Source organism: Mycolicibacterium llatzerense, assembly GCF_000878195.1.
Taxonomy (GTDB): Bacteria; Actinomycetota; Actinomycetes; order Mycobacteriales; family Mycobacteriaceae; genus Mycobacterium; species Mycobacterium llatzerense.
In genome coordinates this window covers 53,579-109,633 of record NZ_JXST01000018.1, presented here as the reverse complement: position 1 = coordinate 109,633, position 56,055 = coordinate 53,579, and the positions used below count along the sequence as shown (strand labels likewise).

General features: G+C 66.2%; 58 protein-coding genes (2 of these 58 only partly in view). 30 read left to right on the top strand and 28 right to left on the bottom strand.

Annotated elements, in window-relative coordinates; all coding sequences use genetic code 11:
* The 5 genes in view from tsaE to TL10_RS14450 are tightly spaced (at most 34 nt apart) and all read left to right on the top strand, a layout consistent with a single transcriptional unit that may run on beyond the window.
* Positions 1-352: the 3' portion of a tRNA (adenosine(37)-N6)-threonylcarbamoyltransferase complex ATPase subunit type 1 TsaE gene (gene tsaE, locus TL10_RS14470; protein ID WP_043396892.1), read on the top strand. 110 nt of this gene lie to the left of the window's left edge; only the last 352 of its 462 coding nucleotides appear in the window; the start codon falls outside the window, past its left edge; its stop codon occupies positions 350-352.
* The gene (gene tsaB, locus TL10_RS14465) at positions 349-972 is read left to right on the top strand and encodes a tRNA (adenosine(37)-N6)-threonylcarbamoyltransferase complex dimerization subunit type 1 TsaB (protein WP_043986125.1); all 624 of its coding nucleotides are present in this window, start codon (positions 349-351) and stop codon (positions 970-972) included. Before tsaE ends, tsaB begins: the two co-directional genes overlap by 4 nt.
* Positions 969-1,469, top strand: coding sequence for a ribosomal protein S18-alanine N-acetyltransferase (gene rimI, locus TL10_RS14460; RefSeq protein WP_043396887.1), 501 nt, complete (start codon positions 969-971; stop codon positions 1,467-1,469). Before tsaB ends, rimI begins: the two co-directional genes overlap by 4 nt.
* On the top strand, positions 1,466-2,491 hold the full coding sequence (gene tsaD / locus TL10_RS14455) for a tRNA (adenosine(37)-N6)-threonylcarbamoyltransferase complex transferase subunit TsaD (protein WP_043986124.1): 1,026 nt from the start codon (positions 1,466-1,468) through the stop codon (positions 2,489-2,491). The genes rimI and tsaD overlap by 4 nt, the downstream gene beginning before the upstream one ends.
* Before the next feature lie 34 nt (positions 2,492-2,525).
* Positions 2,526-2,972, top strand: a complete 447-nt coding sequence (locus TL10_RS14450; RefSeq protein ID WP_043396882.1) for a nuclear transport factor 2 family protein — start codon at positions 2,526-2,528, stop codon at positions 2,970-2,972.
* Positions 2,973-2,976: 4 nt separating this feature from the next.
* Here TL10_RS14450 and TL10_RS14445 read toward each other — a convergent pair whose 3' ends face one another.
* From TL10_RS14445 to TL10_RS14430, 4 genes are read right to left on the bottom strand one after another with little or no spacing between them, the layout of a single operon-like run.
* The gene (locus tag TL10_RS14445) at positions 2,977-4,692 is read right to left on the bottom strand and encodes a GMC oxidoreductase (RefSeq protein WP_043986120.1); all 1,716 of its coding nucleotides are present in this window, start codon (positions 4,690-4,692) and stop codon (positions 2,977-2,979) included.
* Positions 4,693-4,702: 10 nt separating this feature from the next.
* The gene (locus TL10_RS14440) at positions 4,703-5,734 is read right to left on the bottom strand and encodes a Rieske 2Fe-2S domain-containing protein (protein ID WP_043986119.1); all 1,032 of its coding nucleotides are present in this window, start codon (positions 5,732-5,734) and stop codon (positions 4,703-4,705) included.
* Positions 5,731-6,705: a PDR/VanB family oxidoreductase gene (locus tag TL10_RS14435; RefSeq protein ID WP_043986118.1), complete on the bottom strand. Its 975-nt coding sequence runs from the start codon at positions 6,703-6,705 to the stop codon at positions 5,731-5,733. The genes TL10_RS14440 and TL10_RS14435 overlap by 4 nt, the downstream gene beginning before the upstream one ends.
* A complete protein-coding gene (locus tag TL10_RS14430; RefSeq protein ID WP_052506417.1) occupies positions 6,702-7,946 on the bottom strand; it encodes a cytochrome P450 in 1,245 nt (414 codons plus the stop codon). Before TL10_RS14430 ends, TL10_RS14435 begins: the two co-directional genes overlap by 4 nt.
* 167 nt (positions 7,947-8,113) lie before the next feature.
* On the opposite strand from TL10_RS14430, the gene TL10_RS14425 reads away from it, so the two are divergent.
* From TL10_RS14425 to groL, 6 genes are all read left to right on the top strand, one after another.
* Positions 8,114-9,382, top strand: a complete 1,269-nt coding sequence (locus TL10_RS14425) for a PucR family transcriptional regulator (RefSeq protein ID WP_043986146.1) — start codon at positions 8,114-8,116, stop codon at positions 9,380-9,382.
* A gap of 184 nt (positions 9,383-9,566) precedes the next feature.
* Positions 9,567-10,673 (top strand): Abi-alpha family protein, encoded by a 1,107-nt coding sequence (locus TL10_RS29640; RefSeq protein WP_052506416.1) that lies wholly within the window; start codon positions 9,567-9,569, stop codon positions 10,671-10,673.
* Between the two features lie 30 nt (positions 10,674-10,703).
* Positions 10,704-12,125, top strand: a complete 1,422-nt coding sequence (locus tag TL10_RS14415) for a DUF445 domain-containing protein (RefSeq protein WP_043986116.1) — start codon at positions 10,704-10,706, stop codon at positions 12,123-12,125.
* Positions 12,126-12,149: 24 nt separating this feature from the next.
* Positions 12,150-12,932: a universal stress protein gene (locus TL10_RS14410; protein WP_043986115.1), complete on the top strand. Its 783-nt coding sequence runs from the start codon at positions 12,150-12,152 to the stop codon at positions 12,930-12,932.
* A 229-nt stretch (positions 12,933-13,161) separates the two neighbouring features.
* A complete protein-coding gene (groES, locus tag TL10_RS14405) occupies positions 13,162-13,464 on the top strand; it encodes a co-chaperone GroES (RefSeq protein ID WP_029367666.1) in 303 nt (100 codons plus the stop codon).
* 80 nt (positions 13,465-13,544) lie between these two features.
* Positions 13,545-15,164 (top strand): chaperonin GroEL, encoded by a 1,620-nt coding sequence (gene groL / locus TL10_RS14400; protein WP_043396865.1) that lies wholly within the window; start codon positions 13,545-13,547, stop codon positions 15,162-15,164.
* 59 nt (positions 15,165-15,223) lie between these two features.
* Here groL and TL10_RS31450 read toward each other — a convergent pair whose 3' ends face one another.
* Positions 15,224-15,394 (bottom strand): hypothetical protein, encoded by a 171-nt coding sequence (locus TL10_RS31450; protein ID WP_168176106.1) that lies wholly within the window; start codon positions 15,392-15,394, stop codon positions 15,224-15,226.
* 228 nt (positions 15,395-15,622) lie between these two features.
* On the opposite strand from TL10_RS31450, the gene TL10_RS29635 reads away from it, so the two are divergent.
* The 3 genes from TL10_RS29635 to TL10_RS14385 all read left to right on the top strand — a co-directional run bounded on the left by TL10_RS29635 (position 15,623) and on the right by TL10_RS14385 (position 18,909).
* Positions 15,623-16,906 carry an adenylate/guanylate cyclase domain-containing protein gene (locus tag TL10_RS29635; protein WP_082067946.1) on the top strand — a complete coding sequence of 428 codons (1,284 nt, stop codon included), beginning with the start codon at positions 15,623-15,625 and terminating at the stop codon, positions 16,904-16,906.
* 48 nt (positions 16,907-16,954) lie between these two features.
* Entirely contained in the window at positions 16,955-17,725 is a 771-nt protein-coding gene (locus TL10_RS14390; protein WP_043986114.1) for an enoyl-CoA hydratase, read from the top strand.
* 83 nt (positions 17,726-17,808) lie between these two features.
* Positions 17,809-18,909 carry a ferritin-like domain-containing protein gene (locus TL10_RS14385; RefSeq protein ID WP_043986113.1) on the top strand — a complete coding sequence of 367 codons (1,101 nt, stop codon included), beginning with the start codon at positions 17,809-17,811 and terminating at the stop codon, positions 18,907-18,909.
* On the opposite strand, the gene TL10_RS14380 is transcribed toward TL10_RS14385, so the two are convergent.
* Both TL10_RS14380 and TL10_RS14375 read right to left on the bottom strand, forming a co-directional pair.
* Positions 18,906-19,352 (bottom strand): OsmC family protein, encoded by a 447-nt coding sequence (locus tag TL10_RS14380; protein ID WP_043986112.1) that lies wholly within the window; start codon positions 19,350-19,352, stop codon positions 18,906-18,908. The two genes, TL10_RS14385 and TL10_RS14380, sit on opposite strands and share 4 nt — an antisense overlap.
* A gap of 10 nt (positions 19,353-19,362) precedes the next feature.
* Complete coding sequence (locus TL10_RS14375) at positions 19,363-19,980, bottom strand: TetR/AcrR family transcriptional regulator (protein ID WP_043986111.1); 618 nt, start codon at positions 19,978-19,980, stop codon at positions 19,363-19,365.
* Between the two features lie 92 nt (positions 19,981-20,072).
* Between TL10_RS14375 and TL10_RS14370 the strand changes: the two genes are divergently transcribed.
* Complete coding sequence (locus tag TL10_RS14370) at positions 20,073-20,546, top strand: nuclear transport factor 2 family protein (RefSeq protein WP_043396847.1); 474 nt, start codon at positions 20,073-20,075, stop codon at positions 20,544-20,546.
* A 4-nt stretch (positions 20,547-20,550) separates the two neighbouring features.
* Entirely contained in the window at positions 20,551-21,222 is a 672-nt protein-coding gene (locus TL10_RS14365) for a hypothetical protein (RefSeq protein WP_052506414.1), read from the top strand.
* Here the strand turns inward: TL10_RS14365 and TL10_RS14360 are convergent.
* Positions 21,219-21,878 carry a potassium channel family protein gene (locus TL10_RS14360; protein ID WP_043396843.1) on the bottom strand — a complete coding sequence of 220 codons (660 nt, stop codon included), beginning with the start codon at positions 21,876-21,878 and terminating at the stop codon, positions 21,219-21,221. The two genes, TL10_RS14365 and TL10_RS14360, sit on opposite strands and share 4 nt — an antisense overlap.
* Before the next feature lie 95 nt (positions 21,879-21,973).
* Here TL10_RS14360 and TL10_RS14355 point away from each other — a divergent pair, with 95 nt between their 5' ends.
* A complete protein-coding gene (locus tag TL10_RS14355) occupies positions 21,974-23,470 on the top strand; it encodes a potassium/proton antiporter (RefSeq protein WP_043986109.1) in 1,497 nt (498 codons plus the stop codon).
* Positions 23,471-23,488: 18 nt separating this feature from the next.
* Here TL10_RS14355 and hypE read toward each other — a convergent pair whose 3' ends face one another.
* The 15 genes from hypE to TL10_RS14285 form a co-directional block, all read right to left on the bottom strand.
* Entirely contained in the window at positions 23,489-24,544 is a 1,056-nt protein-coding gene (hypE, locus tag TL10_RS14350) for a hydrogenase expression/formation protein HypE (RefSeq protein WP_043986108.1), read from the bottom strand.
* Positions 24,537-25,637: a hydrogenase formation protein HypD gene (hypD, locus tag TL10_RS14345; RefSeq protein ID WP_043986107.1), complete on the bottom strand. Its 1,101-nt coding sequence runs from the start codon at positions 25,635-25,637 to the stop codon at positions 24,537-24,539. Before hypD ends, hypE begins: the two co-directional genes overlap by 8 nt.
* Positions 25,634-25,951, bottom strand: a complete 318-nt coding sequence (locus tag TL10_RS14340; protein ID WP_043986106.1) for a HypC/HybG/HupF family hydrogenase formation chaperone — start codon at positions 25,949-25,951, stop codon at positions 25,634-25,636. Before TL10_RS14340 ends, hypD begins: the two co-directional genes overlap by 4 nt.
* Before the next feature lie 16 nt (positions 25,952-25,967).
* Entirely contained in the window at positions 25,968-28,256 is a 2,289-nt protein-coding gene (gene hypF, locus TL10_RS14335; RefSeq protein WP_043986105.1) for a carbamoyltransferase HypF, read from the bottom strand.
* Positions 28,253-28,501: a HypC/HybG/HupF family hydrogenase formation chaperone gene (locus TL10_RS14330; protein ID WP_043986104.1), complete on the bottom strand. Its 249-nt coding sequence runs from the start codon at positions 28,499-28,501 to the stop codon at positions 28,253-28,255. Before TL10_RS14330 ends, hypF begins: the two co-directional genes overlap by 4 nt.
* A gap of 3 nt (positions 28,502-28,504) precedes the next feature.
* The gene (locus TL10_RS14325; RefSeq protein WP_043986103.1) at positions 28,505-29,032 is read right to left on the bottom strand and encodes a hydrogenase maturation protease; all 528 of its coding nucleotides are present in this window, start codon (positions 29,030-29,032) and stop codon (positions 28,505-28,507) included.
* Complete coding sequence (locus tag TL10_RS32095) at positions 28,998-29,117, bottom strand: DUF6893 family small protein (protein ID WP_110789080.1); 120 nt, start codon at positions 29,115-29,117, stop codon at positions 28,998-29,000. Before TL10_RS32095 ends, TL10_RS14325 begins: the two co-directional genes overlap by 35 nt.
* A complete protein-coding gene (locus TL10_RS14320; RefSeq protein ID WP_043986101.1) occupies positions 29,108-30,448 on the bottom strand; it encodes a hypothetical protein in 1,341 nt (446 codons plus the stop codon). Before TL10_RS14320 ends, TL10_RS32095 begins: the two co-directional genes overlap by 10 nt.
* Entirely contained in the window at positions 30,445-31,089 is a 645-nt protein-coding gene (locus TL10_RS14315; protein WP_043986100.1) for a DUF6084 family protein, read from the bottom strand. Before TL10_RS14315 ends, TL10_RS14320 begins: the two co-directional genes overlap by 4 nt.
* Positions 31,086-31,715, bottom strand: a complete 630-nt coding sequence (locus TL10_RS14310) for a DUF5947 family protein (protein WP_043986099.1) — start codon at positions 31,713-31,715, stop codon at positions 31,086-31,088. Before TL10_RS14310 ends, TL10_RS14315 begins: the two co-directional genes overlap by 4 nt.
* On the bottom strand, positions 31,712-32,632 hold the full coding sequence (locus TL10_RS14305) for a NifU family protein (RefSeq protein ID WP_043986098.1): 921 nt from the start codon (positions 32,630-32,632) through the stop codon (positions 31,712-31,714). Before TL10_RS14305 ends, TL10_RS14310 begins: the two co-directional genes overlap by 4 nt.
* 3 nt (positions 32,633-32,635) lie before the next feature.
* Positions 32,636-34,432: a nickel-dependent hydrogenase large subunit gene (locus TL10_RS14300; protein WP_043986097.1), complete on the bottom strand. Its 1,797-nt coding sequence runs from the start codon at positions 34,430-34,432 to the stop codon at positions 32,636-32,638.
* Between the two features lie 61 nt (positions 34,433-34,493).
* Entirely contained in the window at positions 34,494-35,549 is a 1,056-nt protein-coding gene (locus tag TL10_RS14295; RefSeq protein ID WP_043986096.1) for an NADH-quinone oxidoreductase subunit B family protein, read from the bottom strand.
* A gap of 268 nt (positions 35,550-35,817) precedes the next feature.
* A complete protein-coding gene (gene hypB, locus TL10_RS14290) occupies positions 35,818-36,612 on the bottom strand; it encodes a hydrogenase nickel incorporation protein HypB (RefSeq protein ID WP_043986142.1) in 795 nt (264 codons plus the stop codon).
* A 29-nt stretch (positions 36,613-36,641) separates the two neighbouring features.
* Positions 36,642-36,977 (bottom strand): hydrogenase maturation nickel metallochaperone HypA, encoded by a 336-nt coding sequence (locus tag TL10_RS14285; protein WP_043986095.1) that lies wholly within the window; start codon positions 36,975-36,977, stop codon positions 36,642-36,644.
* A 203-nt stretch (positions 36,978-37,180) separates the two neighbouring features.
* Here TL10_RS14285 and TL10_RS14280 point away from each other — a divergent pair, with 203 nt between their 5' ends.
* Together TL10_RS14280 and nicT are read left to right on the top strand one after the other, a co-directional pair.
* On the top strand, positions 37,181-37,930 hold the full coding sequence (locus tag TL10_RS14280) for a DUF6390 family protein (protein WP_043986094.1): 750 nt from the start codon (positions 37,181-37,183) through the stop codon (positions 37,928-37,930).
* Entirely contained in the window at positions 37,930-39,042 is a 1,113-nt protein-coding gene (gene nicT / locus TL10_RS14275) for a Nickel transporter NicT (protein WP_043986093.1), read from the top strand. Before TL10_RS14280 ends, nicT begins: the two co-directional genes overlap by 1 nt.
* Positions 39,043-39,107: 65 nt before the next feature.
* Here the strand turns inward: nicT and TL10_RS14270 are convergent, their stop codons facing one another.
* The gene (locus TL10_RS14270) at positions 39,108-39,398 is read right to left on the bottom strand and encodes a WhiB family transcriptional regulator (protein WP_043396841.1); all 291 of its coding nucleotides are present in this window, start codon (positions 39,396-39,398) and stop codon (positions 39,108-39,110) included.
* A gap of 423 nt (positions 39,399-39,821) precedes the next feature.
* On the opposite strand from TL10_RS14270, the gene TL10_RS14265 reads away from it, so the two are divergent.
* From TL10_RS14265 to TL10_RS14255, 3 genes are all read left to right on the top strand, one after another.
* A complete protein-coding gene (locus tag TL10_RS14265) occupies positions 39,822-40,643 on the top strand; it encodes a tetratricopeptide repeat protein (protein ID WP_043396840.1) in 822 nt (273 codons plus the stop codon).
* Between the two features lie 91 nt (positions 40,644-40,734).
* A complete protein-coding gene (locus tag TL10_RS14260) occupies positions 40,735-41,313 on the top strand; it encodes a sigma-70 family RNA polymerase sigma factor (protein ID WP_043396838.1) in 579 nt (192 codons plus the stop codon).
* The gene (locus TL10_RS14255; RefSeq protein WP_131630743.1) at positions 41,306-42,556 is read left to right on the top strand and encodes an anti-sigma-D factor RsdA; all 1,251 of its coding nucleotides are present in this window, start codon (positions 41,306-41,308) and stop codon (positions 42,554-42,556) included. The genes TL10_RS14260 and TL10_RS14255 overlap by 8 nt, the downstream gene beginning before the upstream one ends.
* A 121-nt stretch (positions 42,557-42,677) precedes the next feature.
* Here TL10_RS14255 and TL10_RS14250 read toward each other — a convergent pair whose 3' ends face one another.
* Entirely contained in the window at positions 42,678-43,082 is a 405-nt protein-coding gene (locus TL10_RS14250; protein WP_020102483.1) for a DUF5319 domain-containing protein, read from the bottom strand.
* Between the two features lie 143 nt (positions 43,083-43,225).
* On the opposite strand from TL10_RS14250, the gene guaB reads away from it, so the two are divergent.
* The 3 genes from guaB (at position 43,226) to TL10_RS14235 (ending at position 47,719) form a co-directional block, all read left to right on the top strand.
* A complete protein-coding gene (gene guaB, locus TL10_RS14245) occupies positions 43,226-44,767 on the top strand; it encodes an IMP dehydrogenase (protein ID WP_043396833.1) in 1,542 nt (513 codons plus the stop codon).
* A 32-nt stretch (positions 44,768-44,799) separates the two neighbouring features.
* On the top strand, positions 44,800-45,927 hold the full coding sequence (locus TL10_RS14240; RefSeq protein ID WP_192830240.1) for a GuaB3 family IMP dehydrogenase-related protein: 1,128 nt from the start codon (positions 44,800-44,802) through the stop codon (positions 45,925-45,927).
* A 67-nt stretch (positions 45,928-45,994) separates the two neighbouring features.
* Complete coding sequence (locus tag TL10_RS14235; RefSeq protein ID WP_043986091.1) at positions 45,995-47,719, top strand: GMC family oxidoreductase; 1,725 nt, start codon at positions 45,995-45,997, stop codon at positions 47,717-47,719.
* A gap of 61 nt (positions 47,720-47,780) precedes the next feature.
* Here the strand turns inward: TL10_RS14235 and TL10_RS14230 are convergent, their stop codons facing one another.
* Positions 47,781-48,650, bottom strand: coding sequence for a TauD/TfdA dioxygenase family protein (locus TL10_RS14230; protein ID WP_043986090.1), 870 nt, complete (start codon positions 48,648-48,650; stop codon positions 47,781-47,783).
* Positions 48,651-48,716: 66 nt separating this feature from the next.
* On the opposite strand from TL10_RS14230, the gene TL10_RS14225 reads away from it, so the two are divergent.
* The 5 genes from TL10_RS14225 to ctaD all read left to right on the top strand — a co-directional run bounded on the left by TL10_RS14225 (position 48,717) and on the right by ctaD (position 53,596).
* Positions 48,717-49,274, top strand: coding sequence for a TetR/AcrR family transcriptional regulator (locus TL10_RS14225; RefSeq protein ID WP_043986089.1), 558 nt, complete (start codon positions 48,717-48,719; stop codon positions 49,272-49,274).
* Between the two features lie 9 nt (positions 49,275-49,283).
* The gene (guaA, locus tag TL10_RS14220; protein WP_043396820.1) at positions 49,284-50,843 is read left to right on the top strand and encodes a glutamine-hydrolyzing GMP synthase; all 1,560 of its coding nucleotides are present in this window, start codon (positions 49,284-49,286) and stop codon (positions 50,841-50,843) included.
* Between the two features lie 113 nt (positions 50,844-50,956).
* The gene (locus TL10_RS14215) at positions 50,957-51,268 is read left to right on the top strand and encodes a DUF732 domain-containing protein (protein ID WP_231575609.1); all 312 of its coding nucleotides are present in this window, start codon (positions 50,957-50,959) and stop codon (positions 51,266-51,268) included.
* Between the two features lie 145 nt (positions 51,269-51,413).
* The gene (locus TL10_RS30170) at positions 51,414-51,704 is read left to right on the top strand and encodes a hypothetical protein (RefSeq protein ID WP_231575608.1); all 291 of its coding nucleotides are present in this window, start codon (positions 51,414-51,416) and stop codon (positions 51,702-51,704) included.
* 149 nt (positions 51,705-51,853) lie between these two features.
* Entirely contained in the window at positions 51,854-53,596 is a 1,743-nt protein-coding gene (ctaD, locus tag TL10_RS14210; RefSeq protein WP_043396817.1) for an aa3-type cytochrome oxidase subunit I, read from the top strand.
* Here the strand turns inward: ctaD and TL10_RS14205 are convergent.
* Together TL10_RS14205 and TL10_RS14200 are read right to left on the bottom strand one after the other, a co-directional pair.
* Positions 53,568-55,451, bottom strand: coding sequence for a hypothetical protein (locus TL10_RS14205; protein WP_043986140.1), 1,884 nt, complete (start codon positions 55,449-55,451; stop codon positions 53,568-53,570). The genes ctaD and TL10_RS14205 overlap by 29 nt on opposite strands.
* A 23-nt stretch (positions 55,452-55,474) precedes the next feature.
* Positions 55,475-56,055, bottom strand: the 3' end of a protein-coding gene (locus tag TL10_RS14200) for a S53 family peptidase (protein WP_051954930.1). It continues 1,054 nt past the right edge of the window; the window shows 581 of its 1,635 coding nt (coding positions 1,055-1,635); its start codon lies off the right edge, out of view; the stop codon is at positions 55,475-55,477.

Below are 56,055 nucleotides of genomic sequence, written 5' to 3'. Positions count from 1 at the left end.
TCCGCTGGGGGCCGGAAAAACCATGCTGGCCAAAGGAATTGCCCAGGGCATGGACGTCGAGGGCGCGGTGACGTCGCCGTCATACGTGCTGGCCCGCGTGCATCCCGCCCGGCGCGCCGGATATCCCGCGATGGTGCACGTCGACATGTACCGGCTGCTCGACTCGGGCAGCACCGATCTGCTCGGAGAACTCGACTCGCTCGATCTCGACACCGACCTCGACGACGCCGTGGTGGTCGTCGAGTGGGGCGAGGGCCTGGCCGAGCGACTGTCGGCCAGCCATCTGGACATCCGGTTGGAGCGTGCCGACGACGACACCCGTACTGCTGTCTGGCATTGGAGCCGCGCATGATCCTCGCAATCGACACTGCGACCCCGGCGGTGACCGCGGGGGTCGCCCGGCGCACCGCTGCCGGCGTCGAGGTGCTGGCCGAACGGATCACCATCGATGCCCGCGCACACGCCGAGCAGTTGACGCCCAATGTGGTTGCCGCCGTTGCCGATGCCGGGATCACGTTCGCCGAACTGGAGGCTGTCGTCGTCGGCTGCGGGCCGGGACCGTTCACCGGATTGCGCGTCGGCATGGCCACCGCGGCCGCGTACGGACAGGCACTCGGTATCCCGGTGTACGGGGTGTGCAGCCTGGATGCGATCGCCCCCGAAACGTCCGGAGAGTTGTTGGTGGTCACCGATGCCCGTCGCCGTGAGGTGTACTGGGCGCGGTACCGCGACGGCGTGCGGGTCGACGGACCGGCGGTCAGCGCCGCGGCCGACGTCGCGCCGGGATCGGGTTCGATCGCCGGCCCGGCCGCGCAGGCCGCGCTGTTCCCGTTGCCCTCGCTGGCGGTCGAGTACCCGACGGTCACCGGTCTCGTGACCGCCGCCGACTGGGACCAGCCGCCCGCCGCGCTGGTGCCGCTGTACCTGCGCCGCCCGGACGCGAAAACCCTTGCCGAGCGTGGCCTCTCGTGAGCACCGAATACGGGTTGCTGACGGTCGGCGACGCCGACCGGTGCGGTGAACTCGAAGCGATCCTGTTCCCGGGCGACGACCCGTGGCCGGCGGTGGCGTTCATCCGTGAGCTCGACTCGGACCACAACCACTATGTCGCGGCACGGGACGGCAAGCTGCTGGTGGGTTATGCCGGCATCAGCCGGCTGGGCCGTAAACCGCCGTTCGAGTACGAGGTGCACACCATCGGGGTCGATCCGGCCTATCAGGGTCGGGGCATCGGCCGGGAGCTGCTGGACCGGCTGTTGACCATCGCTGACGGCGGCACGGTGTTCCTGGAGGTACGCACCGACAACGAACCGGCGATCGGGCTGTACGAAAGCGTCGGGTTCGTGAAGATGGGTGTGCGCAAGCGGTATTACCGGATCAGTGGTGCGGACGCGTACACCATGCGGCGGGACGCGGATGTGAGCAGCGTGTCAGCCGACGCGGACGTGAGGAGCAATTCAGAGTCATGACAATCATCTTGGCAATCGAAAGCTCCTGTGATGAAACAGGAGTCGGCATCTGCGAACTCAAGGACGACGGCACCGTCACGCTGCTGGCCGACGAGGTCGCGTCCAGCGTCGACGAACACACCCGGTACGGCGGTGTGGTCCCCGAGATCGCTTCGCGCGCGCACCTGGAGTCGTTGGGGCCCACCATGCACCGGGCGCTGGCGACCGCCGGCATCGAGCGGCCCGACGTGGTCGCGGCGACCATCGGGCCCGGCCTGGCCGGCGCGTTGTTGGTGGGTGTGGCTGCGGCCAAGGCCTATTCGGCGGCGTGGGGAGTGCCGTTCTACGGCGTCAACCACCTGGGCGGGCATCTGGCTGCCGACGTCTACGACCACGGCCCCCTGCCCGAGAGCGTCGGCCTGCTGGTGTCGGGCGGTCACACGCATCTGCTGCATGTCCGGTCGCTCGGTGAGCCGATCGAGGAACTCGGCAGCACCGTCGACGACGCGGCGGGCGAGGCGTACGACAAGGTGGCCCGGCTGCTCGGGCTGGGCTATCCCGGTGGCCGGGTGCTCGACGAGCTGGCCCGCACGGGCGACCGGAAGGCCATCGTGTTCCCACGCGGTATGACGGGTCCGCGAGATGACCCGTACGCCTTCAGCTTTTCGGGATTGAAGACTGCGGTCGCCCGGCACATGGAAAAACACCCCGATGCGTCGCACGCCGATGTGGCGGCCGGTTTTCAGGAAGCCGTCGCAGACGTGTTGACCCGCAAGGCGGTTCGCGCGGCCACCGACCTCGGGGTGTCGACGCTGCTGATCGCCGGGGGAGTGGCGGCCAATTCCCGGCTGCGGGAGCTGGCCGAAGAGCGCTGTGCCGAGGCGGGTTTGACGCTTCGGGTGCCGCGGCCCCGGTTGTGCACCGACAACGGCGCGATGATCGCCTCGTTCGCCGCGCATCTCATCGCGGCGGGAGCCAAGCCGTCGCGTCTCGATGTACCGAGCGATCCGGGCCTGCCGGTGGTGAAGGGACAGATCGCATGAGCGTGGGCAGCGAGGAGCCGGAGGCGGATCGCGGATGACTTCCGACCTGGCAGACAAGCTGGCCATCACCGAGCTGCTGTACCGGTACGCCGAGCTGATCGACGCGGGCGACTTCGACGGCGTGGGAGAGCTGTTGGGGCGCAGCCGGTTCGGCGGGCCGAATTCCGGCAGTGTCGAGGGCCGGCACCTGATCGCCAACACCTTCGCGCGCACCACTCGCCGCTTTCCCGATCACGGAAATACGCCGAGGACACGGCATCTGGTGCTCAACCCGATCGTCGAACTCGACGGAGATACCGCGCACGCCCGGTCGACGTTCTGTGTGGTGCAGCAGACGGATACCGTGCCGCTGCAACCCATCGTGGTGGGCCGCTATGCGGATACCTTCGCGCGCGACGACGCCGGCTGGTACTTCACCGAGCGCGTCGTGGATGTTCAGATGGTCGGCGACGTGTCCGACCACCTGAACATCTCCCTGTAGGACGCTAGGCGTCGTTCGCGGCCGGCGAGAGCGGGATGAGCGGCAGGCGCAGCGCTCCCGGAGCGCCTTCCGGCACAACCGGTTTGACCGGTGCGACCGCGTCCACCCGCCGGTAGGGCAGGCCTTGGTCGGGGCGCAGGTCGTCTTCGCCCTTGTTCGGCCACATCGCTGCCGCCCGCTCCGCCTGCGCGGTGATGGTCAGCGATGGGTTCACACCCAGGTTCGCCGAAACCGCCGACCCGTCAACGACACTCAACGTGGGATAGCCGTAGACCCGGTGGTACGGGTCGATCACCGCGTGGTCGGCATCCGAGCCGATGGCGCAACCACCCAGGAAGTGCGCGGTCAGCGGGATGTTGAACAGCTCGCCCCAGGTGCCGGCCGTGACTCCGTCGATCTTCTCGGCGACCCGGCGGGTCGCATCGTTGCCGGCCGGGATCCACGTCGGGTTGGGCTGGCCGTGGCCCTGCTTGCTCGACAGGTGCCGGCCGCGCAGTCCCCGCTTGGTGAACGTGGTGATCGAGTTGTCCAGGTTCTGCATCACCAGCGAAATCACCGTGCGCTCACTCCAATTGCCGACCGTCAGCACCCGCAGCAGCGCGCGCGGATGCTGCACCGCCAGGCCGAGGAACTTCAGCCAGCGCGGCCACCGGCCGCCGCCGTCGGTCATCAGGGTCTGCAGCAGCCCCATCGCGTTGGAGCCCTTGCCGTAGCGCACCGATTCGATGTGAGTGTCGCTGGTCGGATGGAACGACGACGTGATCGCCACCCCGCGCGTCAGGTCCAGCGCCGGGTCGACCTTGTATTTGATTGCGCCGACGATCGATTCGGAGTTGGTGCGGGTGAGCACACCGAGCTGGTCCGACAGCTGCGGCAGGGTGCCGCTGTCCTTCATCTTGTGCAGCAGGTTCTGGGTGCCCCAGGTGCCGGCCGCCAGGACGACGTGCCGCGCCGTGAAGGTGCGACGGTTCTTGCGCAAGGTCCTGCCGGTGCGCACGGTGTCGATCTCCCAGATTCCACTCGGGCTCTGTCGCACGGAGGCGACCGTGGTCAGCGGATGCACTGTGGCGCCGGCATTCTCGGCCAGACCGAGGTAGTTCTTCAGCAGCGTGTTCTTGGCCCCGTAGCGACAGCCCGTCATGCAGCTGCCGCATTCGATGCACCCGGTGCGGTCCGGCCCGACACCGCCGAAGTACGGGTCGCGGACGGTCTTTCCGGGTTCGCCGAAGAACACCCCGACCGGCGTCTGGACGAACGTGTCGCCCACACCCATGTCCTCGGCGACCGACTTCATGATCTCGTCGGCCGGGGTCATGCTCGGGTTGATCACCACCCCGAGCATGCGTCTGGCCTGGTCGTAGAACGGTGACAGCTCGTCCGACCAGTCGGTGATGTGGGCCCACTGTGGATCGTTGAAGAACGTCGCGGGCGGTTTGTAGAGGGTGTTGGCGTAGTTCAGCGAACCACCTCCGACGCCCGCGCCGGCCAGGATGACGACGTCACGCAGCATGTGGATGCGCTGCACGCCGAAGCACCCCAGCTTGGGCGCCCACACGAATTTCCGGACATCCCAACTGGTTTTCGGGAACTGATCGTCGGTGAACCGGCGGCCCGCTTCCAGAACGCCTACGCGGTAGCCCTTCTCGGTCAACCGCAACGCGGTGACGCTGCCCCCGAATCCGGACCCGACGACGATCACGTCATAGTCGGTGTTGGACATGTACTTCTCCTCAGTTGGCGGTGAAACGGCTGGTTTCGTCGTCGACCATGTCCATGGCGATACGCCGCGCCCGGATTGCGGCCCGGTCGGCCTTGACGTTGATGTCGCGCCGGCGTGCACCGGGTTCGTCGAGCCGGCGCTGAATCGTTTCCAGGATCGTGGCGTTGCGTAGCGCCCACTCGTGGAACATGATGCGCAGGTACTCGGTGATGGTGTCCTCGGCGCTGTCGTAGTTGCGCGCCAGCTGCAGGAAGACATGCGTCGCGCCTGGTGATTCCGGCGTGAATCCATGAATTCGCAAGAGCTCGTAGGACTTTCCGTCCACGACGTCGATGGCGTAGTGCTGCGTGTGCAGGGCGGGTGACACGAACGTCCCCTCCTCGCGCCGGATGGCCACCGTCTCTTGGGGCAGGCCGGTGATGGCCGACTCCCACGGGGCGAGGCGACTCGGCTGCGTCGTCCGCGTATAGGCCACCGAGCGCTCGGATATCTCGACCTCGTTGAGCGGTGGCAACTGCTGGATATCCGGCGGCACCATCTCGGGCCGGGTGATGAACACATCGGTCAGATCGAGGTAATGCTCGTGCAGCAGAAGGTAATTCGCCTCGACCCGCCCGACCTCGGTGGAGCCGGTCCAGCCGGAGCCGTCCAGGTACCACGGCACGCGCGGCGGCGGGCGCAGGGCCGCGGCCCGCGGCTCGCCGAGCCAGATCCAGATGAACGGCGCGGTCTCGACGATCGGATACGCCTCGACGCGGGCGCCGGGCGGCACGTTCTCCTGCGACGGCACGTCGGCCAGACAGCCGTCGGGTTCGTAGCTGAAGCCGTGATAACCGCACACCAGCCGGTCGCCGTCGAGTCGGCCCTCCGACAGGGGATAGGCGCGGTGCACGCAGCGGTCCTCCAGGGCGACCACTTCACCGGAGGCACGGCGGTACAGCACCACATGCTTGCCGAGCAGGCGCCGAGCCAGCAGTCCTTCGCCGACCTCATCGCTGAGCGCGGCCACGTACCAGCAGTTCAACGGGTAGTTGGTTCTCATAGGTCGAGCACCAGCCTTTCGGACCGGGAGCGCGAGACGCAGATCATGATGGTTTGGTTGGCGGCCTTCTCCGAATCGGTGAGGACCGAGTCGCGGTGATCACCGTCGCCGGAGATGATTTCGCATTCACAAGTGCCGCAGACGCCTTCCATGCACGACCCCAGCACATCCAGGCCGGCTCCTTCGGCGACGTCGTAGATCGTCTTGTCCAGCGGCACGGTCAGGGTGATGCCCGACCGCTGGCATTCCACTTCGAACGTGTCGAGCGCATCCGACGGCGCTTCGACGGTCTTGGCGGAGAAGCGCTCGAGGTGCAGGCTGCCGTCGGGCCATGCCTGGCAACCCTTCTCGACCGCGTCCAGCAGACCCTCGGGCCCGCAGCAGTAGACCAGCGTGTTCTCCTGCGGAGCTGCCAGCACCGCCGCCAGCTTCGTCCGGAAACCGTCGCCCTCCTCGTCGCGCGCGCAGATGGTCACGCGGTCGCCGAAGCGTTCCAGCGCCTCCAGGTACGCCATCGATGAGCGGGCGCTGCCGCCGTAGATCAGCCGCCAGTCGGCACCGGTGGCTTCGGCGGCTTCGATCATCGGGAGCATCGGCGTGATGCCGATACCGCCGGCGACGAACTGGTAGCGCGGCGAGTTCGCGAGCGGGAAGTGATTGCGCGGCCCGCGCACCCGGATCGTGGTGCCTTCCTGCAGTTTGTCGTGGACGAACTGCGAGCCGCCGCGGCTGTTCGGGTCGAGCAGGATGCCGACCCGCCACTCACTGCGGCTGGCGGTGCTGCCGCACAGGGAATACTGCCGCGTCAGCGACGGCGTCATGACCAGGTCGATGTGAGCGCCGGGGGTCCACTCAGGCAGGTCCGCGCCCGCGGGGTCGGCGAGGGTCAGCGTGACGACACCGTCCGCGGACTGCTCACGTCGACGGACCTCGAGGTCGACCTCGACTTCCCGGTAGGCGGCGCTACTCATCGCGACCGCCGAACAGGGATCGACTTGTACTGGTTGAGGAACAGCGCCCGCACGCGTGTCGGGTCGCCGTCCAGCGTGAGGTCGGGGAACCGGCGGATGGTCTCCTGAATCCACAGCTTCAGTTCCAGTCGCGCCAGGTTGGCGCCCAGGCAGAAGTGCTTGCCGCGGCCACCGAAGGCTTGGTGCTTGTCCGCCAGCCCCTCACGGGTGATGTCGAATTCGTGCGGATTCTCGAACGCGGTCTCGTCCCGGTTGGAGGCCAGGTACCACAGCAGCAGGCGGTCGCCTTCCTTGATCTGCTTGCCGTGCAGCTCGAAGTCCGTCGTCGCGGCGCGGCCCATGAAGGCGAACGCGGGCGCGTAACGCAGGCCCTCTTCGACGGTGGCGTCGAGCAGTTCGGGATTCTCCTGCAGCAGGATCAGCTGATCCGGGTTCTGCATCAGGGCCAGCATCGTCGCGCTGTAGGTAGCCCGGGTCGAGTCGTTGCCTGCGGTCATCAGCAGGGCGAAGAACGTGGCCATCTCGAGCTCGTTGAGCTTCTCGCCATCGACTTCGGCATTCATCACCGCGGTGATCAGGTCGTCGCGCGGGTTCTCCCGGCGTCGATTCATCTGATCATTGAGGTACATGATGATCTCGGTGACGACGGCGCCGGCGTCATCCCACTGCTTGCGGATTTCCGGGTCCTCGAACGCGCTGAACACGTTGGTCCAGTAGACGAGGCGCTCGTCATCCTCGGCGGGCGTGCCGAGCATCGAGCCGATCACCCGGGCCGGCACCGGCCGGGCGATATCGCGGACCAGGTCGAAGCTGTCGCGGTCGGCGACGCTGTCGAGCACGTCGTTGATGATCTGCTTGATGGCCTGTTCGTGGGCCGCGACGCGTTCGGGGGTGAAGGCCTTGATGACGAGGGCCTTGAGCCGGTCGTGCCGGGGCGGGTCCATCGAAATCAGCTGCAGGCGCTGAATATCCAGCGGGACACCGATGTCGTCGACGTTGAAGATGCCGCGCTTCTCGGACGAGAACGTGCGGTGGTCGCGGCTGACGGTGCGCACGTCGTCGAAGCGGGTGATCGACCAGAAGCCGCCCTCGCCGGGGACATTGCGCTGCGGGCTGTAGTGCACGGGGTCTTCGCGCTGCATTCGGGCGAACAACTCGTACGGCGGACCGGCGTCCCACACCGCGGGGTCGGCAAGGTCGACGGCGGCGAGGTCCACTTCGGTTGCGGCCAGAGTAGTCACTGTTGCCCTCCTTATCGGTCTGATGTTTACGAAAGCTATTCACTGGGGCGGTTCTGATCGACGTCTCGGGACGACCAACTCTCGAGGTGTTTGCGGAGCGTCGTTGTCGTGCGGCGACAAAGCCCGATTTGCAGCAACTTCGGCGCCCTGTGATCTACGGTCGTCTCATGCCAGAAAGACGCGTCGACGAGAGTGCTGTCGTCGCACGCGCGGCGGAGATCATCGGAGCCCTCGACGGCAAGCTCAACGACATCACGCAGTCGATCCAGAAGATCCTGCTGACCGAGATCTCCGAGCTCAGCGAGGATGCGCAGCTGCTCGAATTGCAGGAGCACACCGTCGCGGCCAACGTCGACACCGTCTTCGCCTCGATTCGTCATCGCATTCCGATCGAGGACGTCGTGCCGCCGACGGAATCGCTCGAGCACGCGCGGCGGATGGCGCAGCGAGGTGTTCCCGCAAATGCGATGGTGCGCGCCTACCGGCTGGGGCACCAGGAAGTGCTGAACTTCGTGCTCGACGAGATCGCGGCGTCGGACCTGGACCCTCGTTGGAGTCTCGACGTCTTCAAGTATTTCCAGACGGTCTCGTTCGGCTACATCGACTGGATTTCGCAGCAGGTTCTCAACACTTACCAACAGGAGTACGACCGGTGGGTGGAAAACCGAAACAGTATGCGAGGCCAAAGCGTTCGAGCCATCCTCGCCGCGGCCGGCGGTGACGTCGACGAGCTGACCGAAGACATCCGCTACCCGTTGCGGCGCGTGCATCTGGCGTTGGCGCTGTGGTACCCGGAGGACAACGGCGGCGACGAACTGGTGCGTATGGAGCGCTTCGCGAACCACCTTGCCACCTCGCTCGGCACCCATGAGCCGCCGCTGTTCCTGTCGGTCGACCACCTCACGGCCTGGGTCTGGCTTCCGCTGTCGGCACGCGGCGCCGAGGACGCGGCGGAGCGGATCCGTGAATTCGCGGCGGCGCAACAGGATTCACCGTGGATCGCAATGGGCAACCCGTTACCGGGCATCGAGGGCTTCCGGCGTTCGCACGGACAAGCGGTCGACGCCCGCGCGGTGGCAGTGGTGTCGGGATCGGTGGACCGCCGCATCACCGCGGCGAGTGATCCGGGGCTGCCCGTCGCGACGCTGCTGGGCGAGAACGTCGGATCGGTCGGCGCTTGGGTGGCCGAAATTCTGGGCCCGCTGGCGAGTGACACAGAGAACGACGAACGGCTTCGCGAGACGTTGCGCGTGTTCCTGCGGACCGGGTCGAGTTTCAAAGCGGCCGCCGACGAAATGCATCTGCATTCGAATTCGATCAAGTACCGGGTGAACCGCGCGATCAGTCGCCGGGGCACGCCCATTGTCGACGATCGGATCGAGGTCGAGGTCGCATTGCTGCTGTGCCACTGGTTCGGGCAAGCAGTTCTGAACTGACAATTCGTCGCAGCGGGCCATTTGTGGACCGTCGACAACGTGCGTCCAGGGTGCCGCACGAACTTTGGCTGTTTGCGACGTAGTTTGCTTGGGCTGCCGTCAGTAGCTTTTGGATCAACGCGAAACGCATGTCAGCGAGCCGGTCCTTTGGATAATTACTCGCACAGTCTGACGGAGGCGAATTATGGGCGACGATCCAAAATCCGACAAAGCGCACGACGCGCTGCCCTCCGACGATGCCAGTCAGCGACCAAGCGGTAATCCCTTGGGCGCCATAGTCGATCCGCTCACCAAACTGGGCATCGATACCGTGCGGGACGTCGCGGCAGCCGTGCAATCGACCCGGGCTGCCGCGGGCGACCTGTGGAAGGTCGTGAACATTCTCAGCCGGCTACCCGGACGCGAGACGCACCCAGAGCCGGCGGCGATCTCCCGGCCGCTGGAAGGGGCCGACGCCCGCGAGGATATTGACGCCGAGGACGAAAATGTCGGTGCCGCAACCACTGTGCTACCCGTCGTGGCGCCGGACCCGTCGCCGGTCGAAGGCCAGGGAATCTTTGGCGGCCTCAAGCGTGCTGCCGAGTCGGCGCTGAATCCGGCGGCCGTCCTCGGCGCCGCCGTCACGCCGGTGCGTCGCGTGGTCGGCGGTGCCGACAACCCTGGCAAGAAGAAGGCCGACCACCACGACGGTGACGAGAAATCCGCCAAGCACGACGGCGACGCCGATCTGCGCCACTGGGGTGATGAGCTGATTGCCAAGTCGCAGAAGCCGACTCGCAAGCAGGCGCACCGGCATCCGGCATTCGGACACATTCTTGGCGAACTTGCGCCCGACGAAGTTCGGATGCTGCGGTTCTTGGCCGTTGCCGGCGTCCAGCCGGCCATCGACATCCGAACGAAGACGATGTTCCAGATCGGCTCGGAGCGGCTCGTCAGGGGCGTGAACATGATCGCGGACATGGCCGGTTGCAGTTGGCCGGAGGCCGATCAACGCTATCTCGCGAATCTGAATCGTCTTGGTCTGGTGCGGTTTTCGTCTGAACCAGTGGCCGACTACCGGCGTTACGCGCTGCTCGAAGTGCAACCGCGAGCACTCGAGGTGACGGAGTCGATACCCAAGACGATCAGCGTGTACCGCAGCATCTACCTGTCGGAATTCGGTGAGCAGTTCTGCGAGGTCTGCATCGACACCGACGGCTACAACGCCGGCGGCTGGGCCACCGATGAGCGCGGCGACAAGATCATCGGGAAAGGCCCGCCTGACCCTGCCGCGCACAAGCACCAGCACTGACCCCGACCCCGACAAGCCCAGGGACATTTCATGACAACGCTCGCTGCCGGGCCCTTTCTTGATTGGGAGGAGCTCACCGGACAATCGAAATTCATCGTCGACATCATCAGCGTGCCGATCTTCAGCATGATCGCTGGTTTGATAACCAACTGGACCGGCGTGATCATGTTGTTCGCGCCGGTGCGGTTCACCGGGTTCTACGTGCCGGGCCTGAAACGGATATTTCCCTTTCTGCCGCGCAAGGTCCAGATTCTGCCGACCTTCGCGCCCAACGGAATTCTGGGTTTCCAGGGATTCATTCCGTGTCGCGCCGAGAAGATGGCCAGTCTCATCGTCGACACCTCCATAGCCCGGATCGGCAAGATCTCGGACGTCTATGAACAACTCAATCCCGACAAACTCGCCAAAGCGATCGCGGTGGCCGCGAGACCGGATATCGGCCGGTTGACCACCGAGATCATCGAGGCCCGGCATCCGCAGATGTGGCGGTCGCTCCCGCAGCCGTTGAAGGACGAGGTGCTGCAGACGGTCGACGCCGAATTGCCGACCATTTCCAAGCGCGCGTTCGCCAAGATCGGCGAGAACATCGACCAGCTGCTCAACGTCAAGCTGATGACCGTCAACTTCCTGCGCCGTAATCCAGAAGTGTTGCGGGACATCATCAAAGGCATGGCGGTGCCCGAACTGCGGTTCATGGTGCGCATCGGCGCGCTGGGCTTCCCGTTCGGCATCCTGCTGGCGCTGTGGCTGTCGCTGATCTACTACTCCAGCGACGAGGCGCGCGAACACGCTGCGGCTCATGGCGGTTTCGCTATCCACCTGCCGGGATTCGTCGACTCGATCCTGCACTTCCTGCCGACCTGGCTGTGGGTACTCGGCGGTGCCGCGGTCATCGGCATCATCGTCAACATCATCGCGATCAAGGTGGTGTTCGAGCCGGGGGAGCCGCAGCCGCGCTACAAATACCTTTGGAAGCAAGGACTTTTCGCGAAGCGCCAGCATCAGGCGGCGCACGAACTCGCCACGATGCTCTCGCTGCAAGTTCTGACGGTCAAGAACTTCGCGCACGAACTGCTCAACGGTGCCAGCGCCGACAAGACCCGGGCGCTCATCCAATCCGCGGTCGGGGAAGAGGCCGAGCGCATCCTGGGGCCGTACCTGGTCGTCGCCCGGAAATCCTTCGGCGTCGTCGACGTCGAGGGGCTGCAGCGCGGCGCCGGTGACAAGCTGGTCGACTTCGCCCCGAGCGTCCTCTACGACCCCGGGTTCAACAAGACCCAGGCCAAGAAGATCGAAACGTTCGCGACCGAGAAGTTCCGGGCGCTGCCGCCCGACCGGTTCGGCGAGATGCTGTACTCGGCGATCGAGCAGGACGCGTGGCTGCTGTATGCCCACGGCGGGCTCCTGGGCGTCGTCGTCGGCGCCGTCCACATCCTCGTCTTCGGGGCCTGATCCCACGTGACCGAAAGGACCGCAATGGCGCCCTATTCCAGGATCGTCGTCGGCACCGACGGATCCGACGAGGCAACCGACGCCGTCACCGTCGCTGGTGTGGTGGCGGCTGTGCTCGGTGTGCCGGTCACCGTCGTCACCGCGTGGAAGCCCAGCGTCTCGGTGCCCGGAGGGCGCGAACAGCCGTGGGCGGAGCTGACGGCTGAGGGCGCCGACGTCGATCTCACCGCGCTGGGAGTCACGGCGATCGAGAGGATTCCGGTGAAGGGCAGTGCGTTCGACGCACTGGTCGACGCCGCGGCGCAGTCCGACCGCGCGCTGATCGTGGTTGGTGCGGCAGGGCTCGGCCAGACTGCCAGCCGGTTGTGGGGGAGCACCTCGAACGAGTTGTCCCACCACAGTCCTGTGGATGTGTTGTTCGTGCGCAAGGCCGTCGCGGCAGTGCAGACGATCGCCCTGGCCACCGACGGCTCCGACACCTCGGTGCGCGCGGCGCGTGCCGGGTACGACCTGGCGGCCGCCCTCGGCGTCCGGCCGGTCCTGGTCACCGTCGCCGGTGACACCGCCGCGGCCGAGGAGACGCTCGAGAATGTCGCAAGCCAACTGGAGGTCACCGGCTCGCTGGCCCGGCAGGCGCTGCTCGGTGATCCGGCCGACGTGCTCGCGACCGCCGAATATGACCTCGTCGTGATCGGAAACCGTGGCATGGCGGGCTTCGCCCGCGTCCTGGGCTCGACGGCCAACACCATCACCCATCGGGCGACGTCGAACCTGCTCCTGGTCAACACGGCACCGGCTGCTGAGTAGCCCGGCAACTCAGCCGGGTGGGCCTCGGTTTCAGCCCACAGCGAGTTTGGTCGATCCGGCACTGCCCCACCCTTGAGCGCTAGCACTCGCGTGTATAGAGTGCTAGGTGGCACGCGGCCAACCGCGCTCCGGCACCCGCGACGACGGTGTGTGGTCAGGACGCTTGCCGAACAACCTGGCATCCGGGGATTGGCCCTGGATCAACACCCCAACCAAGTGGAGGGCTTCCATCGTGGCAGTCAACATCAAGCCACTCGAGGACAAGATCCTCGTTCAGGCCAACGAGGCCGAGACCACGACCGCTTCCGGTCTGGTCATCCCTGACACCGCCAAGGAAAAGCCGCAGGAAGGCACCGTCGTCGCAGTTGGCCCCGGCCGCTGGGATGAGGATGGCGAGAAGCGGATCCCCCTGGACGTTGCCGAGGGCGACACCGTCATCTACAGCAAGTACGGCGGCACCGAGATCAAGTACAACGGCGAGGAGTACCTGATCCTCTCTGCCCGCGACGTGCTGGCTGTCGTTTCCAAGTAAGCATTCGTGTCCCGCCCCGGAAATCCCCGTGTCCGCACGGGTGATGTCCGGGGCGGTATGCGTATCAGCGAAAGGCTCTAATGAGCAAGCTCATTGAATTCAACGAAGCTGCGCGCCGGGCCATGGAAGCCGGTGTCGACAAGCTCGCCGACGCAGTCCGCGTGACCATCGGCCCGCGCGGCCGGAACGTGGTGCTGGCCAAGGCCTTCGGTGGCCCGCAGGTCACCAACGACGGCGTCACCATCGCCCGCGACATCGATCTGGAAGACCCGTTCGAGAACCTCGGCGCCCAGCTGGTCAAGTCCGTCGCGACCAAGACCAACGACGTCGCCGGCGACGGCACCACCACCGCCACCGTGCTGGCTCAGGCCATCGTCAAGGCCGGCCTGCGCAACGTCGCTGCCGGTGCCAACCCGATTGCGCTCGGCGTGGGCATCTCGAGGGCCGCCGACGCGGTGTCCGAGGCCCTGCTGGCCGCGGCCAAGCCGGTGTCCGACAAGACCGCCATCGCCCAGGTCGCGACCGTTTCGTCGCGCGACGAACTGATCGGCGAGCTGGTCGGTGAGGCCATGACCCGCGTCGGTGCCGACGGCGTCGTCACCGTCGAGGAGTCCTCGACCCTGAACACCGAGCTCGAGGTCACCGAGGGCGTCGGCTTCGACAAGGGCTTCCTGTCGGCGTACTTCGTCACCGACTTCGACTCCCAGGAAGCGGTCCTCGAGGACGCGCTGGTGCTGCTGCACCGCGACAAGATCAGCTCACTGCCCGACCTGCTGCCGCTGCTGGAGAAGGTCGCCCAGGCCGGTAAGCCGCTGCTGATCATCGCCGAGGACATCGAGGGCGAAGCACTGTCGACCCTGGTCGTCAACGCCATCCGCAAGACCCTCAAGGCCGTCGCGGTCAAGGCGCCGTTCTTCGGTGACCGCCGCAAGGCGTTCCTGGATGACCTCGCCGTCGTCACCGGTGGCCAGGTCGTCAACCCGGACGTGGGCCTGGTCCTGCGCGACGCCGGCCTGGACGTGCTGGGCACCGCCCGTCGCGTCGTGGTCACCAAGGACAGCACCGTGATCGTCGACGGTGGCGGCACTTCCGAGGCCATCGACGGCCGCAAGGCGCAGCTGCGCAGCGAGATCGAGGCTTCGGACTCGGATTGGGACCGCGAGAAGCTCGAAGAGCGCCTCGCCAAGCTGGCCGGCGGCGTGGCCGTCATCAAGGTCGGCGCTGCCACCGAGACCGACCTGAAGAAGCGCAAGGAAGCCGTCGAGGACGCCGTCGCCGCCGCCAAGGCCGCGGTGGAAGAGGGCATCGTCACCGGTGGTGGCGCCGCTCTGGTCCAGGCCCGTGCCGCACTGGACGGCCTGCGTGGCTCGCTGACCGGCGACGAGCTGATCGGCCTCGAGGTCTTCTCCTCGGCGCTGTCGGCCCCGCTCTATTGGATCGCCACCAACGCCGGCCTGGACGGTTCGGTCGTGGTGAACAAGGTGTCCGAGCTGCCCCTCGGGCAGGGCTTCAACGCCGCCACCTTGACCTACGGTGACCTGCTGGCCGACGGCATCGTCGACCCGGCCAAGGTGACCCGGTCCGCGGTGCTCAACGCCGCTTCGGTGGCCCGGATGATCCTGACGACCGAGACGGCCATCGTGGAGAAGCCGGCCGAGGAAGCCGATCACGGGCACGGCCACCACGGCCACGCCCACTAGGTAGTTCCAACGAAACGCCCCCGGTCCTGTTGGGCCGGGGGCGTTTTCGTGTTTCTGGTTCAGAATGCTTGGTCGTAGAACCCGTTGGTCGTGTAGGTGTTGTCGTGGTTGTCGACGCCGTAGTGCGGACCGATGGGGGTTCCGGTGGTCGCTTGAGCGGGGACGGCCAGGCCCAGGACGGCGGCGGTCATGCTCGATGCGATCAGGGTGGCAAAGCCGAACTTCTTCATTTCGAAACCCCTTCTTCGGTTGTTGTTGGTGCTCTGATGGTTTAAACCTGCTGTGTCGCAGGCACATTCCGGTCGGCAGGATTTGATCCACGGTTGGCAGAATTAAGTCTTCGCGGCTGCCGTGAGGCCTGTGCACGGATGTCGCCGAATTCTCTGCACAGTCCTCACAGCCGCGCGAGGTGATGGAACTGAGGTACGACAAGTCCCGGTCTCGGCTAGTTTCGCCCTGTGGATGCGCAATCGATGCGGTGCTGGGTGCAGCAGCGGCATGCCCAGCTCCATATGCGCAAGTGGATGCTGGAGTTCGACGACGAAGACTCCGAGCGGGAGTTCCGGGCGCACGACGACGCGAACGGGCTGCGGGCGGCTACCTTCGCCCAGCTGGTCGGCATCGTGTTCACCGTTGTGTACGCGGCCGTGGACTTCCTGGTCCTGCGCGGTTTCGTCCCGGGTGCCCTGATCGTCCGAGCGGTCACCATCGGCATCTTCCTCCTCGGGATCGTGGCGACCCGACAGGTCCGATCGCTCCAGGATCATCTGCAGGTCGCCGCTGTCGTACAGCTGACGATCGTCCAGGTGCTGCTGGTACCGGTGCTGGCTGCCGTCGGCGATTTCCCGACCCAGTACCTGATGACCTCGGCCACCGTCACGCTCCTCGGCGCCGTCGGCCTGCTGCGGTTGCGCATGCACGCGGCGCTGGCGAACACCATTGTGTTCGTCGCGGTGTGCCTGGAACTGCCGAGCGCCCGGGGGAGCCTGGACGACCTCGGCCTGATGGCGCCGCAGATCGCGGGGCTCTCCGCGATCAGCGTGCTGATCGCCTATGCGCTGGAGCGGCTGCGGCGTATCGACTTTCTCCGGCAGCGGGAAGTCGAGCAGGAGCGGGCCCGGACCGAGGAGATTCTGTACAACGTGTTGCCGGCCCCGATTGCCGACCGGTTGCGGGACGGCGCGCTGACCATCGCCGACTCAGCGCCGAGCGTCAGCGTGTTGTTCTCCGACATCGTCGGCTTCACGCCCCTGTCCGAGACGCTGACACCCGAGGCGCTGGTGCAGCTGCTGGACACGATGTTCCGCGCGTTCGATGAGCTCTGCGACCGGCGGGGCATCGAGAAGATCAAGACGGTCGGCGACGCGTACATGGCCGTCGCGGGTCTGCCCATCCCCGATGAGGACCACGCCGCATCGATGGCCGAGCTGGCCCTCGACATGCAACGCACCGTCACCCGGCTGTCATCGAGCTGGCCGAGTCCGATCTCGATGCGGATCGGCATCTCGTCGGGCCCGGTGGTCGCGGGTGTGATCGGGCAGCGCAAGTTCATCTACGACCTGTGGGGCGACACTGTGAACACGGCGAGCCGCATGGAATCGAGTGGCCGCCCGCACCAGATCCAGGTGTCCGAATCCACTCACGGGCTCCTTGCGCACCGCTACGAATTCAGCGACCCGCAGGTGGTCGACGTCAAGGGGAAAGGGCCCATGACGACGTACTTTCTCGAGGGCGCCCGCTGATAGACGGACGAGCCGGCTGGGGTCGAAAATCAGTGTTAGCGTCCGACGATGACCGAACCGCTGCTGCGGCGCGACCGCGACGACCGTGGCGTCGTCACGCTGACGTTGAACCGTCCGCAGGCCTTCAACGCGCTGTCCGAGGCGATGCTCACGGAGTTGGGGGAGGCCTTCGCCGCTCTCGCCAACGACGGGACGGTGCGGGCCGTCGTGCTGGCAGCATCCGGCAGGGCGTTCTGCGCCGGGCACGACCTCAAGGAGATGCGCGCGGAGCCGTCGCTGGAGTACTACCAGGATCTGTTCGCACAGTGCACCGAGGTGATGCTCGCGATCCAGCGGTTGCCGGTGCCGGTGATCGCACGGGTGCATGGTCTGGCGACCGCTGCCGGTTGTCAGCTCGTCGCCATGTGCGATCTCGCGGTGGCGAGCCACGACGCGTGCTTCGCGGTCAGCGGCATCAACGTCGGATTGTTCTGTGCGACACCGGGAGTCGCGCTGTCGCGCAACATTCCGCAGAAGGCCGCGTTCGAGATGCTCGTGACCGGCGAGTTCATCTCCGCGCAGGAGGCCAAGGTGTTGGGGTTGGTCAACCGGGTGGCGGACCCGGACGCGCTCGACGATGAGGTCGAGGCCATCGTCGCGAGCATTGTCGCCAAACCGGCCGTCGCGGTCGCGATGGGAAAGGCGTTGTTCTACCGCCAGATCGAGGTCGGGATCGAAGCCGCCTATGCGGACGCCGGAACGACGATGGCCTGCAACATGATGGACCCGAGCGCACTCGAGGGCGTGCTGGCTTTCATCGAGAAACGCCCAACCAAGTAGTTGACGGGTTGGCCGTCCTCGGCGCACTGTGATGTGAGCCATATTTCTATCTGGACACATCGGGGGCAGAGAGGCGGCCGTTCGTGACCACGAAGGACAAGTACACGCAGGTGCCCACGCCCTACTCCTGGGACGTGCCGAGCGGCGGCGATGCACGCTTCACCTGGGAATATGACGACGGCCGCGCGCGCCTACTGTCCCTGTACCAAAAGGGCAAGGACAAGCAGTGGGACGCCCAGTCGCGTATCGACTGGTCGCAGGACGTCGACCCAATGAACCCGATCGGCCTGCCCGACGAGTTCCATCCACTGTTCGGCAGCCCGATGTGGGAGTCGGCCGACGAGAAGCGGCGCGCCGAGATGCGCCAGCACTCGCAGGCCTGGCAGTTCTCCCAGTTCCTGCACGGCGAGCAGGGCGCGATGGTGTGCGCGGCGAAGATCGTCGAGGTGGTGCCGGACCTGGATGCGAAGTTCTACGCGGCCACCCAGACCATGGACGAGGCCCGCCACGTCGAGACGTTCTCGCGCTTCCTGCAGGAGAAAGTCGGCGTCGTCTACCCGGTCAACAAGAACCTGTCCGTGCTGCTCGAGGACACCCTGCGCGACTCACGCTGGGACATGCCCTATCTCGGCATGCAGGTGCTCATCGAAGGCCTCGCGCTCGCCGCGTTCGGGGTGCAGCGCGACCTGGCGGCGCCCAATTCGCTGGCCAAGCAGGTCCTGGCCTACGTCATGCAGGACGAGGCCCGGCACGTCGCCTTCGGCCGAATCTCGTTGAAGGACTACTACTCCCAGATCAGTGACGCCGAGCGGAACGAGCGCGAAGAGTTCGTCGTGGAGGCCTGTTACCTCATGCGTGACCGGCTTCGCGGCGACGAAGTGTACGACGCGCTCGGCCTCGACGTCCAAGCCTGTGTCGACTGGGTCGAGACGGCGCCCATGCTGAGCCAGTTCCGTTCGCACCTGTTCAGCCGAATCGTGCCGATCGTCAAGGACATTGGGCTGTGGGGCCCCAAGGTGCAGAAGGCGTTCGCGGACATGGGCGTGCTGGACATGGCCGGCTTCGACATCGAGGGGATGATGAAGGCCGACGAGGATCAGGCCGACGCGCTCGACAAGGCCCACGCCGAGATGGCTGTCCGCGCAACGGAAGTCGACGACATCATCGCGCAGGCCGCGAGTTAGGCCGGCCGCAACGTCGTGGAGACGTGCACCGTGGACGTGAGTGTCCGGTGCACGGGGCAGCGTTCGGCGATGGACAGCAACTTCTCCCGCTGGTCAGCGTCGAGGTCGCCGATCAGTTCGATCTCGCGGTCCATGTGGTCGATCATGCCCTGCTCGGTTTCGCAGTCGGCACAGTCCTTCGCATGAATCTTCGCGTGCCGCAATGACACTCGCACCTGCTCCAGCGGCCAGTCCTTCTTGTTGGCATACATCCGCACCGTCATCGAGGTACACGCACCCAGGGCCGACAGCAGCAGGTCATAGGGTGACGGTCCCGCGTCGTCGCCGAACGGGCGGGGCTCGTCGGCGATCAACCGGTGCCCGCCGGCGATGATCTCCTGGGTGTAGGTCCCCGCGCCGCTCTCGGCCACGGTGACGGTGCCTTCGGGCGATGGTGTTGTCATGCCGACCAGGCTAACCGGGGACATCGGACAACGGTGCCAGGATCAGTCGGCAGGCCAGCTGAATTTCGTCCTCCGTCTCGTCGGCTGAGATTCGTCCGTTGAGGCTGGACTGCAGGATGCCGTGCCAGGTGTGCTGAACCAGCCGCATCAACGAAACATCTTGTGGCCCCGGATCATCCACCCCGCAGATGGTCAGCAACATGCTGCGGACCTGGCGGTCGATATGCCCCACCTCGACCACGGCCGTCGCATCGGCGGTGTTCAGCGAGTTGAGCATTGCGGCGGTCAGGTGCGGCTGACGCAGCATCGGGCGGGTGGCGCGCGACAGGACGTCGAAGGCGCGATCGGCGGCGGTTCCGGCCGGCACCTTCCGGCGACGGATGCCGTCCTGCATCCGGTCCACCCGGTCGGCCATGAGGCCGACGAACAGGTGGGTCTTGGAGGGGAAGTAGCGGTACAGGGTGCCCAGCGCGACCCCGGCCGCGCGTGCGACCTCGTTCATCTGGACCTGGTCGGCCGGCTTCTGTGCCGCCAGGGCTGCGGTGGCCTGCAGGATCGCGGCACGACGCTGCTGCTGCACGGCCGAGCTGGGCTCGGCGGCCGGGCGCGGTTCGGCGATTCTTGCCACGGTGCAGCTCCTTTTTGGGTCTGGAACGAATTCTAGATGTTGGGTAGAGTCCCAAAACTGAAATTGATTCTAGTCTTCTTGGAGGTTTACACATGCCACGCTTCACCAGGGACGAGCTGATGGCCGCGCTCGATCACTACACCAAGGTCGTCGAGGTCTGTTCGAACACAGGGGACTGGGGCCCGTTCGCCGATCTGTTCACCGAGGACGTGCACTACATCGAGCACGCCTACGGCGAGATGCACGGCCGCGAGGCGGTCCGCGAATGGATCATCGGCGTGATGAAGCCGTTCCCGCACATGCGATTCCCGCACACCTGGGTCGCGATCGACGAGGAGAACGGCGCGATCGTCACCGAGATCATCAATGCCCTGGACCATCCCACCGAGCCGGGCAAGGTGTTCGGCTTCCCCAACATCACCCGCCTCGTCTACGCCGGGGACAACCTGTTCTCCTCGGAGGAGGACGTCTACAACCCCGTGCGCGACGCGCCGCGCGTCGTAGGTGAGTGGCTGAAGGCCGGTGGCGTCATGCAGTCCGCGCCCATGGCTGCGAAGCACGGCTGACGTCGTGAAGCTGATCTACGCCTTGTGGGGCGCCGGTTTGGACACCGCCCTGCAGTCGACCCAACTACATGTACTGCTGCGGGCCGCGGGGGTGGGCCGGTTGCAGATCAACGTCGACGACGCCGACGTCGAGGCGGCGATGTTGCGCATCACCACCTTCGACAACCCGGTGCCGGCGGTGGTCAGTGTGTGGACCGACGCCGGCGTCGATCCGGACCCCATTTCCGACCTGCTGGCCGCGATCTCTGCGCGCAGTGCCGGCTGGGAAGTCGAGGAGACGGTGCGGCTGGTGCCGCCCGACGTGGAAAACGGTATTCGGACAACGGCATTGGCGCAGATCGGCTTCCTGCGGATCCCGGCGGATCTCGATCCGGCCGACTGGCTCCAGATCTGGCAGGGGCAACACACCAGCGTCGCCATCGACACCCAGGACACCTTCGGCTACGTACAGAACCGGGTCCTGCGCACAGTGCACGGCACCGAGCGGGTCGACGCCGTCGTCGAGGAGCTGTTCCACATGGCGGCCATGACCGACGTGCACGCGTTCTACGGCAGCGGGGGCGACGATGCGGAACTGCAGCGCCGTATGACTCTCATGGTCGAGAGCGTGATGCGCTTCGGCGCCCACACCAATCTCGACTCGGTGCCGACCAGCAGGTACTGCTACGCGCTCTAACTGCCGTGGATGAGGTCGCGGATGTCGCCGTCGACGGATTCGTCTGCGACGAAAAGCAATTCGTCGCCGTCCTCGAAGCTGTCCCCGGACTTGGGCACGATGATCCGGCTGCCGCGCTGCACCGTCACCAACAGCGTGTTCGGCGGCAGGGTCAGGTCCCTGATGGTGCGTCCGATCAACGGGCTGTCCGGTGGCAGCGTGAACTTCGTCAGGTTCGCGTGCCCCTGACGTAGCCCCATCAGCCGCACCAGGTGACCGACATCGATGGCGCCCTCGACCCCGGCGGCCATCGCGTGCGGTGTCGACACCGCGACGTCGACACCCCAGTCGTCGGTGAACAACCACTCGTTGGCCACGTTGTTCACGCGCGCGACCACCCGCGGCACCCCGAACTCGGTTTTCGCCAACAGCGCCATCGCGAGGTTCGCTTTGTCGTCGCCCGTCGCGGCGATCACCACGTCGCACGTCTGGATGCCGCATTCCTCGAGTGAGGCCACTTCGCAGGCGTCGGCCCACAGCCAGTCGGCCTCGGGGACCGTCGGCGGCTCGTACTTGTTGATGTCGCGCTCGATCAGCAGGACCTTGTGACCGTTGGCGACGAGTTCCTGCGCCACCGACCGGCCCACCGCGCCGGCGCCGGCGATCGCGACTCGCATGCCCCGGGTGCTCACGCAGTCATTGTCGCCTACCGCAGCCCGCAGCAGGTTCCCAGATACATTTGCTTCGGCCGCCGATCGGAATGAGGACGTGGATGACGCTGGAGCAGCTGAACAAGGTGCTGCTCATCGGTGCGCTGGTGCTACTGGCCAGCATCGTGGCCACGCGGCTCGCCACCCGCGTCGGCCTGCCCAGTCTGCTGCTGTTCCTCGGCCTCGGCGTGCTGGTCGGCGAAGACGGCATCGGCCTGCGGTTCGACGATGTCGCCCTGGTCCGGGACCTGGGCACCGCGGCGCTGGCCATCATCCTCATCGAGGGTGGTCTCACCACCAAGTTCAGCGACGTCCGCAAGAGCCTGGCGCCGGCCGCGGTGATGGCCACCCTCGGCGTGGCCGTCAGTACTGCCGTCACCGCGGCGGGCGCTCATCTGCTGTTGGGCATGGACTGGCAACTGGCGCTGCTCCTCGGCGCCATCGTCTCGTCCACCGACGCCGCGGCGGTGTTCTCCGTCCTACGGGTGCTGCCGTTGCCCCGGCGGCTGGCAGGTCTCCTGGAGGCCGAGTCCGGCCTGAACGACGCCCCAGCCGTCATCCTGGTCCTGATGTTCAGCGTGGTTCCGCTGGCCTTCGATCCGGGGCACGGCCTGGTCGACCTGGTCTACGAGCTGGCGGTCGGCGCGGCGATCGGCGTGCTGTGCGGCTACCTCGGCGCCGTCACTCTGCGCCGCATCGCGCTACCGGCGTCGGGTCTGTACCCCCTCGCGACGTTCGGCCTGGGCACGGTGGCCTTCGCGGCCTGTGGGGTGACGCACGCCAGCGGGTTCCTCGCCGCCTACCTGACCGGTCTGGTGCTGGCGAACTCCGGGCTGCCGCACCGCGCGGCCACCCGGTCGTTCGCCGAGGGACTCGGTTGGTTGGCGCAGATCGGGCTGTTCGTGCTGCTCGGGCTGCTGGTCACGCCCAGTCAACTCGGCGACGACCTGCTGCCGGCTGTCGTCATCGGCCTGGTGCTGTTGCTGTTGGCCCGGCCGTTGTCGGTGGTGCTGTCGCTGATCGGCTTCCGGGTGCCCTGGCGCGAGCAGGTGTTTCTGTCCTGGGCTGGATTGCGCGGCGCGGTGCCGATCGTGCTGGCCACCTATCCGATCGTCACCGGGGTGCCCGACAGTCAGCGGCTGCTGAACGTCGTGTTCGTGCTGGTGGTGGTGTTCACCCTGGTGCAGGGCCCGAGCCTGAAGCCGGTCGCGCACCGGCTCGGACTGATTCGCCGCGACGTCACCCGCGAGATTCAGGTGGAAGCGGCGCCACTGGACGTGCTGGACGCGGAGCTGCTGACCCTCACGGTGCTGCCGCAGTCGCGGCTGCACAACGTGACGGTGCTGGAGCTGCGGCTGCCCGATCCGAGCGTGATCACGTTGATCATCCGCAAGGGCAATACGTTTGTGCCGCAGCCCGACACCCGCCTGGAAGCCGGTGATGAACTGCTGATCGTCAGCACCAGCACCACCCGCGAGGCCACCGAGCGCAGACTGCGCGCAGTGAGCCGCCGCGGGAAACTGGCCTATTGGTTCGACGAATACGGTGAGCCGGACTGACCACCGGCTTGCCGGCGGTCAGCAGATTCGGGGGAGTTGCTCGCCGATGGGCAGGTCGACCACACGGGTGCCACCGAGCGCCGTTCGCGCGACCACCATGCCCGGATGTTCGGCGACACACCGACCGATCACCGCGGCGCGGGCGCCGAGCGGGTGATTGCGCATCGCGGCCAGCACGCGCTCGGCGCCGTCCGCGGGCACGAGGGCCAACAGCTTGCCCTCATTGGCCACCTGCAACGGGTCCAGGCCGAGGAGCCCGCACGCGTCCCGGACCTCGGCCGGGATCGGGAAGCTGCGCTCGTCCAGGGCCATCCCGACCTGCGCCGCCTTCGCGATCTCGTTGAGTGTGGCGGCCACGCCGCCGCGCGTGGGATCCCGCAGCACGTGCAGGTCGACGCCGGTCTCGATCATGGCGGCCACGAGGCCGTGCAGGGGCGCGGTATCGCTGGCCACCGTGGTCGCGAAGGTCAGCCCTTCGCGACAGCTCATCACCGCGATGCCGTGTACACCGATGTCGCCGCTGACGATCACCACGTCACCGGGGGTGGCCCGCTGCGGGCGGATATCGACACGCGGATCGACGATGCCGATCCCCGCGGTGTTGATGAACACGCCGTCGCCGTGGCCGGAATCGACCACCTTGGTGTCGCCGGTCACCAACTTGACTCCAGCCGCGAGTGCGGCCGTGCCGACGGCCTGCGCCACATGCGCGATGTCCTGCAACGCGGTGCCCTCCTCGAGGATGAACGCCGTCGACATGGCCAGTGGTTGCGCACCCGCCATCGCGAGGTCGTTGATGGTCCCGTTGACCGCGAGGTCGCCGATGCTGCCACCGGGGAACGTCAACGGTTTGACCACGAACGAGTCGGTGGAGAACGCCAGCCGTGCACCACCGACCTCGATGACGGCCGAGTCGGCCATAGCGGCTTCGGCTGCCGGACCGAAGGCCGGCAGGAACAGATGCTCGATCAGTTCGGCAGACATCGCCCCGCCGCCACCGTGTCCCATCACGATGTTCGGCGCGTCGCGCAGGGGAGTCGGGCAGACCCACGACTCGATGTCGATCTCAGGCATGTGTCACCTCGAGTCGCCGGTAGAGGTAGTAGGCGGCGCACGCGCCCTCCGATGAGACCATGGTCGCGCCCAACGGGTTACGCGGTGTGCATTCCTTGCCGAACGCGGCGCACTCGTGCGGCTTGATGAAGCCCTGCAGGACTTCGCCCGAACGGCATACGACGGACTCGGCGGTGTGAATTCCGGTGACCGAGAACCGATATTCCGCATCGAAATCGCGGTAGGCGGGCGAGAGGCGCCATCCGCTGTTCGGGATCATGCCGATACCGCGCCACGCGCGGTCGCCTACCTCGAAGACGTCCTCCAGCATCGCCTTGGCCGCGGTGTTGCCCTGCGCCTGAACGGCTCTCGGGTACGCGTTCTCCAACTCATGTCGACCGGCCTCCAGCTGAATCACCGTGCGCCGGATACCTTCGAGGATGTCCAGCGGTTCGAAGCCGGTGACCACGATGGGGATTCGGTACTTTTCGGTCAGCGCCGGATATTCATCGGTTCCCATCACGGTGCACACGTGCCCGGCAGCGAGGAACGCCTGTACCCGACACGTGGGCGACTCCATGATCGCCGCGATCGCCGGCGGTACCAGCACGTGTGACACCAGTAGTGAAAAATTCTTGATACCAAGACGTTTGGCTTGGTATACCGTCATGGCGTTGGCGGGCGCGGTGGTTTCGAACCCGATACCGAAGAACACCACCTGCCGATCCGGGTTCTCCCGTGCGATAGTCAACGCATCCAGCGGTGAGTACACCACCCGGACGTCGCCGCCTTCGCTCTTCACCCGGAACAGGTCCTTCGAACTGCCCGGCACCCGCAGCATGTCGCCGAACGAGCAGAAGATCACTTCAGGGCGGCACGCGATCTCGAGGGCTTTGTCGATCATCTCCAACGGCGTCACGCACACCGGGCAACCAGGTCCGTGGATCATCTCGATCTCGTCGGGCAGCAGCTGGTCGATACCGTGCCGGATGATCGAATGTGTCTGGCCGCCACACACTTCCATGATCGCCCAGCGTCTGCTGGTGGCCGCCCGAATCTGGTCGACGAGCTTGCCGGCCAGCTCGGGATTGCTGAACTCATCCAGATACTTCATGGTGTCACCTCGGTTGTCGCACTGTCTGTCGGTGCGGTCAGGCCGGCTTGTCGTGCCGCGATCGCGAACCCGTCCCCGAATTCCTCATTGAGCACGCCGAGGTGCTCGAACTCGGTCAAAGTCTTGATGGCCGATTCTTCGTCGAGCCGCTGGATGGCGAATCCCACGTGAACGACGACGTATTCGCCGACTGCCGCGTCCGGGATGTACTGCAGGCAAACGTCTTTCTGGATACCTCCGAAGTCGACGAGTGACATCAGCGTGCCGTCGCGCTCGGCCAGGCTCAGGATTTTCCCTGGAACTGCCAGACACATAGGAGTGCTCCTCTTCTCAGTTCGGATTGCCCACCAGTAGTTGGCCGAGCGCGATACCGCCGTCGTTGGGTGGGACATGGCGGTGGGTGATCACTTCAAACCCTCTGGTGTGCAGGCCGCTCAGCGTCAGCTGCAGCAGCAGGGCGTTCTGGAACACGCCGCCGGACAACGCGATGACCCGTACGCCTGCCGCCTTGGACTCGAGTTCGGCGAGCCGTACGACGACGTCCGCCACCGCCCGGTGAAACCGTGCCCCGATCACGCCGGGCCGAACGGCGGCGCGCTGGTCGGCGATGACAGCGCGGAGCACTGGCGCGGGGTCGACGAGTACCGGCTCGCCGGCCTTGATATCGAATTTGTATGTGGCTGTGCCGCAATTCATCCCGCGTGATAGACCCTCCAACTCGATGGCGGCTTGTGCTTCGTAGTCGGCGATCTGCCGTACCCCGGCCAGGGCGGCCACCGCATCGAACAGCCGGCCCATGCTGGAGGTCGGGACGCACCCGAGCCCGGTTTGTAACTGGTGCGCCAGGACCCCACGTTCATCGTCGGGGCAGGCCCGCACGGGCGTCAGGTCGGCGCTCCAGGGCAGACCGGCGGCCCACAGGTGTGCGAGCGCCATGCGGTACGGGCGTTCCACGCTGACGTCCCCACCGGCCAGCGGGACGTATCGCAGCTGAGCCACCCGCCGGTAGCCCTTGTAGTCGGCGACCAACACCTCGCCACCCCAGATGGCGCCATCTGGACCGTAACCGGTTCCGTCAAAGGCGAATCCGAGAACGTGACTGTTGCCGTCCAGGCCGTGTTCGGCCATGACGGCGGCGATGTGGGCGTGGTGGTGTTGCACCGTCCGGACCGGTCGCCCGTCGGCATTGCGGCGCGCCCAGGCGGTGGAGCGGTAACCGGGGTGTGCGTCGGCGACAAGATTCGCGGGGTCCACTCCCGTCAGTTCCCGCAGGTGCCGCTCGGCCGCGTCGAATGCGGACAGGGTGGCCAGGTCGTCCATGTCGCCGATGTGCTGACTCAGCCACGCGTACTTGCCCTCGGCAACGGCCAGCGTGTTCTTCAGGTCGGCGCCGACCGCCAAGGTGGGTGCGACGGGTACCGGTAGCGCGACCGGAAGCGGTGCGTAGCCGCGAGATCTCCGGATGGGCATCTCGCACTGGTCCACCATCCGGACGACAGAGTCGTCGCACGGCACCAGGATCGCCCGATTGTGCAGCAGCCAGGCGTCGGTGAGCCGGTCAAGGCGGTTCGTGGCATCGGCGTCGGTGAAGCAGATCGGTTCACCGCCAAGGTTTCCCGATGTCATCACCAGGACCGGCGGACCCGGTGCATCGCCCGGCAGCCCGAACAGCAGGGCGTGCAGTGGGGTGTATGCCAGCATGATGCCGATGTCGGGGTTGTGCGGTGCGACGAGATCGGTTACCGCTGTAGATGTTCGTCCGGTCAGCAACACTATCGGGCGTTGGATGCCCGAAAGCAGCTGCGCTGCAGAATCGTCCACTTCGGCAATGTCGCGCGCTGTCGCCAGGTCGGGAACCATCACCGCGAACGGTTTGTCACCGCGGCGCTTGCGCCGGCGCAGCGTTTGCACAGCTGCTGCGTTGCCGGCATCGCAGGCCAGGTGGTAGCCGCCGATGCCTTTGACGGCGAGGATTCCGCCGTCGCGCAACAGTTTCCGTGCCTTGAGTAGGCCTTCTTCGCCGTCGACCGTCGCGCCGTTGTGATCTCGGAAGGTTAGTGTCGGCCCACATTGCGGGCAACAGACGGGCTGTGCATGGAAGCGACGGTTGGCCGGGTCAGCGTATTCGCGCGCGCAGTCGGGGCACATCGGGAAATCCGCCATGGTGGTGGCGGCCCGGTCATAGGGCAGCGACGCGATGATGGTGAAACGGGGCCCGCAGTTCGTGCAATTGACGAAGGGGTGTCGGTACCGCCGGTTCGCCGGATCGCGCTGCTCGGCTGCACAGTCGTTGCACATCGCGACATCGGGGGAGGCCAGGGTACGACCGCCGGCCGAGTGAGACGTGTCGGTGATCGCGAATCCGGTGCCTCCACGAACCGGAACATCCTGTGTCTGAACAGATTCGACGACGGCAAGTGGAGGTGGGTGGTGCTCCAGCCGATCGAGGAACTCTGCGATCGCGCTGGTGTCACCTTCGACCTCGATGACGGCCCCGGAACTGTCATTGCGCACCGAACCGCTCAGCCCGAGGGCCGCGGCACTGGTATAGACGAACGGCCGGAAGCCGACGCCCTGGACGACGCCGTGCGCGCAGATGCGCAGTCGTCGGCGCGTCATGGCCCCGCTCCGTCGCTGTTGCCCATCAACTTCAAACCGTCGAGCGCCGCCGCGGCTCCTACCGCGTCGGTCTTTTCGAGCGCGAACCCCATGTGGATGATTACCCAGTCGCCGGCGTCGAAGGTCTCGTCTGGCAACATCCCGACGTTCACTTTGCGTGGTTCGCCGGCGACGTCGACGAGTGCGAGCTGGTCGCCGTAGCCGTCCAGCATCCGGATGACCTGCCCCGGTATACCCAGGCACATCGCTCAGCCCTCCCGAGCCGGTGTGCGGCTGAGTAGTTCTGCGACAACGCTTTCGACGGCGTGGATCGCTGCCGGGACAGCGGCTGCCACCGCATCGGAAAGGCCCATCCGATCCTCGACGTCGGCCACTTCGCACCCCACCACCACGGTGTGGGGAGCGGCTCCGCCGAGTGCGTTGAGACTGGCGAACACGGTCCCAGGGTCCATGGCGTGTGCGTCCAGACCGACTGCCGCCGTGAGCGATTGGTGATCGGCCTCGAATACGTGCACCGTCCCCGGCGCGTCCCGGCACGGGATCGCGTCGACCAGCACCAGCGCGTCCCACTCACCGAGCAGGTCGTAGGCGAGGTGCATACCCCTGATTCCGTAGTCCGTCACCTGCACGCCCGGTGCCGTGGGGCCGACGTGCCGGAGCACCTCGGGGCCGAAGCCGTCGTCGCCGAGGAAGATGTTGCCGATTCCGGCTACCAGGATCCGTTGCGTGGCATCGCCTCCGTTACATCCGCCGCATGCGCAGGTACCGACGCGCATCCGGGATGGAGCGGACGCCGACGACCCCGGCGCCTACCACTGCCGCCGCGACCACGATCACGGCGATCCAACCCACTACTTCCATGGTGATGTCCTTTCACTCAGTGGTTCGACTTCGTCAGGTGCGAAGTACAGATATCGGCCGTACCAGTCGTGCATCTCGGCGGCCGGGTCGTCCTCGAGGACGACGCCGATCTGCTGGTCGCCGTCGACTGTTTCGTGCACGCAGGTGACTCGCGCGATCTTGTCGGCGTAGAAGAGATCCTGCGCGTCGGCGCGTCGGGAGGGGTGCAGCCGGACCCGGCTGTCTCGACTGACTCGCACCCCGTTCACCAACACCGCGTCAAGGGTTGGGGCGACGGCGTTGTCCGCCAGCGGATCCCACCAGTCAATCCCCGCGGGAACCTCGGGTATCAGAGATCGGGTTTCGGCACCGGCGTGTGGATTACGCAGTACCCCATGCAGATTGAGCAATGCCTCCGGCGACATCGCATCACAGCGATCGATGATCTCCGCTGCGCGCGGGTCGGTGGCCCGGGCCTGTTGCTTCTCCTGGTCGGTCATCGTCATCACGCGCAGAGTCAGGATCTCGTCGATCTCGGTCGAGTCGAACAGGGCGCCCTCGCTCTGCTCGGCAATCTCCGGATGGTCGTACAGGATGATCGGAGACACCAGCATCAAGGTGGCGGTGCCGGGCGGACCGGCCAGCACGGGGAAACAGCGGTGCCGCTGGCAGCGGCCGACGGCGCCGGCGGCCGATTCCGGCGGTTCCAGCAGTGAGACGAATTCACCGCCGGCGACCTCGGCGATCAGGTGGGTGCCGATCAGGGATCGCGCGATCGCCGTGCCTCTATCCGTCGCCGGCTCAACGACATTGCGTACCTCGAGGGTGACGCGCAACAGTCCGTCGTCGGCCTCGGACCGCACCGTCAACTCGGCGCGCAACTCGGCGCGGGTCCGGACCAATCTGCCACCGTCAATGGGCTCGACCTCGCTGCCGCCCGCAACGACGACCGGCAGCCTCTGCGGCGTGGCGAGTACTGCTTCGGTCAACGGTCCGAACGACAGCTCGCATTCGACGGCTTCATCCCAGCTGAGCCAGGTTTGGTCGGCCACGGTCAGTTCGTCGACCGGTTCGAACTGGCCGCCATTGTCCTGTTCGACCGCACGGCGTTGCAGCTGCAGGAACCGGACCACGATGGTCAGGGCCGTGTCGCGTCCCGGGCTCACGAGGAGTTGGGCCGAGAGGACGTCGTCCTCGCCGAGCCCGCGCTCAGCCGCTTGCGGCGGGCCGAGCACGCCGAATTGCCAGCGCGACTGGTTCTTTCCGGAGGTGGCCCGGTAGGGGTAGAGCAGATAGCCCTCATAGAGCACCGCATCGGCGACGGCCCGGGCCCGCTCCCATGCGGCAGTCATCGGAGGTCCTGTGCGGCTTGGGCGTCCAGCAGTGCCGTGACCGTGTCGTCGAGACCGAGCAGCGCGTGTCGAGCCTTGTAGTCGGCCAGCGCGTCGATGGTGTCGTGGTGCAGCCTGATCCAGCCGGTGTGTGGATAGTGCTGGTCGATGAGGTCCCGCCACACCGATACGGGCATGGCGTAGTGGTCCTCTCGGTCCCAGGGCACGGGTGTGACGGCGAAACCGTGTTGTCCCTTGGTGAAAATCGTTCCACTGAAAAGGAATTGGAGGGGTATGTTGCCGTCGTCCAGCGCATGGAAGTACTTGGCCGCCGTGACCTCGATGTCGTAGGTGCATTCGAGTGGGAGGTCGACCTGGGTGGTGCCGGTGAAGCCCTGCACCATGACGCCGGTGTGCTGCCACAGGAAGGTGTGCTGGGTGGTGGCCCAGCGGTCGCGGGTGCCGAACAGGTCCAACAGTGCTGCCGCCTCTTGGTCGGTGTAACCCCGGCGCAACGGTTCGATACGGACCTGGGCGCGTAGCGCGATGGCGTGCACCGGCTCATCGCCGAGCGCCGCGATCCCCACCCGTGCGGTCAGCACGGGAGTCACTGCGTAGGGCTCGGGGAAGACGTCGACGACGGCGAAGGTCACCTCGGTCACGGCGCCACCACCTTGCTGCGTTCGGCAATGGCTCTGAAGTAGTTGTCGACGAACTCGTGGGCCTGCTGCCCGCCGTCGAACCCGTGCCACAGCATTCGGAGGCGGCCGACGAACTCGTAACAGGCATCGATTGGGACCAGGTGGCATTCGAGGGGGAGCGGAGCGTCCGGCACCCGCATGATCAGTGCCTCGGTGTCCGCGGCAAGCAGGTCGACGCGCGGGTCCGCGTCGCGGATATCGGCCCACATGCCAAGGTCCAGTTCGGATTCCGTCGCGCCGGCCGGCCCGGGGTAGAAGGCGACCGTGCGGTCGAGGGCCGAGTTGCGGAAGAAGAACGCCAGCCCGACGGGGATCTGCAGTAGCTCCCATTCGCGGCGGCCCAGCGCGAAATCGGGGAAGGTGAGGTATCGATCAGGCACGGCACGATAGCGCAGCGCGGCATCGACGTCGGTGAACAACAGGTAGCAGCCCCGGCAGACGCACATCAGTTGTCGGCCTTCGATATTCACGACGTGCTGGTGTTCGGAGACGATCGGCTCCGAGCACATCTCGCACCGCTCGCCGGTCACCGCGGGCGTATCCCGGCCGGCGCGGATGCGTGCCAGCACGTCGTAGGCGCCCGTCATGGCACACCGGCCGCGGTCGGGGTGGCTGCCATCGCGATGCACAGCACGCCGTCGCGTACCAGCACCGGTAGCGGCTCGAGATGTTCGGCGGCCGTGGCATTGTCGTCGACGCAGGTGCCTGCGTGCACGACATCGAAATGGGCGTGGCATCGGGGACAGCGCAGCACCGGGTCGGTCGATCCGACGCGGCGGTGCAGCGCGCTACCGGCCAGGGAGTCCCCGCAACGCCCGCATCGGTCGCGGTAGACGAACACCTTCTCGCCGAGCCGGCATGCCAGCAGCGTCTCGCTTGCCACCAGGAACCCGCCGACCTCAGCATGTTTCAGGTCGGTGAGCTCGGGCACCGGATGCCACGCCGACGCGGCGCGGCCATCCCGATGAACCCGACTCAGCAGTGAATCCACGGGGATCACCCCGGTTTGGGGTTCGGCTGCGACCACCTCGATCGTGCCGACTTCCGGCGCGGCCGCGCGGATGGTGTCCTCGACGGTGAGTTCGAGCGTCACCGCCGATGACGGGCAGCTCTTGCAACTGCCCGCGAACTGCAATCGGACGGCGGCGCCGTCGGGACCGTCGGCAACACTGAGCACGGCGACGTCGCCGCCGTGCGAACCGAGGTAAGGCCGGACCTTGTCCAGCGCATCCTCGATGCGTCGCCTGGCGTCATGTGGATGCAGACCGTGTACCAGCAGCAGACTGGCGATCAGGTCGTCGGTGGTCAACTGCTCGGTGAGCGCCGGGTGGTCGGCGAGCAGCCTCATGATCCGTTGCAGCGCAGCACCGTAGAGATCGGTCACTTCGCCGACCAACAATTCGGCGCGCTCACGCGCCACCGGCCCGGCCGCCGAACTGGCGTCGAGCAGTGTCTGTATCCGGTCGCCCGCCGTGCGCCAGTGTGCGTCGTCCGGCGCGCCCACGGGCTAGTCTCCGGTCACGGATTGCGTCGGGGAGTGCAGGCGTTCCAAGGTTTTTCCGTCACCCAGGTACATGTGCACCCCGCAGGGCAGGCACGGATCGAAACTTCGCACCGTTCGCATGATGTCGATGCCTTTGAAGTGTTCCCGGTCGTTCTCCTCGAAGATCGGCTGGCCTTGCACCGCATCCTCGTACGGGCCTGGAGTGCCGTAGCTGTCCCGGGGGTTGGCGTTCCATGGCGTCGGGGGATACGGGTGGTAATTGGCGATCTTGCCGTCCCGGATCACCATGTGGTGGCTGAGCACGCCGCGGACGGCTTCGGTGAAACCGCAGCCGATCGCTTCGTCGGGCACTGTGAACTTCTCCCACGTCTTCGTGCGTCCGGCGCGGATCTCGGCCAGCGCCTTCTCCGCGAAATGCAGTGCGCACGCGGCCGCGTAGGCCTGGAAGTAGGTGCGGGCACGGTTGCGTTCGATGGTGTTGCTGCCGTGCTGCGGGATCTTCCACTCCAGCTCGACGGGTCCCTTGAGGATGGTCTTGGGCAGGTTGATCTGCACACTGTGCCCGGTCGACTTCACATAGCCGATGTCGACCAGCCCGGCCAGCGCGGTGGACCACAGCCGGGCCAGCGGCCCGCCTCCGGTGTCCAGGGCCAGATGGTCCTTACCGTCGAACCAGCGCGGCGACATCACCCAGCTGTACTTGTCGTCCATGTCCCGCTTCTGCGGATGCGGGTTCGTGTGCTGATTCCACGGGTGCCGGCGATCGACGGGGTTGCCGAGCGGATCGTTCTTCACGAACGTCTCCTGGTCGGTCCAGTCGTCGTAGTACGAACTGCCCAAAAGAATTCGGATGCCCAGGTTGATGTCGACCAGTGAGTGCGTCACCAGTTTTCCGTCCACCACCACACCGGGCGTCACGAACATCGCATCACCCCAGCGCTCCATGTCGCGGTAAGCGAAGTTGCAGACCTCGGGATCCTGGAAGGAACCCCAGCAGCCCAGCAAGGTACGCCGTAGCCCGACCTGTTCGTAGCCGGGGATGGCTTCGTAGAAGAAATCGAACAGGTCGTCGTGCATCGGCACGACCTTCTTCATGAACTCGACATAGCGCATCAGCCGAGTCATGTAGTCGGTCATCAGTTGAATGGTCGCTACGGTGCCGACGCCACCTGGGTACAGCGTGGACGGGTGGACGTGCCGGCCTTCCATGAGGCAGAACATCTCTCGGGTCCAACGACTGACCTGCAGCGCCTCGCGATAGAACTCGCCCGTGAACGGGTTGAGCGTGCGCATGATGTCGGCGATGGTCCGGTAGCCGTGGGCATCGGAGTGGGGTGCCAGCGTGTTCTCGGCTTTGGCGAGGACGCTCGGGTTGGTCTCGGCGACCATCTTCTCGCAATAGTCGACGCCGACCAGATTCTCCTGAAATATGTTGTGGTCGAACATGTATTCCGCGGCCTCGCCCAGGTTGACGATCCATTCACCCAGATGCGGCGGCTTGACCCCGTAGGCCATGTTCTGGCAGTAGCACGAGCAGGTGGCGTGGTTGTCGCCACAGATGCCGCAGATGCGGCTGGTGATGAAATGGGCGTCCCGCGGATCCTTACCCTTCATGAAGATCGAGTAGCCACGGAAGATCGACGACGTGCTATGGCATTCCACGACTTCGCGGTTTTCGAAGTCGATCTTTGTGTAGATGCCGAGACTGCCGACGATCCGGGTGATGGGGTCCCAAGCCATCTCGACGAGTTGGCCGGGGTCCCGTTTGACCTGTGATGGTTCCGGAATGATCGTGGTCATGGACTTCGCTCCCTCGCAATGCCTTTCGCCGTGTCGGCGGCAGGCGGTGAGAGGCCCGCACCTACCAGGTGCGGGTCGCTCCCGATTCAAGCTTTGTGCCGCGATGGCGCCAACGCGGTTCTTTGTCGACGGTGCGTCCGGTGATGTGGCGCAGGTTGCGGATGACGGATCCGTACAGGCCCGACGCTGCAGTGGAGACCTTGCCGCCCGGCGGTTCGTCCATGAAGGGCATGAACTTGTCGGGGAATCCCGGCATGGTGCAGCCGATGCAGATGCCGCCCACATTCGGGCAGCCACCGATGCCATTGATCCACCCGCGTTTCGGTACGTTGCATTTGACGACCGGACCCCAACAGCCCAGTTTGACAATGCATTTGGGTGATCCGTACTCGTGGGCGAAGTCGCCCTGCTCGTAATAGCCGGCTCGGTCACAGCCTTCGTGCACGGTCGCGCCGAACAGCCAGGTTGGTCGCAGGGCTTCGTCCAGCGGGATCATCGGAGCCTGGTCGGTTGCCATGTACAGGAGATATGTCAATGTCTCCGCCAGGTTGTCCGGCTGTATCGGGCACCCTGGCACACAGACGATGGGAATGCCTGCCTTGCTCTTCCAATCCCACCCGAGATAGTCGGGCACACCCATCGCGCCGGTGGGATTACCGGCCATTGCGTGAATGCCTCCGTAGGTGGCGCAGGTACCGACAGCCACCACGGCGGTTGCCTTGGGCGCCAATCGATCCAGCCACTCGCTCGTGGTCATCGGCTGTCCGGTGGCGGGGTTGTTGCCGAACCCGCACCAGTAGCCTTCGGTGTGCAATTGCTCGTTGGGTATCGATCCCTCGACAACCAGTACAAACGGGTCAAGCTCGCCCCGATCGGCGCGGAAGAACCATTCGAGGAAGTCGTCTGCGCCCCCGTTCGGTCCGCATTCGAAGTCGATGAGAGGCCAATGCACGGCGATTTTGGGTAGACCGGGGAGTGCGCCGAGCGCGATCTCCTCGATGCTGGGTTGAGTGGCGGCAGTCAGCGCCACGGAATCGCCATCACAACTCAGGCCGGCGTTGATCCAAAGAACATGGATCAACGCCGACTCTGCTTTGACTGCTGCCGATGTAGGCATATCGCAGTTCTTTCCGGGACGCAGTGAGTCCCAACGTCGAGCTTTCGGGGACTGGCTGCTCAATCCCGTCCGCCGCAGGAGTCGACGTTCGGCCCGATGCGCGGCGCTGTTTCTCGGTCTACTCCGGGTGCAGTGGGTTGTCAACGGATTGCCGGAAGCTGCCAGGGAACCGATATCTGGGCTGGTGAATTCGCCTGCATAGTTTCCAGCGGCGTCAATCTGACCGTGCGCCGAATCACTTTGGCAATGCGCCGAAATCTGCTGTAATTCAGCCTGATTCGCCGGGACTTGCGGTCGTCGGGATGGCGCCGGCGAACTTGCGTAGCCAGTCGAACCACGCCGCCATGCCTTCGCCCGTCCGGGCGCTCACGGGCAGGATTGTGGCAGTCGGATTGACCATCCGGACGTGTGCCACATACGTCTCGAGGTCGGCATCGAGATAGGGCGCCAGATCGATCTTGTTGAGCAACACCACGTCCACCGCGCGGAACATCACGGGGTACTTCAGCGGCTTGTCTTCGCCCTCGGTGAGCGAGTAGACCATCGCCTTGGCGTGCTCGCCGACGTCGAACTCAGCCGGGCATACCAGGTTGCCGACGTTCTCGATGATGACGAGATCAAGGTCCGAGAGCGCCAGGCCTTGTAGGGCACGATTCACCATCGGCGCGTCCAGGTGACATTCGCCGCCGAAGCCATTGTTGGTGTTGATCAGCGAGACCTGCGCGCCGCGGCCTTCGAGCTTTTCCGCATCCAGGGCGGTGGCGATGTCACCTTCGATCACCCCGACGGCTACGTCGCCATTGAGTTCGTCGAGCGAGGCGGCCAGTACGGTCGTCTTGCCAGATCCCGGTGAGCTCATCAGATTGAGTGCTCGAATGCCATTGCTCTCGAAGGCATTCCGGTTGATGTTTGCGCGCACGTCGTTCTCGGCGAAGATCGATTCCAGCACGTCGATGCGCTGCGTTCCGGTCTCGTAGCCACTGTGGTCCCCGTGGTCGTGACTGTGATCGCCGTGTTCGTGGGTGTGGACCGTGCCGTCGTCGTGCCGGTGGAATCTACCCATCGTGGCCACCTCTCGTGAAACGCTGTATGTCAGGACACGTCCATGGACATCACCTGGAACTCATTGCCTCTGATCACCTTGACGTCGCCGCTGTCGCACGCCGGGCAGCACACCGACCAGCGTGACGCGAGTAGCGACTGCCGACCGCACGAGCGGCAGGCCACCTCTGCCGGAACCATTTCCAACTCGAGCACGGCATCAGGCATGGACTCGTATTCGCGAATAAGGTCCCAGCAGAACGTCAACGAGTCGGGTACCACTTGCCGGAGGGCACCGACCTGCACCCGTACGACGTCGATGTGATTGTCGGCTGCGTATGGCCTGACCACGCCGGCGATCGCCTGGCAGAGCGACAATTCATGCATTGGGTCTCACCGCGCCTCCGCCCGGGCCAGCGCTCGCCCCACCCGCTGCAGGACTGCACCGGAACGTCTTTCCACGCTACGCCCACCCGCGGTTCCGGCCTAGGTGTGTCGCGAAATGTTCGCGCTCTCCAGCCAAAATTCTCATTGTCGGCCGTGGCCGGACGTAACTAGCCTGATAGGTACTCGACCGGAAGGGGGCCGTCATGTGCCTTCCGTCAACTCCGGACAACCGGGGCGTCGAGATGTTTGCCCGCTATGCCTATGCCCCCAACCACCTTGGCTACTGCGGCCCACCGGAGCTCGCCGCGTTGCGCAACGCTTCCGCCGATGACGTTCGGATCGCTGCTCGCGGTTTCTCCGGTGCCTGGCCGTACCTGGAAGTCCTCTCAAGGATGACCGGAATCGCCGACCCACTGGACCTGCGTCTCGTCGAATCTTATTGGCTGGGAGGGGGTATCGCGGCCGAAGTGGATTCCGGTGCCTTCGCGGGCCAGCTGCTCGCAGAAATCGGGCGGCTGGCCGGACAGTACTGGTCGCATCTGACCGACGATCTCGCCGGCGAGGTTGCGGCCAACCATTGTTTTCACGTGTTCGGGGTGTATCCGTGGTCTCGCTTGCTGGGCCGCGGCATCGACGAACATCCGTTGAGCGTGCTGGACAACTGCCGAATCACCTGGGGGACCGTACTTTCCCGCGCCGGCGACAACGTCGACGTCGAAGCTTGCCGGCTGTTGTGGGACGGACACGGACTCCGGCTGTCCGAGCCGTTGCCGCGGCGTCTTGACTTGTGGGACAACGGCTATAGCGCCGTGCCCGATATGACTGTCGGCGATCAGGTCGCAGTGCACTGGGGGCGGGTGTGCGGGCGGCTGACTCCGGAACAGCATCACGCACTGCGGGACAGCACCCTGCGCCAGCTCGGCGTCACCAACCAGCGGTTGGTGCGGCGCTGATGACCACGAACCGTTCGCGCATCGCGGCCGTCCGGGCGGTACTGACCCGGGAGGAATGGTTGCGGCTGGCGGCGATGGTCGGAGTGGTTGCCGCGCTGCATCTCATCGGCTGGGGCACCTTGGCGATGTTCGTGGCTCCACAACACTTCGACTTGGGCAACAAGACCCTCGGGCTGGGCATCGGTTTGACCGCGTACACCCTCGGATTGCGGCATGCCTTTGACGCAGACCATATTTCGGCAATCGACAACACCACCCGCAAGCTGATGGCCGATGGTCAGCGACCACTGTCTGTGGGGCTGTACTTCTCGCTGGGGCATTCCACAGTCGTGTTCGGACTCGCGTTGCTGCTGTCGATGGGGGTCAAGACGATCATCGGTGCCGTCGAGAACGACGTCTCGGCGCTGCACCACTACACACGCCTGATCGGTACCGGAGTCTCCGGCACCTTCCTACTGCTCATCGCGATCATCAATATCGGCATCCTCGTCGGCACCCTGAAGGTGTTCCGCCAAATGCGTTCGGGCGCTTATGACGAAGCTGAACTCGAAGACCAGCTCAGCAAGGCGGGATTGCTGAATCGGATCTTCGGTGGCCTGATGAAGTCGATCACCAAGCCTCGACAGATGTTCCCGGTCGGGGTTCTGTTCGGGCTCGGTTTCGACACCGCGACCGAGGTAGCACTGTTGGTGCTGGCGGGGACGAGCGCGGCCGCCGGGCTGCCCTGGTACGCCATCTTGTGCCTGCCGATTCTGTTCGCCGCCGGCATGAGCCTGCTGGATGCCGCCGACGGCACCTTCATGAACTTCGCCTACGGGTGGGCGTTCCTCCGGCCGGTACGCAAGGTGTACTACAACATCACCATCACCGGGTTGTCCATCGCGGTAGCGCTCGTCATCGGCGGTGCCGAGCTGCTCGGTCTGCTGGCTCAGCAGCTCGGCTGGACGGGCGGTTTGTGGGATTGGATCGGCGGCGTGGACCTGAGTCTGCTCGGCTTCATCATCGTCGGGCTGTTCGTCGTCACCTGGGTCGCGTCGCTGTTGATCTGGCGTTACGCCAAGATCGAAGCCAAATGGTCGGCGAGTGCTTCGGCTGGGTCCTCGACCGGGTGAGTGAGCGCCCCGGTGAAACCGCAAACGGCCCCACCCGCACGAGTGAGGCCGTCTACGAAGACCACTTACGACGCGCGGCGGATGCCCCGTTTCAGCAACAGTTCGCGCTCGCCTTCGCTGAGCCCGCCCCAGATGCCATACGGTTCGCCGACGGCCAATGCGTGCGACCGGCACTGCGTGATCACCGGGCAGGCCCGGCACATCTCTTTGGCGCGCATTTCGCGCTGAGCGCGAGCGCGGCCGCGCTCGCCATCGGGGTGAAAAAACACCGCGGAATCGACGCCCCGGCACGTGCCGTGCATCTGCCAATCCCACATATCGGCGTTGGGTCCGGGAAGCTGCTGCGGCTGTGGCATTGGGAAAGAACTCCTCCCCGCGCTTCCAATTTGAAATCTTTGGATGCGCGTCGATCTGCAAATGGCCCGAGGACTTGTCGCCGATGACAACTCGTGCACACAACGTAGAAGGACTCGGCAAATTCCGTCAATAGCCACGCTCTGTGCGAAACCCCATAAGTGCAGGTCAAGAATTTACATCACGTTCATCTACGCGATGCTTTGGAAACGAAACACATGGTGGCGATATTGTCTGTCGCTGCCTGAAAGCCCCTGTTTTTGCAGTTCGCGTCAGTTCGCCACATCGATCAATTTGTGGCGGAATTGGATGTCGTTGACATGTTGTTAACACGGCGAGCATTAATTATTAACGAAACCTGCCCAACTCGCAGCGTCAGGGAACGGGGCTGTACGGCGGTGCGCCATTGATACCGTGCTGACTCGATGACCGCAACCGATACCGCGACGCCCTCTGCCGACCAGCCAGCCGCCCGACTCCGGGCCGCCGCTTTTGGCAACGATCTGCCATGTTGGCCGCTGCCGACGGCGCACTCGGTCGACGAGCTGTGGCTGCGCGCCGTCGCCGCCGGCGGTCAGGGCCGCTACGCCGTCGCGTTTGCTGATCTGGACGCCGTCGCGCGTCGGGGGAACGGTTCGTTGCTGTCGTTGGCGCAGAGCACCCGTGCCTCGTTTCTCCGACAGGTCGGTTGGCACCGCCTGGCCCGGGTCGCCGACGGCAGGGCGTGGGCGTTGGTCGCGCATCAGCCCGACGCCGCCGAGGCGCGGGCCGACGCGCTCGTCGGTCTGGCCGCCGACGCCCTCGGGATCGGCCGGTTCGGGGTGGCGCAGCGGCTACTCGAGCGGGCCGTGATCGACACCGCGAACAGCGGGGTACCGCGTCAACGTGTCCGGCTGGCCTGGGTCAGTGCCGAATTAGCTATGGTCAGCGGCCGTGGCGAGGAGTCCGTCGCGCACGCCGAACGCGCACGGGAGCTCGTCGGTGACCTGGGCTCGCCGCGCCACGCCGTGAAGACCGACGTGGTGTACTCGGCGGCGTTGTGCAGCGCGGGCCGGTTCGACGAGTCCCGCCGGGTCGCCGACGCCGCTCTGGGGCATACCCAACAATTCGGCTTGGTGCCGCTGACCTGGGCATTGGGTTGCCTGTTGAGTGATATCGGCAGCGTCGAGCACAGCCCGGAGGGGCTGGCGCAGATCCGCGACGACGCCGCCGCGACCGTACGCGACCGCGGCGGGCGATGGGCGTGATGAGTCTGGCCGCCCGCACCAGTCATTACTGTTGTCCTGACATACCAACCACGGCACCGCCTCGTCCGTAACGCTGGAGAACGCGCACACGATGACATTTTCGGGAGATGGTCTCGATGCTGTCGTTGCTGACGCAGTTGCCGGCAATCGCGACGCGCTCCGCAAGGTGTTGGAAACCATCCGCCCGATCGTCGTTCGGTACTGCCGTGCGCGCTTCGGGGTCGGTGAACGACAGGGTGTTTCCGCGGACGATGTGGCTCAGGAGGTGTGTTTAGCTGTGATCACGGCACTGCCGCGGTACAAGGACCAGGGACGGCCGTTCCTGGCTTTCGTGTACGGCATTGCCGCTCACAAGGTTGCTGACGCGCATCGCGCCGCCGGCCGCAACCGCTCTGAAGCCACCGACGATCTACCGGACCGCCCCTCGACCGAACTGGGCCCCGAACAGTTGGCCATCGATGCCGACGCGGCGGCCCGGATGAACCGGTTGCTGGCGGTGCTGCCCGAGAAGCAGCGCGAAATCCTGATCCTGCGTGTCGTCGTCGGCATGAGCGCCGAGGAGACCGCCGAGGCCGTCGGCAGCACCGCCGGCGCGGTACGCGTCGCTCAGCACCGGGCGCTGGCACGGCTGAAGTCCGAGATCGGTTCGACGGAGCGTGGCCATGCCTGACTCCGGACAATGGTCACCGGGCGGCGGTGACCCCTCGCTCAACGAGATTCGACGCGTCGACCGATTCTTCGACGCGCTCGCCGCCGACGAGCACGCGTACTCGACGGACTCCACCGAAGCCGAGCTGGCCTTCCTGCTCGCCGACTGGCGCGACGGCATCCGCGAACCCGCGGTGACGACGCCCGTCACTGCCCGTGACGCTGTGGCGGCCCTCCAGAAGGGGTTGCACCGCAAGGAATCTCGGACATCGCTGACCATCGTCGGCTCGGTCGCGGCCGCGCTGTTGTGCCTCGGTGGCTTCGGCACCGCGATCTACACAGCCGGACCGAATTCCTCGCTGTTCGGCCTGCACACCGCCATGTTCGGCGCCCCACGGGTCAGTGACGAGCAGGTGATGCTGGCTGCGCAGACCGAGATGCAGCAAGTGCAGCAGCTGATCGACAACGGCCAGTGGCAGCAGGCGCAGGACAAGTTGCAGGCGCTGAGCCCGACCGTGCAGAGCGTCGACGCCCCAGAGCACAAGCAACAGCTGATCCAGCAGTGGAATGCCTTGACCTACAAGGTGGTCGAGCAGAACCCCGCGGCCACGCTGCCGCCGCCGGGGGAGCCGCAGCCGGTCCTGCCGTCCTCGCCGCTGACCCTGTTGCCGGTCCCGGTGGTCGAGCCCACGTCGTCGTCGAGCGCGACGTCCATCACGTCGACGACCACCTCGTCGTCCACGACAGCAACGTCGACCGACACGTCTTCGACGTCGACCAGTGCCTCGACGTCGCCGTCGGAGACGACGACCACGTCCTCGTCGACGAGTGCGACGTCCCCGACCGAAACGTCGAGTTCCGCGTCGTCGACGGCATCGAGCAGTCCGACCGCCACGTCGACGCCGTCGTCCTCGGCATCGACGGCCACCTCTGCGCCGTCGACGGTGCCGCCCACTGCGACGGCCACCGCCACCCAGTCCGCGACACTGCCCTCGACCGAACCCGTTGTCACCAACCCGCCCACGGCGTCGGCCACGGTTGCGCCGTCACCGACCCAGAGCCCGGCACCCGCGCAGACGGTCACGACCGTCGCCCCGACTGTCACGGTGCCCTCGGTGACCACACCGGCACCAACGAACCCGCCGGTGCAGGCCACCGTCGCTCCAACCACCAAGGAAGCCCAGCAGGAGCCGACGCGCGAGAGGTCGGTTGTGACCACCACGCAAGCGCCGTCGGGTTCGGGTTCGGGACACGGCCAGCACTGATTCGCGCCGCGCCGGTCCAGCGGTTGACTCTGTAACGACGGCGCTGGCCACTCGGCTTTTTTCGCCCTCAGCGCAAGATCAACGCGCCGGGCGTGATGTCCGGCACGTCAAGAGAAAAAAATCAGCGGTAGCCGTCGTGCTCCGAGGTGGCCTCGTTCAGCGACGCGTCGGCGTAGCCGCGGCAGTAGTCCCACGTCACGTAGGCATCGGGCTCGGGATCGTAGGCCGGCTCGTGCGGACGGACGGTGCCGTCGACCAGAAGCTGCAGCAGGTTCGCGCGCAGCATGTCCCAGTCGTGGTAGTGGTCCTGCTGGCATTCGTCGCAACAGACGACGAGGCCGCGAATGCCCTTGTGTGCCAACAGGGTTTCGTAGACCGCCAGATCGGCCAGATCGGCCTCGACGGCCATGCGTTCCTGCGGGTCCAGGGGTTGCCCCGGCTCCAGCGCATCCAGAACAGCCGACGGGTCCATGGGATCGTCGGCGAACGGGTCGGGTGGCAAGCCCGGCGGCAGGTGGTCACGCACACGTCCACCCTACTTATCACCCCAGGCGATGCGCCAGCCGTTACCCCGGCGAGCCGTCACCTGGTGCGGTTCGGCGCACCTAGTAAGGGCCGATAGGATGGCTTTTTAGATCCACGACTGTGTCTGCCCTGGAGGCCCCACCCATGTCGATCGCTGAAAGCAGCGTTCCCATTTCTGTTCCGGTGCCGACCGGCGGTGACGATCCGACCAAGGTCGCGATGCTCGGGCTGACCTTCGATGACGTCCTGCTGCTGCCCGCGGCGTCGGACATCATCCCGGCCACCGCCGATACGTCCAGCCAGTTGACGCGCAACATCCGGCTGCGGGTGCCGCTGGTCAGCTCGGCCATGGACACCGTCACCGAGTCGCGGATGGCGATCGCGATGGCCCGTGCCGGCGGCATGGGCGTACTGCACCGCAACCTGCCGCTCAGTGAGCAGGCCGCGCAGGTCGAGACCGTCAAACGGTCCGAGGCCGGCATGGTCACCGATCCGGTCACCTGCTCGCCGAGCAACACCCTCGCCGAGGTCGACGCCATGTGCGCCCGGTTCCGGATCTCGGGCCTGCCCGTCGTGGATACCGCCGGGCAGCTCGTCGGCATCATCACCAACCGCGACATGCGCTTCGAGGTCGACCAGGACAAGGCCGTCGCCGAAGTGATGACGAAGGCTCCGCTGATCACCGCACAAGAAGGCGTGTCCGCGGAAGCTGCGCTGGGCCTGCTGCGCCGGCACAAGATCGAGAAGCTGCCGATCGTCGACGGGCACGGCAAGCTCACCGGGCTGATCACCGTCAAGGACTTCGTCAAGACCGAGCAGTTCCCGCTGGCCACCAAGGACAGCGACGGACGCCTGCTCGTCGGTGCGGCCGTCGGTGTCGGTGACGACGCCTGGACGCGTGCCATGACGCTGGCCGATGCCGGGGTCGATGTGCTGATCGTCGACACCGCGCACGCCCACAACCGCGGCGTGCTGGACATGGTGGCCCGCCTCAAGAAGGCCGTCGGCGACAAGATCGAGGTCGTGGGCGGAAACGTCGCCACCCGGTCCGCCGCCGCCGCGCTGTGCGAGGCCGGTGCCGACGCCGTCAAGGTGGGTGTCGGGCCCGGCTCGATCTGCACCACCCGCGTCGTCGCCGGTGTCGGCGCGCCGCAGATCACCGCGATCCTGGAGGCGACCGCCGCGTGCCGTCCCTACGGCGTGCCGGTGATCGCCGACGGCGGCCTGCAGTACTCGGGCGACATCGCCAAGGCGCTGGCCGCCGGCGCCTCGACCGCGATGCTCGGCTCGCTGCTGGCCGGTACCGCCGAATCGCCGGGTGACCTGATCTTCGTCAACGGCAAGCAGTTCAAGAGCTACCGCGGTATGGGGTCGCTGGGCGCCATGCAGGGCCGCGGTCAGGGCAAGTCCTACTCCAAGGACCGTTACTTCCAGGACGACGTGCTCTCCGAGGACAAGCTGGTGCCCGAGGGCATCGAGGGCCGGGTGCCGTTCCGGGGACCGCTGTCGACGGTCATCCACCAGCTCACCGGCGGTCTGCGGGCGGCCATGGGCTACACCGGCTCGGCCACCATCGAGCATCTGCAGCAGGCGCAGTTCGTGCAGATCACCGCGGCGGGCTTGAAGGAAAGCCACCCGCACGACATCACGATGACCGTCGAAGCCCCGAACTACTCCTCGCGCTAACTGACAAGGAAGTCACTACACACATGCGTGACATGGTTGAAATCGGCATGGGCCGGACCGCTCGTCGTACCTACGAACTCGATGACATCAACATCGTCCCGTCCCGGCGGACCCGCTCCAGCCAGGATGTGTCCACCGCCTGGCAGCTGGATGCCTACCGGTTCGAGTTTCCGCTGCTGGCCCATCCGACCGACTCGTTGGTGTCGCCCGAGTTCGCGATCGAGATGGGTCGTCTCGGTGGCCTCGGCGTGCTCAACGGCGAAGGCCTGATCGGCCGGCACCGGGACGTCGAGGACAAGCTCGCCCGGGTCGTCGAGCTCGCCGCCAAGGATGACGACCCGTCGGCGTCCGTCCGGCTGCTGCAGCAGCTCCACGCGGCCCCGCTGGACCCGGAGCTGCTCGGCGCCGCTGTCGCGCGGGTCCGTGAAGCCGGTGTCACCACGGCGGTGCGGGTCAGCCCGCAGAACGCCCAGGCCCTGACGCCGACGCTGGTCGCCGCCGGGATCGACCTGCTGGTCATCCAGGGCACCATCATCTCGGCCGAGCGGGTCGCCCAGGATGGCGAGCCGCTCAACCTGAAGACCTTCATCTCCGAGCTCGACGTGCCGGTGGTCGCCGGTGGCGTGCTCGATCACCGCACCGCGCTGCACCTGATGCGGACCGGCGCGGCCGGCGTCATCGTCGGCTACGGCTCGACCTACGGGGCGACGACCAGCGACGAGGTCCTGGGCATCAGCGTGCCGATGGCCACCGCCATTGCCGACGCTGCCGCCGCGCGCCGCGAATACCTCGACGAGACCGGCGGCCGCTACGTGCACGTGCTGGCCGACGGCGATATTCACACCTCTGGCGACCTGGCCAAGGCCATCGCCTGCGGCGCCGACGCGGTTGTGCTGGGCACCCCGCTGGCCGCTGCCGCCGAGGCGCCTGGTGACGGCTGGTTCTGGCCGGCCGCGGCAGCGCACCCGTCGCTGCCGCGCGGTGCCCTGATGCAGGTCGCGCTGGGCGAGCGTCCGTCGCTCGATCAGGTGCTCAACGGCCCGTCCGACGACCCGTTTGGTTCGATCAACCTGGTCGGCGGTCTGCGCCGGTCGATGGCCAAGGCCGGGTACTGCGACCTCAAGGAATTCCAGAAGGTCGGCCTCACTGTCGGTAGCTAGTACCGGCGGTAGCGAGTTAGGCATACCTTGGTAGCTGGTTACCGAGCGGTAGGTCCATACTTTTGCCATGGAGCCTGACTACGACGTCTTGATCATCGGCTCGGGGTTCGGAGGCAGCGTCAGCGCCCTCCGGCTCACCGAGAAGGGTTACCGCGTTGGGGTTTTGGAAGCCGGCCCCCGGTATTCGGACGCCGACTTCGCCAAGACCTCGTGGGACCTGCGAAAGTTCCTGTGGGCCCCCAAGTTGGGCATGTACGGCATCCAGCGGATCCATCTGCTGCGCAACGTGATGATCCTGGCCGGCGCGGGCGTTGGCGGCGGTTCGTTGAACTACGCCAACACGCTGTACATCCCGCCGGACCCGTTCTTCAACGACCCGCAGTGGAAGGACATCACCGACTGGCGCGCCGAGCTGATGCCGCACTACGAGCAGGCGCAGCGCATGCTCGGCGTGGTCCAGAATCCGACGTTCACCGACGCGGACAAGATCATCAAAGAGGTCGCCGAGGACATGGGCTGCGCCGACACGTTCGTCGCGACGCCGGTCGGCGTGTTCTTCGGGGCCGACGGTGAGAAGACGCCGGGCAAGACGGTTCCGGACCCCTACTTCGGCGGGGCCGGCCCGGCCCGCACCGGCTGCATCGAGTGCGGCGAGTGCATGACCGGCTGCCGGCACGGCGCCAAGAACACCCTGGTGAAGAACTACCTCGGTCTCGCGGAAAAGGCGGGGGCACAAGTACATCCGCTGACCACCGTGTCCAGCTTCCGGCAGCGCGGCGACGGGCTGTGGGAGGTGGCGACCCGACGGACCAACGGCCGGGTGCGGCGCGGCAAGCGAACCTTCACCGCCAAGTACCTGATCGTCGCGGCCGGTACCTACAACACGCAGAAGCTGCTGTTCAAGGTGCGCGACACCGGCAAGCTGACCAAGCTGTCGGACAAGCTCGGCGTGCTGACCCGGACCAACTCCGAGTCCATCGTGGGTGCCCAGACCCGCGAGGTGCCCACGGACATGGATCTCACGCACGGCGTGGCCATCACCTCATCGATTCACCCGACGCCGGACACCCACATCGAACCCGTGCGGTACGGCAAGGGCTCCAACGCGATGGGCATGCTGCAGACGCTCATGACGGACGGCGCCGGCCCGCAGGGCACCGACGTGCCGCGGTGGAAGCAGTTCCTGAACCAGGCCGGCGAGGACCCGCGTGAGCTGATCCGCCTGCTCAACCCGCAGCACTGGAGTGAGCGCACCGTGATCGCGCTGGTGATGCAGCACCTCGACAACTCGATCACCACCTTCACCAAGCGTGGGCCCGGTGGCTTCCGGATCATGTCGTCCAAGCAGGGCCACGGCGAGCCCAATCCGACCTGGATCCCGGTCGGCAACGAGGCGACCCGGCGGATGGCCGAGAAGGTCGGCGGTATCGCCGGCGGCACCTGGGGCGAGCTGTTCAACATCCCGTTGACCGCCCACTTCCTGGGCGGCGCGGCGATCGGTGACAGCCAGGCGACCGGAGTCATCGACCCGTACCACCGCGTCTACAACTACCCGACGCTGTTCGTCACCGACGGTGCCGCGATCTCGGCGAATCTCGGTGTGAATCCGTCACTTTCGATCGCGGCGCAGGCCGAGCGCGCGGCGGCGCTGTGGCCGAACAAGGGCCAGGACGACGCGCGGCCGGCCCAGGGCGAGCCCTACCAGCGGATCGAACCGGTCGCACCGGACCGTCCCGTCGTCCCGGTCGACGCCCCCGGCGCACTTCGCCGGTTGCCGATCACCCCGATCTAGTAGGGACTTGTGCACGTCTGGTCACGCTCGGCGCGACCAGACGTGCACAAATCGCGCGTGGTTACGCCGCGCTGATGACCCGGCTCGGCGTCCCGTGGACATCGACCGGGACATCGCCGGTCAGCGTGACGCGGTGCATCAGCCGGTGCTGGCCGTCGTAGTCGTCGACGGCGCGGTGCTGGGTGGCCCGGTTGTCCCACATCGCGACGTCGCCGGGCTGCCAATCCCAGCGAACGGTGTTCTCCATCATGGTGATCCGGCGCTGCAGCAGCTCCAGCAGGGCCGCTGACTCGTAGCTGTCCAGGCCGACGAAGCCGCGCACGAACTGGCCGGCCACCAGGGTGCGTTCCTCGGTCTCCGGGTGCACGCGCACCACCGGGTGCTCGGTGCGGAAGTCGGGTTTCTGGAACTCGGCCTGGTAGCCCTTTTGCTCGTCGGACAACTGGGTTGTATCCACGGTGACGTCCTTGAGGTAGTCGAACCGGTTGGAGTGCACGGCCCGCAGGTTCTCGACCAGCGCCTTGAGCGGCGCCGGCAGTGCGTCGTAGGCCGCGGCGGTGGAGGCCCACAGGGTGGATCCGCCGTAGGTCGGCAGGGTGACCGCCCGCAGGACCGACGCCGAGGGGTAGTCGGGCATGAACGTGACGTCGGTGTGCCAGCGGTTGGCCTTGCCGTACTCCGAGTCGATCGGGGTGATCTTCGGTGCGTCGGTGCGCTTCATCGCGTGATGGCCGACCAGATCGCCCATCAGTTCCCCGAAAGCCTGCTGCTGCGCGTCGTCGAGGTGGTCCTGGCCACGGAAGAAGATGACCTTGTGCTCCAGCAGCGCGCCGCGGATGTCGGCGACGGTCTCGGGGGACAGGTCACCGCCCAGGCGCACACCGTCGATGACGGCGCCGATCTTGCTGGTCAGTTTGGTAGCAGTGAACATGGCAATCCTTTCGACCGAAGCGACTGTAGTCAGTTGACTACAGTGCATGGACGCTAGTGTAACCACATGACTACAGGTGTGCCAGTGGGCCGGGACGAGGTCGTGGCGGCCATCCTCGAAGCCGCAGCTGAGCTGTTCGCCGCGCGCGGGCCGGCGGCCACGTCGATCCGGGATATCGCCGCCAAGTCCAACGTCAACCACGGGTTGGTGTTCCGGCACCTCGGCTCCAAGGACAAGCTGGTCGGCGCGGTGCTGGACCATTTGGGTCAGCGACTCGAGGCGCTGATCGCGGCCGGTGTGCCGGCAGACGTGATCGACGCGGCCGTGGATCAGCAGCTCCGGGTGATCGCCCGGGCCGCGCTCGACGGCTACCCGGTGGGGGAGTTGCAGACCACATTTCCCAACATGACGCGGCTGCTCGACGAATTCACGCCCCGGTACGCCGACGAGAACCAGGCCCGGCTCGCGGTGGCCAACATCATTGCGCTGCAACTGGGTTGGCGGCTGCTCGGGCCGTTCCTGCGATCGGCGCTGGGGCTGGGCGAGATGACCGACGACGAGGTCCGCACTGCCGTGGGCGTGGCCGTCGAGCGGCTGGCAGTGCCTCCAGCTGCCCACCACTAGACTGAGCGGGTGCAAACACCAGCTTCACAGCCCGTTCTGGTCATCGACTTCGGTGCGCAGTACGCGCAGCTGATCGCCCGCCGGGTGCGCGAGGCGCGGGTTTTCTCCGAGGTCCTGCCGCATACCGCGACGGTCGAGGACATCAAGGCCAAGAACCCGCAGGCCATCGTGCTGTCCGGTGGTCCGTCCAGCGTCTACGACGAGGGCGCTCCGCAACTAGATGCCGCGATCTTCGACCTCGGCGTCCCGGTGTTCGGCATCTGCTACGGATTCCAGGCCATGGCCCAGGCGCTCGGCGGCACCGTGGCGCACACCGGCACCAGCGAATACGGCCGGACCGAGCTGAAAGTAGCTGGCGGAGAACTGCATTCAGGGCTGCCGGACTCGCAGCCGGTGTGGATGAGCCATGGCGACGCGGTCACCGCGGCGCCCGCCGGGTTCGAGGTGGTGGCCAGCAGCGCCGGCGCCCCGGTCGCCGCGTTCGAGGACCGGGCCCGCAAGCTCGCCGGCGTCCAGTACCACCCCGAAGTGATGCACTCCCCGCACGGCCAGCAGGTGCTCAGCCGCTTCCTGCACGACTTCGCCGGTATCGGCGCGACCTGGACCGCGGCCAACATCGCCGACCAGCTGGTCGAGCAGGTGCGCGAGCAGATCGGCGACGGCCAGGCCATCTGCGGCCTGTCGGGCGGCGTCGACTCGGCGGTGGCTGCCGCGCTGGTGCAACGCGCCATCGGTGACCGACTGACCTGTGTGTTCGTCGACCACGGCCTGCTGCGGGCGGGCGAGCGTGAGCAGGTGGAACGCGACTTCGTCGCCGCCACCGGCGCCAAGCTCGTCACCGTCGACGAGGCCGACCGCTTCCTCGACGCCCTCTCCGGCGTGACCAACCCCGAAGGCAAGCGCAAGATCATCGGCCGCGAGTTCATCCGGGCTTTCGAGGGCGCGGTGCGTGGCACCCTCGGCAGCAGCGAGTCCGAGATCGAGTACCTCGTCCAGGGCACGCTGTACCCGGACGTCGTCGAATCCGGCGGTGGTACCGGTACCGCCAACATCAAGAGCCACCACAACGTCGGCGGCCTGCCCGAGGACCTGAAGTTCAAACTCGTCGAGCCGCTGCGGCTGCTGTTCAAGGACGAGGTGCGGGCCGTCGGCCGCGAGCTGGGTCTGCCCGAGGAAATCGTTGGGCGCCAGCCGTTCCCGGGCCCCGGTCTGGGTATCCGGATCGTCGGCGAGGTGACAGGTCCGCGGCTGGACACGCTGCGCCGGGCCGACTCGATCGCCCGCGAGGAGCTCACCGCGGCGGGCCAGGACCAGAGCATCTGGCAGTGCCCCGTGGTGCTGCTCGCCGATGTGCGTTCGGTCGGCGTGCAGGGCGACGGACGGACCTACGGGCACCCGATCGTGCTGCGTCCGGTGTCCAGCGAGGACGCCATGACCGCCGACTGGACCCGCGTGCCTTACGAAGTGCTGGAACGCATTTCGACCCGGATCACCAACGAGGTGCCTGAGGTCAACCGCGTGGTGCTGGACATCACCAGCAAGCCGCCGGGCACCATCGAATGGGAGTGAGTTCGCGCTAGCCCGGCGTAGGCTGTGTGCCGTCGGCCGTTCGAGGCGTCTCGATCTGGGACGCCCGCGCCGCGGGGGAGCGGGGGAAGCTCATGTCATCACGTGGATTTGTCGTGCGGGTAGCGAGCGCGGTGCTCGTGGCCGGGGCTGCATTCGGGATCAGTGCCGGGACGGCGTCCGCGTGGCCCATCCCGATAACGCCGGAACAGCAGCGTTTCATCAATCAGGCCCGCGCAGCCGGCTTCCCCGGCGATGACGATGCCGTGCTTCAGGCCGGCCTCCGGGCGTGCCAGTTGCTGATGACGGGCTCGGGGACCCAGGGTGCCACCGACGGGATCGTCGGTGAGACCGGTGCCGATCCCGGCCCCGCCGCTGCGCTGGTGCGCCGGGCGCATGGCACCCTCTGCACCTCGGCTCGCGGCTGAGCTTCATGGCAGCGAGGGCTTAGCACAGTCGGGTTGATGACCTTCGTCTCTTTCACGTGGTTCTCGGTGGCGGAACCATGAGGGGGCGTTGCTTGGTGTCCGTGCCGTTGGCGCAACGAGCAATGCCGTAAGTAGAGGTGCTCCGATGGGTCGAATTACTGAGTCTTCTTGTCCGGCAAGCGGATTCCTGCGCTGTGCTCCCAGGGTCGTCGCCGCTGCCGGCGCGATCGTTGCACTAGGCGTTCTCACCGCTGCCTGCGGTGGTAACCAGTCTCCGCCAGGCAACACCACGACGACGACCACGACGACGACGCCGCCCGCCTCCGTGTCGCCGACCCAGAAGTCGATCGACCCCTCGGGACCGAATTCTTTTACGCCGTCGGTGCTGGCGCCGCCGCCGCAGACTGCGCTGCCCGGGGTGCATCACAACTTCTGATCTGAGCCGGTTGGGACTTTTGGCCCTGCCGTGAGTGCCCGACCGGTCAATAGCGTTCGTGGCAACGCGATCCAGAGAGGTTTGGTGGCGGTGGTGCGATTGGAAAGCGGCCCAGGCCGGAACGGTAGTCCGGTCGTGAGTGGGCAGTCATGACGGCAGAAGCGCCTCCAGTCGCACAACTTCAGGCTCGTCGCCCGTTCCCGGAGCGGATGGGCCCCAAGGGCAACCTGATCTACAAGTTGGTGACCACAACCGATCACAAGCTGATCGGCATCACGTACTGCGTCGTCTGCTTCATCTTCTTCTTCATCGGCGGCTTGATGGCGCTGTTCATCCGCGCGGAGTTGGCGCTGCCCGGATTGCAGTTCCTGTCCAACGAGCAGTACAACCAGCTGTTCACCATGCACGGCACAGCGATGCTGCTCTTCTACGCGACCCCGATCGTGTTCGGCTTCGCCAACCTGGTGCTGCCGCTGCAGATCGGCGCCCCGGACGTCGCGTTCCCCCGGCTGAACGCATTGTCGTTCTGGCTCTTCGTTTTCGGCGCTCTGATTGCGTTGTCCGGATTCATCACCCCCGGTGGCGCGGCTGACTTCGGCTGGACCGCGTACACCCCATTGTCGGATGCGATCCACTCCCCGGGTGCCGGTGCAGATCTCTGGATTCTCGGCGTAGCCGTCGGCGGCCTGGGCACGATCCTCGGTGCCGTCAACATGATCACCACCGTGGTCTGCATGCGCTGCCCTGGCATGACGATGTTCCGCATGCCGATCTTCACCTGGAACATCTTCATCACCTCGATCTTGGTGCTCATGATCTTCCCGCTGCTGACCGCCGCCCTGTTCGGTCTGGCTGCTGACCGCCGCCTGGGTGCCCACATCTACGACCCGGCCAACGGCGGAATGATGCTCTACCAGCACCTGTTCTGGTTCTTCGGCCATCCCGAGGTGTACGTCATTGCGCTGCCGTTCTTCGGCATCGTGAGCGAAATCGTTCCGGTGTTCTCCCGCAAGCCGATCTTTGGCTATACGACCTTGGTCTACGCCACGATGAGCATCGCGGCACTGTCCATGGGCGTGTGGGCACATCACATGTACGCCACCGGCGCCGTGCTGCTGCCGTTCTTCTCGTTCATGACGTTCCTGATCGCGGTCCCGACCGGTATCAAGTTCTTCAACTGGATCGGCACCATGTGGAAGGGGCAGTTGACCTTCGAGGCACCGATGCTGTTCACCGCAGGCTTCCTGATCACGTTCCTGCTGGGTGGTCTGTCGGGTGTGCTGCTGGCGAGCCCGCCCTTGGACTTCCACGTCACCGAGTCGTATTTCGTTGTCGCACATTTCCATTACGTGCTGTTCGGCACGATTGTGTTCGCCACCTATGCGGGCATCTACTTCTGGTTCCCGAAGATGACGGGCCGCCTGCTCGACGAGCGCCTAGGCAAGCTGCACTTCTGGCTGACCTTTATCGGTTTCCACACCACCTTCCTGGTGCAGCACTGGCTGGGCGATTCAGGTATGCCGCGTCGATATGCCGACTACCTGCCGACCGACGGTTTCACCACGCTCAATATCGTTTCGTCGATTGGAGCGTTCATCTTGGGCATATCCACGCTGCCGTTCGTCTGGAATGTGTTCAAGAGCTGGCGTTACGGCGAGCCGGTGTTGGTTGACGACCCGTGGGGCCACGGCAACTCCCTGGAGTGGGCCACCAGCTGCCCGCCGCCGCGGCACAACTTCACCGAGTTGCCCCGGATCCGTTCGGAGCGGCCGGCTTTCGAGCTGCACTACCCGCACATGGTCGAGCGGATGCGCGCAGAAGCCCATGTCGGGCGGCGCCACACGACCGATGAGCCGTCGACGCTCACCGCAGCGGGTCGCCCCGCCAGCTGAAGCTGTTGACGTACTGGCCCATGTCGAGGGCCAGTTGCAGGCCGACGGCGGACGGTTTTCCGGACCCGAAGTCTGGCCCGAACGGGTGGTACGGCCCCGTCGCGGCGGCGATCAGTGCCAGGTCGTTCTTGACGGCGACCAGCACCAGCAGCCGCATGCGGGAGAATTTGCGGCTGGCGCCCTGCGGATACCAGTCGGCGACCAGGCCGTAGCCCGCCTGGTATCCGACCATGGCGTTGGGGACTTCGTACGCGGTCTTGGCGTCCGGATAGCTCGACGTGATCAGTTCGGCGGCAATGTCTTTCGGCTGCCGTCCGGTCGCGGGCCGGCTGAACAACTGCAGCATCCCGCCGTCGCCGGCCAGCAGCTTCGCCAGGATGCCGTGGTCGTCCTTGGTCACCTCGTAGGCCGCTCCGGCGGCCGGGTAGGCGACGCTGAACGAGCCGTCAGGTGCGGTGAACCGGGGGTTGATGGTCACCGGTTGGCCCATGGGTGGATGGCCGCATTCGGGTGGGCACACGTACCGCACTGCCGGTTTCTCCAGCAGGCCGGACACCCCGACCAGGAGCGCGGCCACGACCACGGCGGCGAGGGCGAAGATCAGCGTCACCTGAACGCGTTTCGTCGTCCGGGTCGGCGTCGCTGAGTAGGACGTGGCATGCAGCGAGTAGCCGGGGAGGAGCCCCACAGTCAGGCTGTCGGCGGGTACCGGGCGGTCGGCGCGCTGGCCGTGACGTGCGGCCCGTGACGACGCCCGGGTGGCGGCACCGCAGGCCGCGCAGAACGGGGCGTCGGGCACCACGTGGCCGCACTGAGCGCACAGCAGGGGCTCGTCCATGTTGTATTCGTCGTGGGCCTCGTGCAGCAGCGCCAGGTGCAATCCGACCCGCAACGCCAGTAGCGCGATGAGGGTGAGAGCGAAATACATTGCCAGCTGTACGAACTGGGGTAGCTGGACCATGTCGATCAGGCCGAGCAGTGCGTAGACCACGCCGACGATCACCGCGATCAGGGTCAGTGTCAGCCGGACGTAGCCGCGATGTTGGTGTGCCTTGTTCGGTGGCCGGGTGAACCACAGTGCGGCGCCGATCAGGCCGCCGACGGTGGCCGCGATGATCGGGGTGGCCAGGCCACGGATTCCGGCCTCGACCAGCAAGCCTTGCAACGGCCGGTCGCGGTTGACCATGCCCGTGCCGAACTGTGGCGCCAGCCGGGTCAGGGTTGCCGCCGCGGTGAAATAGATGGCGGAGTGGGCACCAATGGCATAGCCGTGCAAGGCTTCTCGGTGGCCCGGCCGGACCAGACGGAGGGTCAGCGTCGGTACCTGCATGAGCAACAGGCCACCTAGCGTGACGCCGACACCGGTTCGCAACATGCGGGCCGCCGCGATACCGGCACCGAGTGGGATGCCGTAGGACCGGGCGGCCACAACGCCGGTGAGCAGTGCCCACCCGACGCCCAGGGTGATGGCCATGCCTGCGGCCAGCCACAGGTTGCCGCGGGGCGCGTCCCGATTGAATTCGGATTCCCGCAAGTAGATTCCGAAGATCACGGGCAGCCCGAGGACGGCGACCGCAACCAGTGCCCCGGGCAGGCGGAGCATCGCGGTGGCCACCAGAGCGAGCACCAGGGCGATGAGCCCGAGCATGAACGACGTGCGCGACCGTGGGGACAGGTGCGGGAACAGCGAACTGGTGATCGACAGGCGAAGCAGATGCTGGCCGGGGGCGGCGCTGAACGACCGTGCCCGCAACCAGTTCGGTCCGTCGTGGCGGTGTTCGCTCAACGGTGCGCCGCACAGTCCGCAGTACTCACCGGCCGGAACGTCCAGCTGGCAGACCCCACACTCCATCATCGGCCGGTCTTCGAGCTGGGTGCTCACTGCGTCACCTTCTGCAACAGCGCCAGGTCGGCCACCAGGTTCTCCAGATTCGGGGTGCCGAGGCCACTGACCAGGTCGTAGCCGGGGCCCGCGGTGTCAATGGCGTTGCCGCCCAGGGTGATATCGCGGAACGCGGGGTGCGGGGCGCCGGTGGCGATGCGGTACAGCTGTGGGTTGAGGGCGCCGACCAATCGCCCGCCGTTCGCGGTGAGGTGCTGGTTCATGACGGCGGTCAGCCCAGCCCAGATCGGCGCCGCCTGTGAGGTGCCGCCGCCGACGACAACCTCTTTGTCCACAACGATTCTCACGCCGGTGTAGGGATCGGCGACGGCCGAGATGTCCGGCGTCATGCGCTTCCCCATACCGCGTCTCGGGTCGATGTGGTCCGCTGCATTCGACTGCCAGCGTGGCCGGTCGAACAGCGCGGAAACCCCGCCGCCGGTGCCCTGAGAGAGCGGGACGTTGAACCAGGCCTGTTCGTCCAGCCATTGGCCGTCGGCGTCGGTGGACAGAGTGCTGCCGCCGACGTTGGTCATCTCAGGCAGGGACGCCACCGAATCCAGACCGACGTCGTTCG

Bases quoted from the DNA above. Each gene is read 5' to 3' on its own strand.
- tsaB (WP_043986125.1), top strand. From the start codon at position 349: ATGATCCTCGCAATCGACACTGCGACCCCGGCGGTGACCGCGGGGGTC.
- tsaD (WP_043986124.1), top strand. From the start codon at position 1,466: ATGACAATCATCTTGGCAATCGAAAGCTCCTGTGATGAAACAGGAGTC.
- TL10_RS14450 (WP_043396882.1), top strand. From the start codon at position 2,526: ATGACTTCCGACCTGGCAGACAAGCTGGCCATCACCGAGCTGCTGTAC.
- TL10_RS14445 (WP_043986120.1), bottom strand. From the start codon at position 4,692: ATGTCCAACACCGACTATGACGTGATCGTCGTCGGGTCCGGATTCGGG.
- TL10_RS14440 (WP_043986119.1), bottom strand. From the start codon at position 5,734: ATGAGAACCAACTACCCGTTGAACTGCTGGTACGTGGCCGCGCTCAGC.
- TL10_RS14435 (WP_043986118.1), bottom strand. From the start codon at position 6,705: ATGAGTAGCGCCGCCTACCGGGAAGTCGAGGTCGACCTCGAGGTCCGT.
- TL10_RS14425 (WP_043986146.1), top strand. From the start codon at position 8,114: ATGCCAGAAAGACGCGTCGACGAGAGTGCTGTCGTCGCACGCGCGGCG.
- TL10_RS29640 (WP_052506416.1), top strand. From the start codon at position 9,567: ATGGGCGACGATCCAAAATCCGACAAAGCGCACGACGCGCTGCCCTCC.
- TL10_RS14415 (WP_043986116.1), top strand. From the start codon at position 10,704: ATGACAACGCTCGCTGCCGGGCCCTTTCTTGATTGGGAGGAGCTCACC.
- TL10_RS14410 (WP_043986115.1), top strand. From the start codon at position 12,150: ATGGCGCCCTATTCCAGGATCGTCGTCGGCACCGACGGATCCGACGAG.
- groL (WP_043396865.1), top strand. From the start codon at position 13,545: ATGAGCAAGCTCATTGAATTCAACGAAGCTGCGCGCCGGGCCATGGAA.
- TL10_RS31450 (WP_168176106.1), bottom strand. From the start codon at position 15,394: ATGAAGAAGTTCGGCTTTGCCACCCTGATCGCATCGAGCATGACCGCC.
- TL10_RS14390 (WP_043986114.1), top strand. From the start codon at position 16,955: ATGACCGAACCGCTGCTGCGGCGCGACCGCGACGACCGTGGCGTCGTC.
- TL10_RS14380 (WP_043986112.1), bottom strand. From the start codon at position 19,352: ATGACAACACCATCGCCCGAAGGCACCGTCACCGTGGCCGAGAGCGGC.
- TL10_RS14370 (WP_043396847.1), top strand. From the start codon at position 20,073: ATGCCACGCTTCACCAGGGACGAGCTGATGGCCGCGCTCGATCACTAC.
- TL10_RS14360 (WP_043396843.1), bottom strand. From the start codon at position 21,878: ATGCGAGTCGCGATCGCCGGCGCCGGCGCGGTGGGCCGGTCGGTGGCG.
- TL10_RS14355 (WP_043986109.1), top strand. From the start codon at position 21,974: ATGACGCTGGAGCAGCTGAACAAGGTGCTGCTCATCGGTGCGCTGGTG.
- hypE (WP_043986108.1), bottom strand. From the start codon at position 24,544: ATGCCTGAGATCGACATCGAGTCGTGGGTCTGCCCGACTCCCCTGCGC.
- hypD (WP_043986107.1), bottom strand. From the start codon at position 25,637: ATGAAGTATCTGGATGAGTTCAGCAATCCCGAGCTGGCCGGCAAGCTC.
- TL10_RS14340 (WP_043986106.1), bottom strand. From the start codon at position 25,951: ATGTGTCTGGCAGTTCCAGGGAAAATCCTGAGCCTGGCCGAGCGCGAC.
- hypF (WP_043986105.1), bottom strand. From the start codon at position 28,256: ATGACGCGCCGACGACTGCGCATCTGCGCGCACGGCGTCGTCCAGGGC.
- TL10_RS14330 (WP_043986104.1), bottom strand. From the start codon at position 28,501: ATGTGCCTGGGTATACCGGGGCAGGTCATCCGGATGCTGGACGGCTAC.
- TL10_RS14325 (WP_043986103.1), bottom strand. From the start codon at position 29,032: ATGCGCGTCGGTACCTGCGCATGCGGCGGATGTAACGGAGGCGATGCC.
- TL10_RS32095 (WP_110789080.1), bottom strand. From the start codon at position 29,117: ATGGAAGTAGTGGGTTGGATCGCCGTGATCGTGGTCGCGGCGGCAGTG.
- TL10_RS14320 (WP_043986101.1), bottom strand. From the start codon at position 30,448: ATGACTGCCGCATGGGAGCGGGCCCGGGCCGTCGCCGATGCGGTGCTC.
- TL10_RS14310 (WP_043986099.1), bottom strand. From the start codon at position 31,715: ATGACGGGCGCCTACGACGTGCTGGCACGCATCCGCGCCGGCCGGGAT.
- TL10_RS14300 (WP_043986097.1), bottom strand. From the start codon at position 34,432: ATGACCACGATCATTCCGGAACCATCACAGGTCAAACGGGACCCCGGC.
- TL10_RS14295 (WP_043986096.1), bottom strand. From the start codon at position 35,549: ATGCCTACATCGGCAGCAGTCAAAGCAGAGTCGGCGTTGATCCATGTT.
- hypB (WP_043986142.1), bottom strand. From the start codon at position 36,612: ATGGGTAGATTCCACCGGCACGACGACGGCACGGTCCACACCCACGAA.
- TL10_RS14285 (WP_043986095.1), bottom strand. From the start codon at position 36,977: ATGCATGAATTGTCGCTCTGCCAGGCGATCGCCGGCGTGGTCAGGCCA.
- TL10_RS14280 (WP_043986094.1), top strand. From the start codon at position 37,181: ATGTGCCTTCCGTCAACTCCGGACAACCGGGGCGTCGAGATGTTTGCC.
- nicT (WP_043986093.1), top strand. From the start codon at position 37,930: ATGACCACGAACCGTTCGCGCATCGCGGCCGTCCGGGCGGTACTGACC.
- TL10_RS14270 (WP_043396841.1), bottom strand. From the start codon at position 39,398: ATGCCACAGCCGCAGCAGCTTCCCGGACCCAACGCCGATATGTGGGAT.
- TL10_RS14265 (WP_043396840.1), top strand. From the start codon at position 39,822: ATGACCGCAACCGATACCGCGACGCCCTCTGCCGACCAGCCAGCCGCC.
- TL10_RS14260 (WP_043396838.1), top strand. From the start codon at position 40,735: ATGACATTTTCGGGAGATGGTCTCGATGCTGTCGTTGCTGACGCAGTT.
- TL10_RS14255 (WP_131630743.1), top strand. From the start codon at position 41,306: ATGCCTGACTCCGGACAATGGTCACCGGGCGGCGGTGACCCCTCGCTC.
- guaB (WP_043396833.1), top strand. From the start codon at position 43,226: ATGTCGATCGCTGAAAGCAGCGTTCCCATTTCTGTTCCGGTGCCGACC.
- TL10_RS14240 (WP_192830240.1), top strand. From the start codon at position 44,800: ATGGTTGAAATCGGCATGGGCCGGACCGCTCGTCGTACCTACGAACTC.
- TL10_RS14235 (WP_043986091.1), top strand. From the start codon at position 45,995: ATGGAGCCTGACTACGACGTCTTGATCATCGGCTCGGGGTTCGGAGGC.
- TL10_RS14230 (WP_043986090.1), bottom strand. From the start codon at position 48,650: ATGTTCACTGCTACCAAACTGACCAGCAAGATCGGCGCCGTCATCGAC.
- TL10_RS14225 (WP_043986089.1), top strand. From the start codon at position 48,717: ATGACTACAGGTGTGCCAGTGGGCCGGGACGAGGTCGTGGCGGCCATC.
- TL10_RS30170 (WP_231575608.1), top strand. From the start codon at position 51,414: ATGGGTCGAATTACTGAGTCTTCTTGTCCGGCAAGCGGATTCCTGCGC.
- ctaD (WP_043396817.1), top strand. From the start codon at position 51,854: ATGACGGCAGAAGCGCCTCCAGTCGCACAACTTCAGGCTCGTCGCCCG.
- TL10_RS14205 (WP_043986140.1), bottom strand. From the start codon at position 55,451: ATGATGGAGTGTGGGGTCTGCCAGCTGGACGTTCCGGCCGGTGAGTAC.